Origin of the sequence: Enterococcus sp. DIV0236 (genome assembly GCF_050558525.1) — a bacterium.
Lineage (GTDB): Bacteria > Bacillota > Bacilli > Lactobacillales > Enterococcaceae > Enterococcus > Enterococcus faecalis.
Genome location: NZ_CP187891.1, coordinates 1 through 57,671 on the forward strand (window position 1 = coordinate 1; position 57,671 = coordinate 57,671).

Consider the following 57,671-nt stretch of genomic DNA (forward strand, 5'->3'; position numbering starts at 1 on the left):
ATGCCCGACGTGGAAAGTTTTTGGCATAGCCTTGAAGAAGCCTATCAAGCGATTTTGTCGGCGCCAAGTTTTGATGCTTGGATTAAAACCACACGCCCTTTGAAATTAGACAACAATCAATTGTGGCTAGAAGTCCCTTCTGCAGTTCATCGTGATTACTGGGAAAAAAATCTTTCGGCAAAAATTGTCGAAACTGGATTTAAATTGACCGGTGCAGAAGTGATGCCCCATTTTGTTGTTGCCGATGAAAAAGACGCAGCACTGGCACAAGAACTCGAAGAACCTGCCGAAGAAGAAGTTGTTTTTAGTGAACAAAGTAAAAAAGCGATGCTTAATCCTAAGTACACTTTCGACACCTTCGTTATTGGTAAAGGAAACCAAATGGCTCATGCTGCAGCGCTTGTTGTTGCCGAGGATCCAGGTTCGATTTACAATCCCCTTTTCTTCTATGGTGGTGTAGGGTTAGGGAAAACCCATTTGATGCATGCTATTGGTCATCAAATGTTAGTGAATCAACCAGATGCCAAAGTCAAATATGTTAGTAGCGAAACGTTTACGAATGAATTTATCAACTCAATTCAAACAAAGACATCCGAACAATTTCGGAAAGAATATCGCAATGTTGACTTATTATTAGTCGATGATATTCAATTTTTGGCGGAAAAAGAAGCAACATTGGAAGAATTTTTCCATACCTTCAACGATCTTTACAATGAAAATAAACAAATTGTTTTAACAAGTGATCGCCCGCCGAATGATATTCCAAAATTACCTGAACGATTAGTTTCTCGCTTTGCTTGGGGTTTGTCTGTCGATATCACCCCGCCTGATTTAGAAACACGGATTGCAATTTTGCGCAAAAAAGCAGATGCCGAGCGTTTAGAAATTCCGGATGATACACTAAGTTATATCGCTGGTCAAATTGATTCCAACATCCGTGAATTAGAGGGTGCTTTGGTCCGTGTTCAAGCCTTTGCAACTATTAATGGAGAAGATATTACCACTAGTTTAGCGGCGGACGCCTTGAAATCTCTAAAATCAGTTGGTAGTAAAAATCAATTGTCCATTTTACAAATTCAAGAAGAAGTATCCAAATATTATCATGTGCCTCTTAAAGATTTAAAAGGGAAAAAACGGGTGAAAACAATTGTGGTTCCTCGTCAAATCTCAATGTATCTTGCTAGAGAAATGACCGACAATTCCTTGCCAAAAATTGGTGCCGAATTTGGCGGCAAAGATCATACAACGGTGATTCATGCGCACGAAAAGATTCAGCAATTATTGGAAAAAGATCCAGCGATTCAAAAAGAAGTCAGTGAAATTAAAAATTTATTGAACTCTTAGGATGTGGAAAACTAAACAAAAAAGAACAAAGTTATCCACAACTTATACACAAGTGGATAACTTAGTAAAATCAATGCTTTTTTGACTTTTCCACAGAATCAACATGCCCTATTACTTTTATTATTTATTTATATATAATATACAAAACAGTGGCGTACAAAATTAGAACGTATTGAAAATACTTAAAAAGGAGTTTACATTATGAAATTAACGGTCAAACGAAGTGTCTTTTTACAAGAATTACAAACTGTTCAACGAGCAATTTCTTCTAAAACAACGATTCCAATCTTAACAGGTGTTAAAATTGTGTTATCAGAAGATGGCTTATCACTTACTGGGAGTAACGCGGATATTTCAATTGAAAGTTTTTTAAGTAAAGACGATGAAAAAGCTCAAATGACCATTGAACGCACAGGTAGCATCGTTTTACAATCTCGTTTCTTTGGCGAAATTATTCGTAAATTACCAGAAGATATGTTCACAATGGAAGTTCTAGATAACAATCAAGTTGCAATTACTTCAGGAAAAGCTGATTTTACGGTTAATGGATTAGATGCTGATAATTATCCGCACTTACCAGTAATTGATACTCAAAACCAAATGAAATTACCTGTTCATTTATTGACAAAAATTATTAGTGAAACAGGTTTTGCTGTATCGATGCACGAAAGTCGTCCAATTTTAACTGGGGTTCACTTTATTTTAGAAAATCAAAAATTACTTGCCGTTGCGACAGATTCACATCGTTTAAGTCAACGTGTGATCCCGACAGAACAAGCAGTAGAAGACTTTAACATTGTAATTCCAGGAAAAAGTTTAACTGAACTTTCTCGTTCATTAACCAATGAAGAAGAAATGGTTGAAATCAGCATTATGGAAAACCAAGTGCTATTTAAAACAGAAACAATGTACTTCTATTCTCGTTTGTTAGAAGGAAATTATCCTGATACCAACCGTTTAATTCCAACTAGCCATAACACGCAAATTGAATTTTATGTACCAGAATTGCTTTCAGCAATCGAACGTGCCTCTTTACTTTCTCATGAAGGACGTAACAATATTGTTCGCCTTTCAATTTCACCAGACTCTGTTGTTTTATATGGAAATTCACCTGAAATTGGAAAAGTCGAAGAAGCTTTAAACTATGAAAATGTTTCTGGTGAAGCGTTGGATATTTCTTTCAACCCAGATTATATGAAAGATGCGTTGCGAGCGTTTGGCGATATGAATATTACCGTGAAATTCCTTTCTCCAATTCGTCCGTTTACATTGGAGCCAACCGAAACAGAACTAGATTTCATTCAACTAATTACACCGGTTCGTACAAATTAATCATGTTTAAAAAAGACCTTCGGAAAATCACTATGATCGCCGAAGGTTCTTTTTTGTCGTCTGTTTAAAGACGATAAACGCTGCTAGATAAGCTTTTTATAACTAGAATAGCTTTTACGCTAATATAATTGTGAATGTTTGAACTATCGTTTGACGAATAAATTCTGCCTTTTTTTTCATGGATAAAGAAAAAAGCCCTTTAATTTTTCGTTTAAGGGCTGTTCATTTTTTATGAATATTTCCTAGTGAAAGAAGTTTACGTTGCTTAAAACGACGCTCAGACCTCTACAAGCTACTTTTCTTCATTGCGCGCCCTCTTCGTTTGTCTTTGAGTTACCCCTAATTGTTTTTTAGTTAAACGCTACTCGTCATTTCTGCCAAATCAGGCCCCTTTTTTCTCAAGAAAATATCAATTTCCGTTTTAAAATGCTTTTTAAGAGTTTTTTTATCCTAATAATATTTTCGGTCATTTAGAATTAAAATTGCTTAGAATGAAAATTAGACAGATAAATTTGTTTTCTCTTATGAAAAAGGGTATAATATATATGAGAACGTATTAGAAAAAAGAGGGATGCACATTGAAAAAAACGTTTGTTTTAGCAACTGAGTATATAACGCTTGGTCAGTTTCTTAAAGAAATCAACGTCATTGGTAGTGGCGGCCAAGCCAAATGGTATTTGGCAGACAATAGCGTGTTTGTTGATGGCGAGTTGGAAAATCGTCGCGGACGGAAACTTTATGCGGGCATGATGATTGAGATACCTGAAGAAGGTACTTTTTTTATGGTGAAAAACGGAAACGAGTCCGACGATGCGGCTGAATGAGCTGACACTTCAGCATTATCGTAATTATGAAACAGTCAGCTTAGATTTTCCAAAAACGTTAAATCTTTTTTTAGGCGAAAACGCCCAAGGAAAAACCAACTTGTTAGAAAGCATTTATGTTCTAGCAATGACACGAAGTCATCGAACCAGCAATGAAAAAGAATTAATTGGCTGGGAACAAGCAGCAGCTAAAATTAGCGGTGTGGTTGAAAAAAAGACAGGCACCGTGCCGTTGGAAATTTTAATTTCCAACAAAGGACGTAAAACCAAGGTTAACCACATTGAGCAAAAAAGGCTCAGTGCGTACATTGGGCAATTGAATGTTATTTTATTTGCCCCAGAAGATTTATCTTTGGTGAAAGGCTCACCTCAAGTCCGCCGGAAATTTATTGACATGGAACTCGGACAAGTGAGTCCTATTTATCTTTATGATCTTGTCCAATATCAGTCTGTTTTAAAGCAACGGAACCAATACCTAAAACAACTAGCTGAAAAGAAACAAACAGATACTGTTTATCTGGATATTTTGACAGAGCAGCTAGCTGAATTTGGCGGGAAAGTTCTATACGCTCGGTTAGGTTTTCTTAAAAAATTAGAACACTGGGCAAACTTACTCCATCAAAAAATTAGTCATGGACGCGAAACGCTCACCATTGACTACGCATCAAGCATCCCAATTGACAACACGGATCTTTCCTTAGAAGCACTTCAAAATCAATTGCTCCAACAATTAATGAACAATCGTAAGCGTGAATTGTTTAAAGCGAATACTTTTTTAGGCCCTCATCGTGACGATTTGCTATTTATTGTCAATGGTCAAAATGTTCAAACGTATGGCTCACAAGGCCAACAGCGGACGACAGCTTTAAGTATTAAATTGGCAGAGATTGATTTGATGCATTCAGAAACAGGAGAATATCCTGTGTTATTACTAGATGATGTCATGAGTGAATTAGATAATGAACGTCAAATTCACTTGTTAGAAACGATTGAAGGCAAAGTTCAAACGTTCTTAACGACAACTAGTTTAGATCACATAAAAGACAAGCTAACAGTTGAACCAGATATTTTTTATGTTCAACAAGGCAAGATAGAAAGGAATTCAGCGACATGACAGAAGAAGAAAAAAACATGAGAGAACGTGCGCAAGAATATGACGCTAGTCAGATTCAAGTTTTGGAGGGCTTAGAAGCTGTCCGGAAACGTCCTGGTATGTACATAGGTTCTACTAGTGGCGAAGGGTTACACCACTTAGTATGGGAAATCGTTGACAACTCTATCGACGAAGCCTTAGCAGGATTTGCTAAATCAATTCAAGTAATTATCGAACCAGACGATAGTATTACTGTTATCGATGATGGTCGTGGAATTCCAGTCGGGATTCAAGCCAAAACAGGTCGCCCAGCTGTGGAAACAGTGTTTACAGTGCTACATGCCGGCGGGAAATTTGGCGGTGGCGGCTATAAAGTATCAGGTGGCTTGCACGGTGTTGGTTCCTCTGTTGTTAATGCTTTATCGACCAGTTTAGATGTTCGTGTTTATAAAGATGGCAAAGTGTATTACCAAGAATATCGTCGTGGTGCGGTTGTTGATGACCTAAAAGTTATCGAAGAAACGGATCGTCACGGAACTACTGTTCACTTTATTCCAGATCCTGAAATTTTTACAGAAACAACCGTTTATGATTTTGATAAATTAGCAACACGGGTTCGTGAATTAGCCTTTTTAAATCGAGGCTTACACATTTCAATTGAAGACCGTCGTGAAGGACAAGAAGATAAAAAAGAGTATCACTATGAAGGCGGGATTAAGAGTTATGTTGAGCATTTAAATGCCAATAAAGACGTTATTTTCCCAGAGCCAATCTTCATTGAAGGAGAGCAACAAGATATTACAGTGGAAGTGTCAATGCAGTATACAGATGGCTACCACTCAAATATTTTAAGTTTTGCCAACAATATTCATACTTATGAAGGCGGAACGCATGAATCTGGTTTTAAAACTTCTTTAACACGTGTGATTAATGACTATGCACGTAAACAAAAATTGATGAAAGAAAACGATGAAAAATTAACTGGGGAAGATGTTCGTGAAGGTTTAACCGCAGTGGTTTCCATCAAACATCCAGATCCTCAATTTGAAGGACAAACGAAAACGAAATTAGGGAACTCAGAAGTACGGACCGTTACGGATCGTTTATTCTCAGAATACTTTACAAAATTCTTAATGGAAAATCCAACAGTCGGCAAACAAATTGTCGAAAAAGGTATGTTGGCCTCAAAAGCTCGTTTAGCCGCTAAAAGAGCCCGTGAAGTCACCCGTCGTAAAGGCGCGTTAGAAATTAGCAACTTGCCAGGGAAGTTGGCTGATTGCTCAAGTAAAGATCCGGAAAAATGCGAATTATTTATCGTCGAAGGAGACTCGGCCGGCGGTTCAGCAAAACAAGGCCGTAGCCGTGAATTCCAAGCCATTTTACCAATTCGTGGGAAAATCTTGAATGTTGAGAAAGCCAGCATGGATAAAATTTTAGCCAATGAAGAAATTCGGTCATTATTTACAGCTATGGGAACAGGCTTCGGCGAAGATTTCGATGTTTCTAAAGCACGTTATCACAAACTAGTGATTATGACCGATGCCGATGTCGATGGTGCGCATATTCGAACGTTGTTATTAACCTTGTTCTATCGCTTCATGCGGCCAATTGTTGAAGCTGGTTATGTGTATATTGCCCAACCACCACTATATGGTGTGAAACAAGGGAAAAACATCACCTACGTTCAACCAGGCAAACATGCTGAAGAGGAACTAGCAAAAGTGTTAGAAGAATTACCTGCTTCACCAAAACCAAGTGTTCAACGTTACAAAGGGTTGGGTGAAATGGATGATCACCAACTTTGGGAAACAACAATGGACCCAGAAAAACGATTAATGGCGCGAGTGAGTGTCGATGATGCCATTGAAGCTGACCAAATTTTTGAAATGCTAATGGGCGATCGTGTGGAACCACGTCGTGCGTTTATCGAAGAAAATGCCCATTACGTGAAAAACTTGGATATTTAATGTGTCGCAACGTTGTAAGAGACGCTAGAACATATATTTAGAGGGGAAAAAATTCATGAGTGAAGAAATTAAAGAAAACATTCAAGACGTCAATCTGACCAGCGAAATGAAAGAATCTTTCATTGACTACGCAATGAGTGTTATCGTAGCCCGCGCGTTACCTGACGTTCGTGACGGTTTAAAACCTGTTCATCGCCGAATCTTATATGGAATGAACGAATTAGGGGTAACCCCTGATAAACCACACAAAAAATCAGCCCGGATTGTTGGGGATGTTATGGGTAAATATCATCCCCATGGGGACAGTGCGATTTACGAATCAATGGTGCGGATGGCACAACCTTTTAGTTATCGGGCTATGTTAGTTGACGGCCACGGAAACTTCGGTTCTGTCGATGGTGACGGCGCTGCCGCTATGCGTTATACCGAAGCACGTATGAGTAAAATTGCTTTAGAAATGCTACGAGATATTAACAAAAATACAGTCGATTTCCAAGGAAACTATGATGATTCAGAACAAGAACCAGTAGTTTTACCTGCTCGTTTTCCAAACTTACTAGTTAACGGAACAACGGGGATTGCGGTGGGGATGGCAACAAATATTCCACCACATAATTTAAGTGAAGTGATTGATGCAACAAGTTTATTGATGGACAATCCTGATGTAACGACGAATGAATTGATGGAAGTGTTACCTGGACCAGATTTTCCAACAGGCGGTTTAGTGATGGGGAAATCAGGGATTCGCCGAGCATATGAAACAGGGAAAGGTTCGATTACTGTTCGTGCAAAAGTTGAATTGACTGAAATGCCGAATGGAAAAGAACGGATTTTAGTAACTGAATTGCCTTATATGGTGAATAAAGCCAAATTAATCGAACGAATTTCTGAATTACACAGAGATAAACGAATTGAAGGAATTACTGATTTGCGGGATGAATCTTCTCGTGAAGGCATGCGGATCGTCATCGATGTTCGTCGAGATGTGAGTGCCTCTGTTGTGTTAAACAACTTGTACAAAATGACTGCCTTACAAACATCTTTTGGTTTTAACATGTTAGCCATTGAAAAAGGCGTACCGAAAATTTTAAGCTTGAAACGTATTTTAGAAAACTACGTCGAGCACCAAAAAGAAGTCATTACTCGCCGGACGATTTTTGACAAAAACAAAGCAGAAGCACGGGCGCATATTTTAGAAGGTCTACGAATTGCCTTAGATCATATCGATGAAATCATTGCCATTATCCGTGGATCACAATCAGATGACGAAGCAAAAGCAACGTTAATTGAACGCTTTGAATTTTCAGATCGTCAAGCGCAAGCGATTTTAGATATGCGTTTACGCCGTTTAACAGGCTTAGAACGCGACAAAATTGAAAATGAATATCAAGAGCTATTGAAATTCATTGCGGACTTAGAGGACATTTTAGCCCGCCCAGAACGCGTCATTGAAATCATTAAAACAGAGTTAAATGACGTTCGCACAAAATTTGGTGATGCACGACGCACAGAATTATTAGTAGGTGAAGTCTTAAGTCTTGAAGATGAAGATTTAATCGAAGAAGAAGAAGTCGTGATTACATTAACCAATAACGGCTACATTAAGCGGATGGCAAACTCCGAATTCCGGGCGCAACGCCGCGGCGGACGTGGTGTCCAAGGCATGGGCGTTCATGATGATGATTTCGTGAAAAACCTAGTTTCTTGTTCAACACATGACACGTTATTATTCTTTACGAACACTGGGAAAGTTTACCGAGCAAAAGGTTACGAAATCCCTGAATACGGTAGAACAGCAAAAGGAATTCCAGTGATTAACTTACTGGGAATTGATTCTGCAGAAAAAATTCAAGCGATTATTTCTGTTGAGGGCAAAGCGGAAGCAGGTAAATACTTGTTCTTCACAACCTTAAAAGGAACCGTCAAACGGACAGCCGTAACAGCCTTTTCTAATATCCGTAGTAATGGATTAATCGCCATTAGCTTAAAAGAAGATGATGAGTTAGTTAACGTGGTAACGACTAATGGCAATCAGAAGATGATTATCGGAACACATGCAGGATACTCTGTCACATTTGATGAAAATACTGTACGTGATATGGGCCGGACAGCATCAGGCGTTCGGGGAATCCGTCTCCGCGAAAATGATTATGTGGTCGGCGCAGCGATTCTGGATGAAAATAAAGAAGTCCTAGTCATTACTGAAAATGGTTATGGTAAGCGTACAAAAGCTTCTGAATATCCAGTTAAAGGACGTGGCGGTAAAGGGATTAAGACAGCAAATATCACTGAGAAAAATGGTCCATTAGCTGGTTTAACCACGGTCAATGGGGATGAAGATATCTTATTGATTACGAACAAAGGCGTCATTATCCGCTTTAACGTTGATTCTGTTTCTCAAACAGGACGCGCAACATTAGGGGTTCGTTTAATGAGAATGGAAGATGGTGCCAAAGTGGTAACAATGGCTGTTGTAGAACCAGAAGAAGTGGAAGAAGAAATCGTTGAAGTTGTAGAAACAACAGAAAACGAAACAACATCAGAAACAGAAGAATAACATAAAAAAGTTTCGCCAGTTGGCGAAACTTTTTTATTGGGGCTTTTCAAAACTATTTCTTGCTTTTGTCCATCAATTAGCATATAATTAGAGATTGTGAACTACCTTTTTAGGTATGTTCTCCTTGCTCTTAGCCAACTAAGAGCCTTGAAGTCCATAGGGAGGTGAAAATCAATGAGTCAAGATACGAAGTACGAAATCATGTACATTATTCGTCCGAACATTGATGAAGAAGCAAAAACTGCTTTAGTAGAACGTTTCGACACAATCTTAAAAGATAACGGAGCAGAAGTTATCGAATCTAAAGATTGGGAAAAACGCCGCTTAGCATATGAAATGAACGGATTCCGTGAAGGCATCTATCATATCGTTAATGTTACTTCTCCATCAACAGCTGGCGCAATCAACGAGTTTGATCGTTTAGCAAAAATCAATGACGATATTATCCGTCATATGATCGTGAAGGTAGAAGCATAATTTGTTTCACATGAAACATTTATTGACGAAAGGAGATGTTTTGAATGATTAATAACGTTGTATTAGTCGGAAGATTGACAAAAGATCCTGACTTACGTTACACCGCTAGTGGTTCAGCTGTTGCGACCTTTACACTTGCTGTAAACCGTAACTTTACGAATCAAAATGGTGACCGTGAAGCAGACTTTATCAACTGTGTGATTTGGCGTAAACCCGCAGAAACAATGGCTAATTATGCCCGTAAAGGTACATTATTAGGTGTTGTCGGAAGAATTCAAACTCGTAACTACGAGAACCAACAAGGTCAACGTGTCTACGTAACTGAAGTGGTTTGTGAAAACTTCCAATTGTTAGAATCTCGTTCTGCTTCAGAACAAAGAGGAACTGGCGGCGGTAGCTTTAATAACAACGAAAATGGTTATCAATCACAAAATCGTAGCTTTGGTAATAACAATGCCGGTTCTGGATTTAATAACAACAACAATAGTTTCAATCCATCATCTTCTCAGTCGCAAAACAATAACGGTATGCCTGATTTCGATAAAGATTCTGATCCATTTGGTGGCTCAGGTTCATCTATCGACATTTCAGATGATGATTTACCATTCTAAACGAATTTGATAGGAGGGAACAAGAATGGCACAACAAAGAAGAGGCGGACGTAAACGTCGGAAAGTCGACTACATCGCAGCAAACCACATCGAATACATCGACTATAAAGATACTGAATTGTTAAAACGATTCATTTCAGAACGTGGCAAAATTTTACCACGTCGTGTTACAGGTACTGGCGCTAAAAACCAACGTAAATTAACGATTGCTATTAAACGCGCACGTATCATGGGATTATTACCATTCGTTAGTGACGAACAATAATTTTATGACAATTTCCAGAACCAAAGAGCTTGCTCTTTGGTTCTTTTTTATCTTGACTAGTGTTTCACGTGAAACATAACAAGGTTCGCAGAATGAAGTGTTTTGTGATAAAATAAGGGATGAAATAACTAGTGAATCACCAGAGCAATATGCTCGTTGGAACAAGTCGCCTCAAAGGTCTGCAGAAAGATTGGAGGCAAAAAAATGCAAAAGAAGAGAATTCAAAAAAACGGTTTCTTAATTGTTGTGGGTCTTCTCTTAGTAGAATTTCTCCTCTATTTCTTACTAACAAATAAATGGCTGCTATTGGCGGTAATTATCGCATTAGATATCTTTCTCTTAGTGGTTATTCGGCTGTTGATTAGAGATGTAGAAATTACGAACGTAGAAAAGATTCAAGAAGCAAGTTCCATTGCTGAACAATCGTTGGATTATGTTGTAAATGAAGTACCTGTGGGAATTATTACGTATAACGGGGAAACACGCGCGGTAGAATGGCTTAATCCTTATGCTGCTTCTATTTTTAATAAAGACAATCAGCTAACGTTAACCGCTAGCCAAGTGACGTCTTATTTAGAATTAGCAGAACGAAACCAAGATATTTTTACGATTGACGAAAATACCTATCGCTTTAGCGTCAATAAAGAACAACATACAATTACTTTTGAAGATATCACTAAAGAAAGTAATTTGTATCAAGAAAAAGTCGAAATGCAAACGGCTATTGGCATTGTGTCTGTCGATAATTATGATGATGTCACCGATACAATGGATGAGAAAGAAATTTCTTATTTGAATAGTTTCATTACGACGATGGTTTCTGATTGGATGGACCAATACAAAGTTTTTTATAAGCGAATCAACGCAGAACGTTATTTTTTCATTGCCCAATGGGAAGATATTCAAAAAATGATGGACGAAAAATTTTCTATTTTGGATACGATCCGTAAGGAATCAGCTAACCATGAAGTAGCCATTACGTTAAGCATGGGGATTGCTTATGGGGGGCCAACCTTAGATCAAACCGGGACCACGGCTCAAACGAACCTAGATACAGCTTTAGTACGTGGCGGCGATCAAGTGGTTGTAAAAGAAGCCAAAGATGAAGCGAAGCCGTTATTTTTTGGTGGAAAAACGGCAGTAACGACGAAACGTTCCCAAGTACGTTCTCGCGCAATGAGCATGGCAATTAAGGGAATTATTGCGGAATCAGCTGACATCTATATTATGGGCCATCGTTATCCAGATATGGATGCGTTAGGTTCAGCATTTGGTGTTGCTCGTTTAGCCTCGTTTAATAATCGAAAAGCGTGGATTGTTTTAGATGAAAATGAAATCATTCCCGATGTCAAAAGAGTGTTAGAGGCGATTAAAGAGTACCCAGAATTAGAAGAGCGCATTATTAGTCCTAAAGAGGCCATGAAGCGCAAGAAAGAAAGTAGCTTATTAGTTATGGTAGATTACCATAAACCGTCTCTATCGATCTCACAAGAGCTCTATGAGCGTTTTGATAAAGTAGTAATCATTGATCACCATCGACGAGGAGACGAATTTCCAGCAAAACCCTTGCTTTCTTATATTGAATCTTCTGCCTCTTCTGCTTCAGAATTAGTCACAGAATTGATCGAATACCAAAGTAATAGCGCAAATAAACTGCAGGCCTTTGAAGCAACCATGATGTTGGCGGGAATTGTGGTTGATACGAAAAGTTTCAATACACGAACGACGGCGCGAACATTTGATGTGGCTAGTTATTTACGAACTTGTGGAGCAGACTCATCTTTAGTACAATATCTATTAAGTTCTGATCTTACAAGCTATCTGGAAATGAACAACTTAATCTCTAAAAGCGAATATGTCACAAAAGATACCGTCGTTGTTGCCGGGAGTGAAGACAAAGAATATGATAGTGTCACAGCTGCCAAAACAGCGGACACATTACTTTCTATGGCAGGGATTAATGCAGCATTTGTCATTACCAAGCGGACGGATCAACAGATTGGCATTAGTGCTCGGAGTAATGGTTCAATTAATGTCCAAATTATTATGGAAAATTTAGGTGGTGGCGGTCACTTTACTAATGCGGCAGTACAATTATCAAACGTAACAGTAGCAGAAGTAAAAGAGCAACTACTTGATGTAATTCGTCAAAATATTAATGAAATGTATGAACAGGAGTGAAGGAAATGAAAGTCATTTTTTTACAAGACGTTAAAGGAAAAGGAAAAAAAGGGGACGTAAAAGAAGTGCCAACTGGTTACGCCCAAAACTTTTTAATTAAAAATGGTTATGCGAAAGAAGCCAATAAAGGGAGCATGAGTGCGTTAGCGGGTCAAAAGAAAGCCCAAGAAAAACATGAAGCAGAAGTTTTAGCACAAGCAAAAGAAATGCAAGCCTTTTTAGAAGATGAAAAGACTGTTGTAGAGATCAAGGCAAAAGCTGGAGAAGACAGCCGTTTATTTGGCTCAATTCCTTCAAAACAAATTGCAGAAGCCTTAAACAAACAATACAATGTAAAATTGGATAAACGCAAAATCGAATTAGCCAACCCAATTCGTTCTCTAGGTTACACTAACGTACCAGTCAAACTACATCATGAAGTTACAGCGAAAATTAAGGTTCATGTCGTAGCGGAATGATACAATCGATAAAAAAGAAGCCGATTTCTCCGGCTTCTTTTTTATGCCAAATAAATTACCAGGTTTATTTTTATTGTTTTTTTAAAATAAAATGAATAACACTTTAAATTAACGGAAGTATTATATTTTTATTAGTTGTGTATTTTTTAAAATTGGAAAGTGAACTAAAAATAGAGAAATCAGCAGAGAAAAAATGTACTTTTTTTAATGAAATTGTGTTAAAATGGATAGACTAAATGAACCAGAAAGTAAGACATCGTGGGAGAGAACAAAATGAATGAATTATTGCAAGATAGGGTACCGCCACAAAATATTGAAGCGGAACAAGCCGTTTTAGGTTCTATTTTCTTAGATGCAGATGTGCTAATAGAAGCGATGGAATATGTGGAACCTAAAGATTTCTATCGTCGTAGTCATCAGTTGATTTTCCAAACGATGATGACCTTAAGCGACCGAAATGAAGCGATTGATGTGGTAACAATCAAAGATCGCCTAGAACAAGAGAATTTGTTAGAAGATGTTGGCGGACTAAGTTATCTGTCAGATTTAGCTTTAGCTGTACCGACAGCTGCCAATGTCATTTATTATGCAAAAATTGTTGAACAAAAATCGTTGCTGCGCAACTTAATCCAAACCGCTACAGAGATTGTAACTAAAGGCTTTGAGCAAGGTGAAGATGTTGAATCTATTTTGGATGATGCAGAACGAAGCATTTTAGAAGTCTCCGAAAAGCGGAATCGTAGTGGCTTTTTATCAATTTCAGATGTTCTAAATACAACTATTGCGAATATTGACCAATTATACCAAAATGATGAAGAGATTACTGGTTTACCTACAGGCTATCAAGCATTGGATAAAATGACTGCCGGCTTGCAAGCGGAAGAGCTAATTATTTTAGCGGCCCGTCCAGCGGTAGGGAAAACCGCTTTTGCATTAAATATTGCCCAAAATGTCGGCACCAAAACAGATAAAGCTGTCGCTATTTTTAGTTTAGAAATGGGGGCAGAATCATTAGTGAACCGGATGCTTTGTGCAGAAGGATCCATTGAGGCCAGCCATTTAAGAACAGGACAATTATCTGAAGAAGAATGGCAAAACTTAATTATTGCGATGGGCAGTTTGTCCCGTGCGAATATCTATATTGATGACACACCAGGGATTAAAATTACCGAAATTCGTGCGAAATGTCGTAAATTAGCACAAGAAAAAGGCAACCTAGGTCTAATTTTGATCGACTACCTACAATTGATTGAAGGAACTGGAAAAGAGAACCGCCAACAGGAGGTTTCTGATATTTCACGTCAATTAAAAAAATTAGCGAAAGAATTAAAAGTCCCAGTTATTGCTTTGTCACAGCTTTCTCGTGGCGTGGAACAACGTCAAGATAAACGTCCTGTGTTAAGTGATATTCGTGAGTCAGGTTCCATTGAGCAAGATGCCGATATCGTTGCCTTTCTTTATCGTGATGATTACTATGATCGTGGTGAAGGAGAAGACGGCGATCATGAGCCACCAGAAGTTGATAATGTTGTAGAGGTCATCATTGAGAAAAACCGTAGTGGTGCGCGTGGAACGGTCGAATTACTTTTCATTAAAGAATATAATAAATTTTCTTCGCTTTCGCCGAGGACAGAATTTTAAAAAAACGAACTCATTTTTTGAGTTCGTTTTTTTGCTTATTAAGGGATTAAAATCAGAGAGTAAAACACGAACAATATTCGTATATTTTATTATTTTACAAAAACATAACTAAAAATGTTCGTATTTTTGACAGAAACGCTTTTGATTGTGAAAGAATATTCGATTTTTACCCTTGAAAGGGACTGGTTTTACTGGTACAATGATTCAGGACAAAAAAATTATGAACGAGGTGTTCGAATGTCATCAGTAGTAGTTGTTGGAACGCAATGGGGCGACGAAGGTAAAGGAAAAATTACAGACTTTCTAAGTGAAAACGCAGAAGTGATCGCTCGTTACCAAGGCGGAGATAACGCCGGACATACCATTAAATTCGACGGCGTAACGTATAAATTACATTTAATTCCTTCAGGGATTTTCTATAAAGAAAAAATTAGTGTAATTGGTAACGGCGTAGTTGTGAATCCAAAATCTTTAGTAAAAGAATTAGCTTATTTAAAAGAAAATAATGTTGCCACTGATAATTTACGTATTTCAGATCGTGCCCATGTCATTTTGCCGTATCATATTAAATTGGATCAATTGCAAGAAGATGCGAAAGGTGAAAACAAGATTGGGACAACGATTAAAGGAATTGGCCCAGCCTACATGGATAAAGCAGCACGGGTGGGAATCCGTATCGCTGATTTATTGGATAAAGAAATTTTTGCGGAACGTTTGCAAATCAACTTAGAAGAAAAAAATCGTCAATTCGTTAAAATGTTTGATAGCGAAGCCATTGAATTTGATGATATTTTTGAAGAATACTATGAATACGGACAACAAATTAAACAATATGTTACAGATACTTCGGTTATTTTAAACGATGCATTAGATGCTGGAAAACGGGTTTTATTTGAAGGGGCACAAGGTGTCATGTTGGATATCGATCAAGGAACCTATCCATTTGTTACTTCCTCTAATCCAGTAGCTGGTGGCGTAACTATCGGTAGTGGCGTTGGTCCATCAAAAATTAATAAAGTGGTTGGTGTCTGCAAAGCGTACACTTCACGTGTCGGGGACGGCCCATTCCCAACAGAATTATTTGATGAAACAGGAGAAACCATTCGTCGTGTCGGTAAAGAATACGGAACAACAACAGGACGTCCGCGTCGTGTCGGCTGGTTTGATTCAGTAGTTATGCGTCATTCAAAACGTGTATCAGGGATTACGAACTTGTCATTAAACTCGATTGACGTGTTAAGTGGTTTAGAAACGGTGAAAATTTGTACAGCTTATGAACTTGATGGTGAATTAATTTATCATTATCCAGCAAGCTTGAAAGAATTAAGCCGCTGTAAACCAGTTTATGAAGAATTACCAGGTTGGTCTGAAGATATCACTGGTTGCAAAACTTTAGCTGATTTACCAGCTAATGCTCGTAACTATGTGCATCGGATTTCAGAATTAGTTGGTGTGCGCATTTCAACATTCTCTGTAGGTCCAGACCGTAACCAAACGAACGTTTTAGAAAGCGTTTGGGCACAAATTTAAGCAGATTTTTAAGGGAACGTAAAGGATGGCTTATGCCAGTTCAGCCTTTACGTTCTTTTTTAATTTTATATAAAAATGAAAAACTATGGTAAAATAAAAGAAAACATGAAGGGGGCAATTGTCCGTGAATTATCAATTAGTGACAGATTCTTGTTGTGACTTGCCGTATACATACTTAAAAGAAAACCAAGTACCTTTTATTAGCATGAATATTCAAATTGACGGGAAAGAATATCGCGATGATTTAGGCGAAACGTTTGATTATCAGAACTTCTTAACGGCCATTAAAAATGGAAGTATGCCCACTACCTCTCAAGTTAATGTAGGACGCTACAATGAATTTTTCCGTCCTTTTGTGGAGCAAGGGTTACCGGTGATTTATTTAGCTTTTTCATCTGGGTTAAGTGGCTCTTATCAAAGTGCGTTGCAATCAGTAGAGATGTTAAAAGAAGAGTACGATAATGTAGAAATTCATATTATTGACACAAAAGCAGCTAGCTTAGGTCAAGGGATGTTAGTCCGAGAAGCCATTCGATTACAAACAGATGGTCATTCATTAGGAGAAGTTGTTGCCTATCTTGAAGAGCAAAAAATGAAACTTCACTCGTGGGTAACGGTAGATGATTTAAAACATTTAGAACGTGGCGGACGGATTTCTAAAACAGCGGCAGCACTTGGTGGCTTAATGAACATTAAACCAATTATTCGCGTGGATGCGGCAGGCAAACTAGCATCCGTTGGTAAAACTCGTGGACGAAACAAGTCCTTGCAAAAGATTGCGCAAGAAACGATTCAAGGCATTGTAGAGCCAATGAAACAAACACTGTTGATTGCATATGCGGGAACGAAAGATGACGCGGAAAAAGTCAAAGAATTAATTGAAAAAGAAATAGAAGTTAATGAGATACTGATTTATCCTCTAGGACCCACCATTACTAGTCATACCGGAATAGGTTGTATTGCTGTGTTTTCTTTTGGTGAAAAAAGAAAATAAAAAATAGAGAAGTCATTTTTTAATGACTTCTCTATTTTTTTAATAATCTGAACTGAATAAAACGTCCATTTGTTTTTGAATTTCTGGGTTTTCCAAGAATTCGTCATAGGTTGTTTCTGCTCGATCAATGACCCCTTTATCAGAAACAGCAATAATTCGGTTCGCTAATGTTTGGATAAATTGGTGGTCATGTGAAGCAAAAAGAATTGAACCAGTGAAAGCCATCAACCCATCATTTAACGCAGTGATTGATTCTAAGTCTAAGTGGTTCGTTGGATCATCTAAAACTAAGACATTGGCTTTGGAAAGCATTAATTTTGAAAGCATGACACGCACTTTTTCGCCTCCGGAAAGAACATTGACTGGTTTTAGTACCTCTTCACCAGAGAATAACATCCGACCTAAGAAACTACGTAAGAACGTATTGTCATCTTCTTCTTTACCAGCAAATTGACGTAACCAATCTAAAATGGTTAATGGCTCTTCAAAGTCTTTGCTGTTGTCTTTTGGTAAATAAGCTTGGCTAGTTGTAACGCCCCAACGAACAGAACCTGTATCGGGAGTAATTTCGCCCATAATCACTTTGAATAACGTAGTCGTTGTAATATCTGAGTCAGCGATGAATGCCACTTTATCATCTTTTGTTAAGTTGAACGAGATATTATCTAAGATTTTTTTGCCATCAATCGTTACAGAGACATTTTCAACTTGTAATAAGTCATTGCCGATTTCACGTTCTGGTGTAAAGCCAACGAATGGATAACGACGAGAGGAAGGTTGAATGTCATCTAAGGTAATTTTATCTAACATTTTTTTACGAGACGTTGCTTGTTTTGATTTTGAGGCATTGGCGCTAAAACGAGCGATAAAGTCTTGTAATTCTTTGATTTGTTCTTCTTTTTTGGCATTAGATTGTGCTTGCAATTTTGTCGCTAGTTGGCTTGATTCCAACCAGAAATCATAGTTACCAACGTAAAGTTTGATTTTACTAAAGTCTAAATCTGCCATGTGAGTGCAGACTTTGTTTAGGAAATGACGGTCATGGGAAACCACGATAACGGTATTTTCAAAGTTGATTAAAAATTCTTCTAACCAATTGATTGAGCGGGTGTCTAAACCATTTGTCGGCTCGTCTAATAGTAAGACATCTGGTTTACCAAAAAGAGATTGAGCTAATAATACTTTGACTTTTTGACCAGCTGTTAATTCGCTCATTTTTTGATCATGTAATTCTTCTGGAATGTTTAGCCCTTGGAGTAAAACAGCTGCTTCAGGTTCTGCTTCCCAACCGTCAAGTTCAGCAAATTCGCCTTCTAGTTCTGCGGCACGAATCCCATCTTCATCTGAAAAATCTTCTTTCATATAGATAGCATCTTTTTCTTTCATTACTTCGTAAAGACGTTTATGTCCCATAATTACAGTTTCTAAAACAGTGTAGTCTTCGTAGTCAAAGTGATTTTGTTTCAGCGTTGCTAGTCGCTCATTAGGACCCATTGAAACTACGCCAGTTGTCGGTTGAATCTCACCTGATAAAATTTTAAGAAACGTTGATTTTCCTGCACCGTTTGCGCCGATTAAGCCGTAACAGTTGCCAGGAGTAAATTTAATATTCACTTCTTCAAAAAGTTTACGATCTGGAAATTGTAAACTTACATCATTAACAGTAATCAATTGTTTTCCTCGCTTTTAATATATTCTTGAACCTCTCTGCATTATATCGGCTACAGAACCTTTTTTCAAGGAGTTTCAATCTTTTTACAGAAACGAATAAAAAGGTGGGTTTTTTATAGAAAAAAGGCGCTTTTTTAAAATGTTTCATGTGAAACAGAAATTTTTTTCATGAAAGGGTTTTTAGTGTATTTTTTTAATGATACACTGTATCATGTAAATTAATTAGTGTATCGATTAAAGGAGCCATCAAAAATGAAGCGGATTGAAAAAATCTATCAATATGTTAAAGAGCAAACGAAGAATTTAACGCCAATGACCTTAACAAGTGATGCGGGAGTCACGACACAAGAAATTTCAGAACGTTTAAACATTCAGCGGACCAATGCTAGTAAAGATTTGAATCAACTGGTTCGTGAAGGGCGCTTGAAAAAATTATCTGGTCGACCAGTAAAATATGTCGCGCAGGTGGCGTTTCAGCATCGACCATTAACCAAGCCAGTTAAAAGTTATCGGGAAAAATCAATGGATCACTCCACAAAAACTTTTATCGAACCATTGGTTGAACCAGTAGTCACGACAAGTAAAACCCCAGAAGTTGAAGATATTTTCAAAAAAATTATCGGTTCAGCTGGAAGCATGAAAACGCCGGTGGAACAAGCCAAAGCAGCGATTTTATATCCGCCAAAAGGCTTGAATTGTTTAATTACTGGACCAACAGGTTCTGGGAAAACTTATTTTGCTCATGCCATGTTTCAATTTGCGAAGCTGAACCAAATTGTGGCCAAAGAAAAAGAGTTTGTGGTGTTTAACTGTGCAGACTATGCGCATAATCCAGAACTTTTGATGTCGCATTTATTTGGGTATGTAGAAGGGGCCTTCACAGGCGCTACGAAAGCGAAAGAAGGGATTATTGATGAAGCAGATGGCAGCATTCTGTTTTTAGATGAAGTACATCGGTTACCACCCGAAGGACAAGAAATGATTTTTTATTTTATGGATCACGGCGTGTACGCGCGTTTAGGTGAAACAGTGAAATCACATCATGCGGATGTTCGGATTATTTGTGCTACGACGGAGAATCCTACTTCTTCTTTATTGAATACTTTTGTGCGACGCATTCCGATTATCATTCAATTACCGAACTTTAGTGACCGTCCTGCGAAAGAAAAAATTGACCTCCTAAAAGTGATGGTTTCAATGGAAGCAGCGCGGATTCAACGGCGAATCTCTTTGTCAGAAGATGTGGTCAAAGCGTTAATTGGAAGTGTTTCTTATGGAAATGTCGGTCAGCTAAAATCGAATGTGCAACTTGTGACTGCGCGAGGGTTCCTTAATCAGATGGAACAAGAGGAATTAATGATTACGATGGACGAATTAACGGACAATATCAAAGAAGGCATTATGCAACTTGCCAGTAATCGAGAAGTGTTGTCGGAGTTATCGAAATATCTGGAACCGCAATTAGTGGTATCACCAAATGAATCTTTAGTAGCTATTCAGTCAGATGCCTATGAATTGCCTTACAATCTATATGAGATTATTGGAGATAAAGCGGCTCTCTTAAAAGCAGACGGCTTGGACCAAGAACTAATTAATAATTTTATTACAACGGATATCAATGTTCATTTAAAATCTTTCTACAAAGATTATGGATTCACCTTTGATACAGAAAATAAATTGGCTGAAATTGTTGACCAACGAATTATTGATGTCACTAAGAAAATTTATAATTTTGCAGCGAAGCGGTTATCGTATTCGTTTCAACCCAATTTTATTTATGCAATGAGTTTACACATTAGTTCTTTCTTGAAACGCATCCAATTAGGTAAAGATCCTAAGCATCCTTTAAATGAAAGTATTCGAAATATGGTTTTAGATTATCCAACAGAGTTTGAAACAGCAAAAGAAATTAAAAATATTATTGAAAGTAGTTATCAGATGGAGATTCCTGAATCTGAAAGTTACTATTTAGCTGTTTTGCTCATTTCTTTAAGAGAAAATCCTGAGGCTGGCCGGATTGGCATTGTCGTGGCTGCGCACGGAAATAGTACCGCTAGCAGTATGGTACAAGTGGTTTCTCAATTGTTAAATGTTGATAATTTGAAGGCTGTGGATATGCCTTTAGATATGCCACCGAAAGAAGCTTTGCGTAAAATCGTTGAAGCAGTTGGTGAAGTGAATGAAGAGAATGGCGTACTATTATTGGTGGATATGGGTTCATTAAGTACGTTTTCAGAAGAAATTGTACGCCAGACAGGCATTGATGTGCGGACAGTAGACATGGTGACCACGCCAATTGTTCTTGAAGCGGCCCGCAAAACCGCATTAATTGATACGCAATTGGAAACACTTCACGAGTCTTTAAAAAACTTTCATGGCTATGCCGATATTCGCCAAAGTGAAACGAAACAAATCATTGAAAATTGGAAAACAAGAGCAATTATTGCTATCTGCGCTTCTGGAGAAGGAACTGCGCGCCGAATGAAAGAGCTTATTGAGGAAGCTGTCTTGCCACAAATAGACTGGCATTTAGAAGTGATTCCTTTGTCCATTGTAAATATGAAAGAAGTCTTGCCTAAAATTCAAGAAGACTATGAAATTATTGCGACAACTGGGATTACCAATCCCAAAATTGGAGTTCCTTATATTTCCATGGAAAATTTCTTTTCCGGTGAAGCAGAAAAAATTATTCAGCAATTACTAGCAGAGCGGAAAGAAGAAGTAATGAATAAGCCGTTGGACGAAGCGGCAGCAAAAGAAATTTGTCTAAAATATATGGAGCAAAGTTTCACTTTCATTAATGGAAAAAAAATCATTGATCTGTTGTGGTCATTCGCTAAAAATATCCAAACCCAATTAGCGATGCCAGAAGAGTACACATTTTACATCAATTTGATTATGCACACATCGGGCATGTTGGAGCGTATTTTACGGAATGATACACTGACGGTTTCAGAAAAGGAACTTGGTCGATTGGTTCAAGAACCAATTTATCCAGTGATTGTGGCCTCAATTGAGACTATGGAAGAAGCTCTTAATATGGATGTTCCAGCAGAAGAAGTTTATTTTATCGCACAGTTAGTCAAAAATGCTCAGTGTATCGAAGATAAAATCACCGAAATTGATACACTAGATTAATACAGAAAAAACGATACACTATTTATTAGTGTATCGTTTTTTTTATTTTCTTAAAAAAACCTATAATTTTCTAGGTTTCGAACCGATACACTAAAGTTGGCACGAAACTTGCTTATAATAAGGTGTCCCTTTTTACCTAAAATTTTTAAGTAAAAAGACAAAGGTCCTAACCTTTAAAAATGAATTTAAAGGAGCATTCCCGATGGTAATGGATATTCGTTTAGCTCGAATTGATGATCGATTAATTCATGGCCAAGTAGCAACTGTTTGGGCAAAATTGACGAACATTAATCGCATTTTAGTGGTTAGTGATTCCGTTGCTCATGACAATTTGAGAAAAGCCTTGTTGGTTCAAGCTGCTCCACCTGGTGTCAAAGTAAATGTCATCACTGTTCAAAAAATGATTGATGTTTACCCTGATCCTCGTTTTGATTCGTTTCGAGCCATGTTGTTATTCACTAATCCTTTGGACGTGAAACGAGTGGTCGAAGGCGGTGTACAACTAACTTCTGTGAATATTGGCGGAATGAGTTTCAGCACAGGCAAGCGAATGATTACGAATGCAGTCGCAGTGGATGCCAACGATTTAAAAGCATTTCTGTTTTTAAATGAACAAGGTATTGAATTGGAAATTCGAAAAGTCGCAGCAGACAGCCAAGTGAATTTGATGGATTTACTGAAAAAAGAGCGTAGCAAAGAAAATAACGCCAGCTGACGTTAATTTTTACAGACGAAAGACATTGAAAGGATGTGGTGGCCTAGGACCAACATCATTGCTTCATGAACTGTATTGATAAAGGCAAGTGCTGATGTTGAAAAAAATCAAGAACTATTGAAATTTTTTCATTTATTTTTGTCAGAATCTGATTTATCTGATTTTTTTCAAAAAGTGAAAGCGTTTAGCAGTACAACCATGAAAAAAAACATCAATTATACAGGAGGTATAAAAATGGTAGGAATTATCCTAGCAAGTCACGGTGAATTTGCTGAAGGGATCTTGCAATCTGGTGCAATGATCTTTGGCGAACAAGAAAATGTAAAAGCAGTTACGTTAATGCCTAGCGAAGGTCCCGATGATGTAAAAGCAAAAATGCAAGAAGCCATTGCATCGTTTGACAATCAAGACGAAGTACTATTTTTAGTTGACCTATGGGGAGGAACACCATTTAACCAAGCGAACTCATTGTTAGAAGATCATAAAGACAAATGGGCAATCGTTGCAGGTATGAATTTACCAATGGTTATTGAAGCATATGCTTCTCGTTTCTCTATGGAATCAGCACAAGAAATTGCGACACATATTCTTGAAACAGCAAAAGATGGTGTCAAAGTTAAACCAGAAGAGTTACAACCAGCAGAAGCACCAAAAGCTGCTGCGACAGAAGATGCACAGCCAAAAGGTTCGTTACCACCAGGTACAGTTGTTGGCGATGGCAAAATTAAATTTGTGCTAGCACGTATTGATTCACGTTTATTACATGGTCAAGTAGCAACAGCTTGGACAAAAGCAACACAACCAAACAGAATTATTGTTGTTTCTGATGCCGTTGCAAAAGATGACTTACGTAAGAAATTAATCGAACAAGCAGCTCCTCCAGGAGTAAAAGCCAATGTTATTCCAATCAGTAAAATGATTGAAGTAGCGAAAGATCCACGTTTTGGCAATACAAAAGCATTATTATTATTTGAAAATCCTGAAGACGTCTTAAAAGTGGTTGAAGGCGGCGTAGAAATCCCAGAAGTAAACGTTGGTTCAATGGCTCACTCTGTTGGAAAAGTCGTTGTAAGCAAAGTATTATCAATGGGTCAAGAAGACGTTGATACGTTTGATGAATTAAAAGCCAAAGGCATCAAATTTGATGTGCGTAAAGTGCCAAATGATTCAAAAGCGAATATGGACGAAATTTTGAAAAAAGCAAAAAATGAGTTAGCAAACGCGTAACTCGCCAAATACAAATCAAAATAGGAGGCTTATCATGTCTGTTATATCAATTATTTTAGTTTTACTCGTTGCCTTTCTAGCTGGTATGGAAGGGATTTTGGATGAGTTCCAATTCCACCAACCGTTAGTAGCATGTACATTAATCGGATTAGTTACTGGTAATTTAGAAGCCGGAATTGTTTTAGGTGGTACTTTACAAATGATCGCGTTAGGTTGGGCGAACATCGGGGCTGCCGTTGCACCGGATGCCGCTTTAGCATCTGTTGCCTCAGCAATTATTTTAGTTTTAGGTGGCCAAGGTGTTAAAGGTGTTCCTTCAGCGATTGCCATCGCAGTTCCTTTAGCGGTTGCAGGTTTGTTCTTAACAATGATCGTTCGGACAGTTGCGGTTCCAATCGTTCACATGATGGATGCGGCTGCTGAAAAAGGCAACATTAAACAAGTTGAAATGTTACACATTTTCGCTGTATGTTTACAAGGTATTCGTATTGCGATTCCAGCAGGTGCGTTACTATTCATTCCTGCTGACACTGTTCGTAATTTCTTAGAATCAATGCCAGCTTGGTTAACTGATGGTATGGCTATCGGTGGTGGTATGGTCGTTGCCGTAGGTTATGCATTAGTAATCAACATGATGGCAACAAAAGAAGTATGGCCATTCTTCATTATCGGTTTCGTAGTCGCAGCGATTTCTCAATTAACATTAATCGCATTAGGTGCTTTAGGTGTCGCTTTAGCTCTTATTTACTTGAACTTATCTAAAATGGGCGGTTCTTCTAACTCAAATGGCGGAGGCAACTCTGGCGACCCATTAGGCGATATTTTAAACGACTACTAATTCTGAAGGAGGAGCAAAGAAAATGGCAGAAAAAATTCAATTAACTAAAAAAGATCGTTTAGCTGTAGCTTGGCGTTCAACATTTATCCAAGGTTCTTGGAACTATGAACGTATGCAAAACGGCGGCTGGGCATTCTCAATGATTCCAGCAATCAAAAAATTATATAAAACGAAAGAAGAACGTTCAGCGGCGTTAAAACGTCACTTAGAATTCTTTAATACACACCCATACATTGCCTCACCAATCCTTGGTGTAACATTAGCTTTGGAAGAAGAACGTGCCAATGGCGCACCAGTTGATGACGTAGCGATTCAAGGGGTTAAAGTTGGGATGATGGGTCCTTTAGCCGGTGTCGGTGACCCAGTTTTCTGGTTTACTGTTCGTCCAATGTTAGGCGCTTTAGGTGCTTCCTTAGCAATGGGTGGTAACATCTTAGGCCCAATCTTATTCTTCGTTGCTTGGAACTTAATTCGTTGGTCATTCATGTGGTATACACAAGAGTTTGGTTACAAAGCAGGTTCTAAAATTACTGATGACCTTTCAGGTGGTTTACTACAAGATATTACAAAAGGTGCTTCTATTTTAGGGATGTTCGTACTGGCCGCATTAGTTCAACGTTGGGTATCGATTAAGTTCTTACCAATTGTCTCACAAGTTAAGTTAGACAAAGGTGCTTATATCGAGTGGGATAAACTTCCTGCTGGCGGTGAAGGAATGCATAAAGCCTTTGAACAAGTGAACCAAGGCTTGGCGCTTTCACCAACGAAAGTTACTACTTTACAAGATAACCTAGATCAATTGATTCCAGGTCTAGCACCACTACTACTTACATTCTTATGTATGTGGTTATTGAAGAAAAAAGTTAGCCCAATCGTTATCATTCTTGGTTTATTCGTAGTCGGCGTTGTCGGCCACTTAATCGGCTTATTATAAGAATGACGAGGTAAGTTTATTACTTCTAATCAAAAAAAGCGGAAGAGAAGTCGAGAAACTTTTCTTCCGCTTTTTTAAACAAAGATGTAATTTTGTTTGTTTCGATCAGGAAAGAAACGTATAATAAAGAGGAATTAGTCGAATGAAATGGAGCAGATAACATGGTACAATCATTAAACACAAAAGTTGATTTAGTTATAGATGCGACGGCATTTACAGGATTAACAGATTATGGACAAATTATGATAGGTGACCGCGGGTTTGAATTTTACCATGCCAAAGATCCACGTAAGTTTATCCAAATTCCGTGGGAAGAAGTCGATTACGTGTTGGCTTCAGTAATGTTCAAAGGAAAATGGATTCCTCGTTATGCGATTCAAACCAAGAAAAATGGGACGTATACGTTTGCTTCAAAAGAGCCGAAGCGAGTGTTACGAGCTATTCGTGAATATGTTGACCCAGATCATATGGTCCAATCTTTGAGTTTCTTTGATGTCATAAAAAGAGGGATTCTCTCGATTGGGAAAAAGAAAAAATAATTTATAACTGTTACTTTTTTATAAACTAGATGAAAAAGTAGCGGTTTTTTTGTGGGAAAACGAGGGACTTATTTATACAAAAAAGGCACAATTGTGCACCAAAAAAGAGACAATCAAGTGATACGTTGTTTTTAATGGAGTTATCATTGAAATGGTTTTCAGAAAGCACGATGAAAATATTTGACACCTTGTAAAATAGTAGTAACATAATAAGTGTAATAAATTATTTTATAGAGGAGTGAGTGTCATGGAACAACGACAACATCATGGAATGGACTGGGGTTCATTAGTATTAGGAATTCTATTTGTTCTGACTGCATTAATTTCTTTCCAAAATCCTGCCGGTAATTTAATTGCCATTGTGATGGTTTTTGCGATTTTTGCTATTATTAAAGGGATTTTCGAAATTTTTGTACGTAATCGTATGAAAGAATTGCTAGGCTACAAAGCTTATGCACCAATCATCTTAGGGATTATTGATATCCTAATTGGTGTTTACTTATTGTTTAACTTAAATATTGGTGTCGCTGTGTTACCATTTGTTTTTGCAATTTGGTTTTTATTCGACTCAATTTTCGGCTTATTTACTTTAGATTTTGCTAAACGAGTAAGCACAGGTTACTTCTGGTTCACATTAATTGTTGACGTTTTAGGGATTATCTTAGGTGTAATGTTATTATTTAATCCATTGTCTTCAGCATTAACTCTAAGCTTCTTAGTTGGCTTCTACTTTATGATGTTTGGTATTAGCAATATTGTATATGCTTTTAGATAAAAGAAGTAAAAAAACAGGTTTTCCGAAAAGGAAAACCTGTTTTTTTTAATAACGACGGCGGCAGTTGCCATTATTTCCCGAAATTGTTCGAACAAGCCACACGATAATCGCTACGGGAACTAAAATTTTTACTGCTAGCCACAATAAGCTTCCCACGATACCGACAACGGCACTAAAGAGTGAACCGACAACTAAAAATAAAAGGACCACTAAAAGAATATTTATAAACATTGGTCGTTGATTATTCATACGTACTACCTCCAAATTTTTCCTGTTTTCTATATACAGAGTATAGCAAGAAAGCGCAACAAGCACCTCCATCGGAAGGCTGATTTTTTTCTCTGGCGAATGATGGAGCCGCTGTTGGTTATTTTGGACTTTCTTATTGAAATAATCAGAATATTCTGGTGTATAATTATAAAAAAGGATTTAAAGTGAGGGATTGGATGTCGACTGAGGGATTAATCGCTTTGTTAGAAAAGAAACGAAATCATTTAAGTAAAATTGAAAATCAAGTACTGGATTATATTTTGACGCATATGACGGAAATTAGTTCACAAACCATTTATGAGGTGGCGCAGGCGTTGTTTGTCTCAACAGCCACTATTTCTCGAACAGCAAAACACTTAGGTTATCGAGGCTTCCAAGAATTAAAATACGCGATCGTCCAATCGGTGCAGAGCGAGAGCACAGAAAGCGATAGTCGTAGTTTTCAAGCCATTACACAACAGTTGATCGCCAATGTGCAAGACAGTTTTCAACAAATGGATGAAGCCAAAGTCGCGGAAATGCTTAAAATGATTGAGCGTGCGAATACGATTGAAGTGTTCGGTGTTGGTGGCAGTTTTCCTATTTGTACTGATTTTGCACGAAAGCTAACATTTTTAGGAAAAAAAGCCTATGCACGATCTGATTGGGATGAACAAGCGGCAGCAGTTAAGAATCTGGATGGACAGGATTTAGCCATTTTTGTCAGTTATACAGGAGAAACTAAGGGGATTTTAGCGTATGCACGTGTAGCGCAGGAACAGCAAGTGCCGATGATTAGTTTGATTTCGACTAAAGGAAGCACCTTGGAAAAATTGTCGACGACGACGTTATTTGCCAAAGGGACGACACGTTATCATCAGCGCGTGGATTTAAGTTCAAGAATTGCTGTCATTTGTTTGTTCGATACGGTTTTATTAATGTATGCAGAGGCAAAGCAGCCGCGGTAATTTTATGCAACACCATACTAAATGATGTAAGGGGATACAGAAAGAGTGTAGCCTCTTTTTTCTTTGTTTTGGGCTAGTTATAATGAGGGCAATGAATGTAAACGCAATCATTTTTAGTTTTGTAAAGAATGAATGGAGGAGTTAAGAAATGGCAGTAAAGAAAAAGAAAGCGACTTTCTGGGAGTTTTTCCAAGGATTAGGTAAAACGTTTATGTTGCCAGTGGCTTTATTAGCTTTTATGGGGATTTTGTTGGGATTAGGAAGTTCTTTTTCCAGTGAATCCATGATTGAAACGATCCCGTTTTTAGGAAAGCCCGCAGTAAAAATTATTTTCCAATTTATGTCGACAATTGGTGGTTTTGCGTTTGCCTATTTACCTGTCATGTTTGCAATGGCCATTCCGTTGGGGTTAGTTCGGAAAGAAAAAGGAATTGCTGCGTTTTCAGGTTTCGTAGGCTATACGGTGATGAATTTAGCGATTAATTTCTATTTAGTGCAGACGAATCGCCTCGTGGATCCTGAGCAGTTGCGGGAAGCCGGCCAAGGAATGGTTTTTGGGATTCAAACGATTGAAATGGGTGTTCTTGGTGGAATTATCGCTGGGCTTATTGTCTATAAGTTGCATAATCGATTTTATACGGTGCAACTACCAGATAGTTTTGCCTTTTTTTCTGGCGCACGGTTTGTACCAATTATTACTTCATTAGTGATGGCATTCGTGGGCTTAGTAATTCCGTTAGTTTGGCCACTTTTCGCGCTAATGATTATGGCGATTGGCCAACTTATCCAACGTTCTGGTATTTTTGGGCCTTTTCTGTTTGGTTCAGGGGAACGTCTCCTGTTACCGTTTGGGTTGCATCATATTTTGGTTTCCATGATTCGTTTTACTGAAGCAGGGGGTTCAGCGGTGGTGGCTGGCAAAGAAGTGTTTGGTGCGTTAAATATTTTCTATGCAGAATTGCAAAATAATTTACCGATTTCACCAAGCGCAACAGCTTTCTTGTCACAAGGGAAAATGCCGACCTTTATTTTTGGCTTACCAGCGGCGGCGCTTGCGATGTATCATACTGCAGCTCCGGCGAATCGACATAAGATTAAAGGCTTACTCCTTTCGGGTGTAATTGCTACGGCTATCACTGGCATTACAGAACCAATTGAATTTTTATTCTTATTTATTAGTCCATTATTATGGCTGTTTCATGTCATTATGACTGGTCTAGGTTTCATGGTAATGGCTTTATTAGGTGTTGTGATTGGGAACACTGATGGCGGGCTACTGGACTTTGTTATTTTTGGCTTGTTACAAGGAACTTATACAAAATGGTGGTGGGTTCTCATTGTCGGCGCTATCTGGTTTGTTGTTTATTATTTCGTCTTTAAAACAGTCATTGTAACCTTTGATTTAAAAACACCTGGACGAGACAAGGTCTTAGATGAGACTGAATATACCGATCAAGAAGTTCAATATAAGAAAACGGGTGGCTATGATGCGCCTGGGATTTTAGCGGCTTTGGGTGGGCAAGAGAATATTCAAGCTATTGATAATTGCATTACGCGTTTACGTTTAGTGTTAGCAGATGCTAATAAAGTAGATGATGACAAATTAAAGCAATTAGGGGCTTTAGGCGTTGTACATTTAGATGCGCAGAATGTACAAGTGATTATCGGAACCAAAGTGACAACGGTCCGTAATCAATTAGAGATGATTTTAGGTTAGAAAAAAGACAGAAGGTGAAGAGTGTGTCGTTTGATAAAGCAATTGATCGACGAGGAACGTATTGTACACAGTGGGATTTTGTAGAAGACCGATTTGGGGAAGCGGACTTGCTTCCCTTCACTATTTCCGATACGGATTTTGCTGTGCCAGAGGCAGTTCTGGCAACATTACAGGAGCGTTTGAACCATCCAGTATTTGGCTATACGAGGTGGAACCATCCGCAATTAAAAGAAGCAATTCAAACGTGGTACCAGACAAGATTCCAGACGAAGATTGAAGAACACTGGATTATGTATACCCCGACCGTTATCTATGGTATTTCTGCTTTGATTCAATTATTGACTAACGAAGGGGAGGGCATTATTTTACAAACACCTGCCTATGATGCATTTTTTAAAGTTATTCAGGAAAATAAGCGGCAAGTAGTGGCGAATGAACTGCTTTATCAAGAGAAGCGCTACAGCATTGATTTTATTGATTTAGAAAAAAAACTAGCGCAACCAGAAAATCGCTGTTTGCTTTTATGTTCCCCGCATAATCCAACAGGACGTGTTTGGGAGCAATGGGAATTAGAGCGAATAGTTTCATTGTGCCAACAGTATGATGTGTTTTTACTTTCTGATGAAATTCATATGGATATCGTTAATAAAGGCCATGTTCATCGACCAATTACGCAATTTAATTATAAAAAATCTGCCATTATTACCAGTGGCACGAAAACCTTTAATTTTCCAGGGCTGATTTTTGCTTACGCCTTAATTCCAGATAACGAATTACGTGACGCTTTTCAGCTCAAATTAAAAAACGCCGATGGTTTATCATCAACAAGTATTTTGGGAATGCTAGCAACCATGACGGCCTATCAAAAATGTGGTACTTGGGTTGACGAGTTGAATGATTATTTAGCGGAGAACCAACGTTACGTGAAAGATTTTTTACAGACATATTTGCCAAAAATTAAAGTGACGGAGCTGGAGGCAACTTACTTAATGTGGTTGGATGTATCAGCGGCAGTTCCAGATGTGGCCCGCTTACAAGAGGCTTTAGTTTCTGTGGGGAAAGTCGCCATTATGGACGGCTCGATTTATGGCGGTAATGGACAACGATTTTTACGGTTAAATATTGGCTGTTCGCAAGCAAAACTACACGAGGGACTTGAAAGGATGCGCCAAGGTTTTGAAGCTGTTTTACAAAAGGATGGCACAGCATCAGCGCTTGGGAATAATTGAGAAAAGATAGCATTCCGAAAATGGTTGCAGTACAATGGAAAAATAGAAACAAATAAAATAACAAAAAGTAACAACTTGTCATTTACTGGGGGAAAAGAAATGAAAACAATTAAAACAAAGCAAGCACCACAAGCAATTGGGCCATATTCACAAGCAAAAATTGTGAATGGTTTATTGATTACTTCTGGTCAGATTCCACTGGATCCTGAAACAGGCAAGGTGGTTGGGACAACGATTAAAGAACAAACCAATCAAGTACTGAAAAATATTCAAGGGATTTTAACAGAAGCTGGTAGTGATTTTGCTCATGTAGTCAAAACGACATGCTATTTACAAAATATGGCGGATTTCACGGCATTCAATGAAGTCTATGCTGAGTATTTTAGTGCGGAATATCCTGCACGCACAACGATTGAAATCTCTAAATTACCGATGGATGTGTTGGTGGAGATTGAGATTATCGCAGAAGTAGTGGCGTAAAAATACAGTTAAAAGAGTGAGAAAAAAATCGTCTTAGATTTTTTTCTCACTCTTTTTTTCAATAAAACAATACGATTCAGCCAAAATGTCTAGCCGTGCTGGAAAATTTTCAGCAAATAGGCTACCATGGAAGAAAATCGATAAAACGAAAGTTAAATGAATAGAAAAGAGATATGAAAGAGGCTATAAGATGAAAAAAAATATTAGCCAACTAACGCAGTGGTTGAAAGAACACAGTTTATTATTGAAACTAATTTTTCTTGGTTCTGTATTAGTTTTCGTGGCTAACCAAGTGACACATATCGCTCAAGGCATGACCTGGGCGGATATTTTTTCCACGATGGAACAACAAAGTACGGGGCGTTTAATTGGTATGGTCTTGGCAGGACTATTTGGGGTTATTCCGATGCTCCTTTATGACTATGTAGTCGTTAAATTATTGGAAAAAGAAGGTAAGCCACCAATGAAACGAATGGATTGGTTAACTTCGGCTTGGGTCACTAATACCATTAATAACTTAGCGGGTTTTGGCGGCGTGGTTGGGGCAACGCTACGGATTAATTTTTACGGAAAAGATGTACCACGGGGCAAGGTTGTAGCAACGGTCTCAAAAGTTGCTCTGTTCTTGATTTCAGGGTTATCTATTTTATCTTTTGTGGCGTTTGTTGATTTATTTTTTATTCGAACCCAAAATGTTTTTCGTGAATATTGGGTTTGGTTATTACTGGGCAGCCTGATTGCGCCAGCGCTCTGGTTTTTCACGTATTTAAAACGGCGAACATTGTTTAAAACATTTTTTCCAAAAGCGGTGCTCCTTTTATTCGGCGCTTCATTAGGCCAATGGCTAGGTGGGATGTTTGCTTTCTTAATGATAGGTCGCTTGATGCAGGTGCCAGTTTTGATGGTTTCTGTTTACCCAATGTTTGTTATCGCTACGTTAATCGGGATGTTAACCATGGTTCCTGGTGGTATGGGAACGTTTGATGTCTTAATGATTTTGGGCTTGTCACAATTAGGGATTGATCGATCACAAGCGGTCGTCTGGTTGTTGTATTATCGTTTGTTTTATTATGTGACGCCTTTTATGACAGGAGTTATTTTGTTCTTGCAACAAGCAGGCATGAAAGTCAATCAATTTTTTGATAATTTACCTCGGTTATTTTCACAAAAAGTGGCGCATTTTATTTTGGTGGCGGCGTTATATTTTGCAGGGATTATGATGGTTCTATTGTCGACTGTGACGAATTTGTCGAATGTCAGTCGTTTATTCCAAGTGTTACTTCCCTTTTCTTTTAATTTTTTAGATCAAACATTGAATTTATTTGTAGGATTCTTGTTATTAGGTTTAGCTCGAGGCATTTCTATGAAAGTGAAAAAAGCTTATTGGCCTACAATTATTTTACTAGGATTTTGTATTGTAAATACGGTGGCACGAACGACTTCGTGGCAGTTGATTGCTGTTTATGCTGTTATTTTATTGGCGGTTATTTTGGCTCGTAAAGAATTTTATCGTGAAAAGTTTGTTTATTCATGGGGCGCTTTAACGGTAGATAGTATTTTGTTTGGCTGCTTGTTTATCGGTTATGCGGTTGCTGGCTATTACGCCGCACGACCAGCTGGTGGCAATCAAGTTATCAATCACTTTTTGTTGTTTCCGTCAGATGATGTTTGGTTTAACGGATTGATTGGTTTAAGTATTTCCTTGATTGGTTTATTCTTTTTGTATCAATATTTAGCCGAAACAACTGTTACTTTAGGTGAGGGGTTTGAGGAAGCGCGGTTGACACGCTTTTTGGAAAAATTTGGTGGCAACGAAGGCAGTCAATTTTTGTATTTAAAGGATTATGGTCATTTTTATTACCAAGAAGAAGGCGAAGATCAAGTACTTTTTGGGTTTCAAATGAAGTTTAATAAATGCTTTGTCTTGGCGGATCCGATTGGGCAACGAGAGAAATGGACAGCGGCGACACTGGCGTTTATGGATCAAGCTGATTTGTTAGGCTATCAATTAGTTTTTTATCGTATTTCGGAAGAATATGTTATGAATCTTCACGATTGCGGCTTTGAATTTATGAAAGTTGGGGAAGAAGGCTTGATTCAATTTGATGAGCCGTCAACAGTGAATCAAACAGCCTGGACGGAAACAGTGACTGAAAAAATAGCAGCAGAAGCAGCGGATTTTCAGTTTGAATTTTATCCCGAAACGATTAGTGATGCCTTATATCAAGAGTTAGAACGAGTTTCTGCGGACTGGTCACGGAATCAAAAAGAGCGCTACTTTATTGGTGGACGGTTGGATCCCGAGTACTTGAAATGCAGTAGCGTGGGCTTGGTGAGACAGAAACAAACGGTCATCGGTTTCATTACTGGAAAAGAAATGGAAAAAGGCAAAAGTATTTCGTATGATTTGTTACGTATTCGTTCAGAAGCACCCGCTTTTACTAGAGAATATTTGTTCACTCATTTTATTGAAACCTATCAACAGCAGGGCTATCAATTAATTGATATTGGGATGGCGCCGTTGGCTAACGTAGGGGAGAGCAAGTACTCTTTCTTAAAAGAACGCTTTGTTAATATTTTTTACAAGTATAGTTATCAAATTTATGCGTTTCAAGATACACGCAAGCGCAAAGAACAATATGTCACTAGTTGGCAACCACGTTATTTTGCTTATCCTAAGCGGACCAGTGTACTCTTTGCTTTTGTGCAACTTTCCTTGTTGATTACGAAAGGAAGACATCAAAGTGTTTCGCTTGTGGAAGAAGCAATGACTGAAATTTAACTCTAATATAAATAAAAAAGTTAGACTTTGGTCTAACTTTTTTATTTATCACAAATTATTAATCAAAGAATATATTTTTTTATTAAAGAATGGTTGACATTAAGTTTGCGTATTATTAGAATTTAATTAGAATGACAGTTGTTTATCTTTTAATATGGAATCTCGTTATGTCGATATTTAACGTAAAATTTTGAGATTAGTAAGGCCGATAAACAGAAAGAACATAATTTTATAAGACCAGAAGTTAAGTATTCAAGTGAATAATTTGGCTAAGTATGTAATTGAATATTGTTTAGAACACTATCAGAATGGCCTGTAATGTAAAAATGTCGAGCTGTTTTATTCAAATTCATGGACTAGGGTTAACTAAATCAAAATTAGAATTAATCAAGATGTTTTACAATGATGATAAATAATTAGCCATTTTGGTAGAAAATGCCTCACTAGGAATGCGATTGGAAGCAGTAGGTGCATTTAATTATTTTAGTTTTACATAACGAATCAGAATATAACTATTTTGCTATAAACTTAGATGAGGTAGGTGAGCCAATTGAATACGAAGAAGTGGAACTGGTCGATACTTGCATTTTTTATACCGTACCTTGTTTCAAATATTTTTTTATTTTTTACTCTTACAGAAAAAGATAATAAGCTATTAAAAATGATTGAAGAGTCGTCAAAACTATTAAATATTTCAAACGGAGAATTTAATTTTTTTATGATAGTTATTGTTATAATCGCTAATTTGTGTATCTTTTTTGTTACGTTCATAATTTTGAAAATTGTTTTACTTATTTTTGGGTTTAAAAAAAATTATAATCAAGATATATTTATAAGTCTGCTATTGTCAGTAAGCGTAGTTAATCTTCTTGTTCTTTTTATATCTGAAATAGTAACAATTGATAGATTACCGTTATCAATTAGTACTTCTTCTATTGAAGTGATAATCTTTTTATTGCTATTTTACAGTAATACCAAAGATGTAAAAGCAACTAAATTGTTGTTTTTTGGCAAATTATGGTTGCTTTTATTTAATATAGTGTCATTAGTAGTTTAAATGGAAATCATAGGAATTACATAAAAAAATCAAATTAATGTTTGTCTTGTTGGATAAAATTAGCAATTTGAAATTAAAAGGTTGAGGAAGCATAGATATTTCATAGAATAAACGAATATCTATTTTAACTGCCTAAATCATTTATAACAAAAAAATCTGAGACAGAATGAATCCCATTCTGTCTCAGATTTTGTTTTTCACAACTCATCAGACCTTATTGATAAAGAGTCATTTTAATAATAACCCTTAGTTTTTTGTGAAAGATTTTTTATTTGTCTTCTTTTTTACGGTTTCGTCTAGCAGGAATCAAGGTTACGTAGGCAACGAAACCACCAGTACATAGAACGAATAACACGATGCCAGGAATCAATCCTTCTGGTAAATAAGAGAACTGAATAGTATGGGTTCCAGCGCTGACAGGAACGCTTAGAAAGGCATCTTTAAAGGCTTTTGGGGTAACTTTTTTGCCATCAATTTTGACACGCCAACCTTTGTCATAAGGAATTGTAGTGACGAGTACTTGATCTTTGTCGGCGGTAAAGGTACCTGAAGCAGAGCGTTTGCCAGTGGTTAAATCAACGCCTTTTTCTTGCACGGCGGAAATGGCTTTTTCAAATGCATTGGTATTTAAGCCAACTACTTGCGGCTGAACAAAACTTACTGCTTTGGTTCCATAAAAACTTACTTTGAAGTTAACAGTTGTATCTTTTGGATAGTAGCCTAAATTATAATATTGGCCAGTAATGCCAATTTGTGATTGCTGACTCGAGCCGTTCACGGTGACCGTCGCAGTGGAACTTTCCAATTGAGCAAAATCCGTTGGGAATAAACTCAAATAAGCTTGCGTATTGGCGGGCACATTGACTGTATAAGAAATCTCTTTGGCTACGTTATGTTGTTTCTCCGTAAAAGTTACGCCAGCTGTATTTTGCGTAATTGTCACGTTATTTTGAAGCGTCATCGTTGGTTGATAAAAGGTAAAATACCGTTCATTGGTATTGGCTAAAGCATTTAGTAAATTTGTTTGACTACCTAAATTATCATTGAGAGGTTGCCGGACATTGTAAATCTCTTTGTCTGCTAAAAATCCTAATGGCAAAGCATTTTCGTTACGATAAAGCTGATATTTACCAGCAGCTGCTTGTCGCTCAAAGCCGAATTTCATTGGATTGTTTTCAGCAATATTGTATTTAATGCCCATCAAAGCATCCATTAACAAGGTATTATTTTGGTAACGAATATTTAAATTCGTGCCTCGCGAGCGGAAACCTAAGGCGTTTAGGTACGTTGAAGAATGTCGGTTCCGTACGGAAGAAAACATGCTAATGCCACTGTAGCCATAGTTAATGCCGTCATTGGCCGAAACACCATTTAAATTTTCCAAGCGGTAAAAGGTATCATTTTCTTTTTTTGTTTGATCGACTAGATTTTTTAAGTCAGGATAAGGCTCAGAATACAAGCTGCGTGATGCGTAGTTCCAATCATCTAAAATACCAGTGACCATCGCTCGTGTATTAATGATTGCTTCACCAGAAACGAGCAGCAACAACAAAATCACTAAGTATTGCATAGGCGCTTTTTTCAATTGATAAAAAGCAATCCCGAAAAAGTATAATAGTAAAAAAGTTGCCGTTAATACGAAAGAGGTTAAAGTCACAAACGTATAACTAGTAGCACCTTTTGTGCCCATTGCAAGAGCAAAAATTGCTAAAAGAATCAAAATCAAGCCGCTTAAGACGCCGAGATCATCCTTTTCAAATTTCTCCCAACCATAACCAGCAAGCAAAATAACTAGGAATGAAAAGAGGAAACTATAGCGAAAAAGAAACATGTTCGGCGCATGCATGCCGTGCCAGAATAAATTTAAGGGCGTGATGTAAAAGCTAGCAATCAATAGGACAAACAAACTGCCAAAAAGTAGTTTGTTTTTCAATGGAACTTCTTTCGTAACGAAATAGAAGAGACAAAAAATCAAAGGCAACAACCCAATGTAAATAAAAGGAATGGACCCATATTTGGTTGTATCGTAAACGCCAATCATATTTTTCATAATAATATCTAAAAAGGCAGTCGCTTCTGTTTTAAAGGTTGTAATTTCAGAAAGAGTTTCACCATTGGTTCGTAAATCTAAGACAGCAGGTAAGACCATAATCATGGATGCTCCACCAGCTAAAAGAGAAGTAGTAAAATACGCAACGATTCGAGATTTATATCGTTGCCAGTCTGTAAACGTTCGTGCAAAATAGTACAGGAAGGAAAACAACCCAATCATAAAGCCAAAATAATAATTTGTAATGAAAAGCAAGAAATAACTGACAAACAATAATGTCGGTTTTCGTTGGTCCATTAAACGATGAATTCCTAAAATTACGAGTGGCAGATAAATAAAGGCATCCAGCCACATAATTAATTCTGAATGGGCCACAATGAAGGACATTAGCGCATAAGACACACTTAAAGTCACATGGGACCATTTAGGAATCTTAAAGGTTTGTTTTGCCAAGAACCAAAAACTCAAGCCAGCACTCCCAATTTTCAACAACGTTAGGAAATAGAGCGCATCAGGCATGTTTTGATTGTTAAAGAAAAAGACGAGCGGCGTAAATAAGCCACCAAGATAATAGGAAATTAAGGACAAGTAGTTTAGTCCCAAAGAAGCATTCCACGTATAGAAAAGACTTTGTTTTCCATGAAGAACATTGTTAAAGCTTGCGTGAAAATTTGAAAATTGAGAAAAGGCATCGCTGGCTAAAACACTGCGACTACTTCCTGGATAAATCCCAATACTCAAATAGATAATTGCCATAATTAAAAATGGAATGAAGAAACTGGCTAACATATAAGGCCAGTTGTTTTTTAAAAACTGCCTACTTTTATTTTTCATAAATAACCTCACCTGATTTTTCGAAAGTACCTATAGTTTATCATACTCTTTATTTGATGTACCAATAGAAGAAAAACTTTAAAATTTTATTAGGATCCTAAGGGTGGAGTGAAGAAGAATTAGGAGTAAGGGATTGACATTCAAATGCTAAATCACCAGATTAAACAACGAATATTCTCCGAAAAATTGCTGAAAACGCCCTGTGGATAACTTTGTGCATAACTCTGTTGGAAACCACAAAAAAGCTTTTTATCTCGGTTTATCCACAAGGATAAGTTTTCGAGTTGCTAAAAAAAATAGACGCAAGTTCAGAAGGCCTGCTTGCTAAAAATAAAGGAATCCCTAAAGTTGAAAGAAGATGAAAACGTTATTAAAACAACGTTTTCATCTTCTTTTTTCTAGAATTTACAAAGATTTAATGTCGAACAAATAAGCATTGTGGAAAAGTTTTTTGGAAAAAATAAGAAATTTCATCCACAAAGTTTTCTGTGGAGAATTTAAAAATGCTTGTCAAGCTTTTTTTGAAAAAATGTGGATAACTTTTTAAAGACACGCTTTTTTCCATTTGCGAATTTGCGTTCGGAAACTAGTAAAAGGGGCAACGCTATTAATGTGAATCCATTTCCAAAGAGGCCATTGTGCTTTGGTAGTCGCCCAAGCCCGTTGTTGAGGTAAAAATAATTCGTCTTCGGAAAGCGAGTCAATCCAATGAAGTAATTTTTCTAAGGTGTCTTGCAACGCAATCAGCTGACTTTCTAAACTCATTTGTCCATAGGTTTGATAAAATGATTGATAGAGAGCACCCAGTTGATTCCATTTATAACCTTCAGCTGGCGTTTGAACGGTCAGGCCACGTTGTTCTTGTTCTTCCCAAGAAAGCAGCAAGTTGAGCCAGCCTAATTGATAGGCTAAGTTCTCTGAAGGTGTTTTAGCTACTGTTTCAATTCGGTGATCTTTAAGTGTTTCAGGAATTTCTGCAAATTCAGCTAAATATTTTTGTGAAGCTATTTGAATGGCCTCAATCAAGGCTTCTTTTGATTCATAGGTTCGCATTCTTCGGCTAACGTCCTTTCTTGGTAGGATCTGCTTGTTTTTCATGAGTAATTTGAGTGACTAAACCAAAAGGATCTTTCACAATCGCATAAAATGTTGCAAATTCATTTTCAATTGGTTCTTGGATAATACAGGATTCGGGATGGCGCGTGAGTTTTTCAAAAATTGTTTTGGCAGAGTGACGGCTCTCGACGGTTAAGCTGAGGGTCAATTGTTCTGTGGGCGTGGTATTCATTCCTGCAAACAAAGGATTATCAGCTAGTTGTAATTGAAAAGTGTCCATTTGTAAAATCGAGTGAGAAAGCCAGTGTTCTTCGCCAGCGGGAATTGTCAAAGAAGGATTTAAACGCTCTTTAAATTCTTGATTAGTAATTTTAAAAAGAATATCACCAGCAAAGGCTTCTTGGTAAAACGTCAAGGCTTCCGTTGCTCGTCCGTTTAAGACCATAAAAAGGGCAAATTGTGTGTTTTTCATTGTTTGAACCTCCTAAGATTGATAAGATAAGCATAACAATAAAAGGTGTCAAAAAGTGACACCGATGGAGGGGAAAATGAAAAAATCAGAACGTTTAAATCAGGAACTTTTTTTCTTGAGAACCCATCCTCAGTTTAATTTAAATCAGTTAATGAAAACTTTTGGGATTTCTAAAAGCACAGCTTTGCGGGATATTGAAGCTTTGGAAAATTTAGGCGTGCCGCTATATGTGGAGAATGGTCGTTATGGTGGCTATCGAGTTTTAAACAAACCGTTGTTGCCGCCGATTTATTTTAACGAAAATGAAGTGTTAGCGATCTTTTTTTCGTTACAATTACTGAAATTAGTCGCAGAGTCACCGTTTGGTCATTCCTATCAGCAAATTCAGCAAAAATTATTGCATTCTTTAGATGAACCAACCCAATTTAAAATCAGTCAAATGAGTAAGGTCGTCTATTACGAAGGAATTGAACAAGTAGAAGCACCAGGCAATTTAGAGCAGCTGTTTCATTGTATTTTGGCGCAACAAGTAATTCAGTTTAACTATACCAGATATGAAGCAACAACGAAAAAAATCTTACCAACCCGGTTAACTATTTTAGAAGGGTATTGGTATTGTTCAGGCTATGATGTGACTAAAAAGGCTTGGCGTACTTACCGCTGTGATTTTATGGAGGCTATTCAGCAGTTAAACCAAACACTGGATTTTACGACTGAAGAACTGAAAGAATCGTATCGCCATCAACAAACGACAGCACGTACGATTCCATTTAAAGCAATCATTACAGAAAAAGGCAAAGAATTTTTTTATAAACATCGCTTTGACAATATTCAGTTGGAAGAAACGCCCACGCAGTGTTTTTTGGTTGGACAGATTCATCCAACAGAAACACAATTTTTAGCCAACTATTTTATGGGCTTTGGTGAAGAAGTGACAATTTTAGAGCCAGTCCAAGTGAAACAAGCATATGTAGAAAGTATAATGAGGATTCAAAAAAAATATCAAGAATAGATTGTGGAACTGTGAACAATCTCATGTGTAAAAATGCACATTGGAGAAGAGAAAGAAAAACCCTTGATTTTTAAATCAAGGGTTTTTCTTTCTGAGAACGTGCTTGCCCATTTCCATAAATAACATATTTTGTCGAAGTAAGCTCTGCTAAGCCCATAGGTCCACGGGCATGTAATTTTTGCGTACTAATGCCGATTTCGGCGCCAAATCCAAATTCAAAACCGTCCGTGAAACGAGTTGAAGCATTCGCATAAACAGCGGCTGCATCCACTTGTTGTAAAAATTGTTGTGTGGCAAAGTAATTATCACTAATAATACTTTCAGAATGTTTTGTATTGTAGCGATTAATATGCTGGATGGCTTCGTCTAAAGAATCAACGACTTTCACTGCTAAGATAAAGTCGAGAAATTCCGTTTCCCAATCTTGTTCAGTCGCTGGAATGGCTTCTTCAAAAATTGCTAACGCACGTTCATCTGCCCGAAGTTCCACGTGAAACTCCTTCAAGGCTTTTTCAATTGTTGGTAAAAAGGCTTCAGCCACCTCTTGATGAATTAATAACGTTTCGGCGGCGTTACAGACAGAAGGACGTTGACATTTAGCATTGACAATAATTTCAGTTGCCATTGTTAACTGGGCGTCTTTGTCCACGTAAATATGACAATTGCCTGTGCCCGTTTCAATAACAGGAACAGTGGCTGTTGTCAAAACAGTTTTGATTAAGTTGGCGCCGCCACGCGGAATGAGGACATCCAAGTAGTCATTTAAGCGCATAAGTTGTTGGGCTGTTTCTCTAGAAGTATCATCAACAAATTGAATGAGATGGGGAGAAACGGCTTGTTGTATTAGCGCTTCTTGTAAAATTGTCACCAATATCTGATTGGAGTGAAACGCTTCTTTTCCGCCTCGAAGAATAACAGCATTTCCTGATTTGAAACAAAGGCTAGCGGCATCTGTTGTCACGTTTGGCCGCGATTCATAAATGATTCCAATAACACCTAAAGGCACGCGTTGTTGCCCAATTAACAGCCCCGCTTCATTGCGCCACATTTTATCTACTTCCCCAATTGGATCGGGTAAAGTAGCGACTTGGCGTATGCCCTCGGCCATCGCTGTGATCCGTTCTTCTGTTAAACGTAAGCGGTCTTGCATTGTTTCAGAAATTCCGTGGGTAGCGGCTTGCTCTAAATCTAATGCATTTGCTTGTAAAATGCGGGGTGCATTGGCTTCAATGGCTGCGGCCATTTTGTTTAACAAAGTATTTTTTTGACGAGTATCCATCAAGCCTAGCGTATAAGAGGCTTCTTTAGCTTGTTGCCCTAGTTGCTTTAAATCAGTCACTTTCATGCCCTCCTTTAATAAATAACGTACCGATATCTTTTCCTTCTAAAATTTCAAAGATGATTTTTGGCTGCTTTCCGTTTGCTAAAATCATCGCCTGTTGATTAGCTAACACACGTTCAGCAGCTTTTAATTTACTAGACATCCCACCAGTGCCAAAGCGGCTCCCCTTACCACCGGCTAATTGGAACAAGTCTTCATTAATTTCATTGATTTCAGAAAATAACGTGGCTTCTTTGTTGACAGTAGGGTTATCTGAAAAGAAACCATCAATATCTGATAACATAACTAACAAGTCAGCTTGAACAATTTGGCAGACAATGGCTGACAATTGATCGTTATCCCCGAACTTGGTTAAGTGATCCAATTCTTCAATTGCGACAGTATCATTTTCATTGACGATAGGAATAATATTCATTTTTAACAGTTGTTCAAAAGTATTGGTAACATTATTGCGACTTTCAGGATATTCAATAACATCACGAGTTAATAAAACTTGTGCCATTTGTTGGCTATAGGTTGAAAACCGCTGATTATAAATGTTCATTAATTCTGCTTGGCCGACTGCAGCGACTGCCTGTTGTTCGGGAATTGTCGTTGGGCGTACAGATAGATTTAATTTATTCAGTCCGACACCAATTGCGCCAGAAGAAACTAAAATAATTTCTTTGCCTTGGTTGCTTAAATCACTCAAAGTAAAGGCTAATTGATCAATTGCTTTTAAGTTAATATTGCCATTGGGATAAATCAGAGAACTGGTTCCGACTTTGATCACAATTCGTTTGGCCTGTTGGAGTTTGTTTCTCATAAGTGCCTCGTTTCTTTTTACAGTAAAATTTGACACTCATTATAACAAAATCAGCGGCTACTAGAAAGTGCTAAATAATGAATAGTAAAGAAAGTTTAATGAAAGTGTGAACTTTTTGAGGGAATCTTGGGACTTTTTGGGATTTGGTCTGTTTATTTTAAGAGAAGATGATAGACTAAAAGAAGGAAAATAAACAAAAATTCTCCTCTTTTTTGCGTAGTCTAGATTAACTGGGCTTTTAGAAATGAGAAACTTACTAAAAACAACCAGAGTATCAGAGATTATGGTAAAATAGGAGTAGTTTAGACAGTAGGGGAGAATGAATATGAAACAACGTGGTTTTGAGATTATTTCTAAGTATCAAGAAGAGGGCTTGAGTGTCCCACAACGAGCAACAAAAGGTGCCGCGGGGTATGATTTTCAAGCAGCCGAAACGGTCGTTGTACCAAGTCTTTGGAAGTTACAACAAGCTGGAGAAAATCCCAAACCAATTTTAGTTAAAACAGGAATTAAGGCGTATATGCCTGATTCTGAATATTTAGAATTGGTAAGTCGTTCTTCGAACCCGCTAAAACGATTCCTACTTTTAGCGAATGGTGTCGGAGTCATTGACAGTGATTATTATAATAACGAGAATAACGAAGGACATATCATGTTCCAATTTTTAAACTTTGGATATGAAGATGTTGTCATTGAGAAAGGTGAACGAATTGGCCAAGGGATTTTTAAGCCGTTTTTATTAGCGGATGATGACCAAGTCGAGGCAGAAAGAACGGGCGGTTTTGGTTCGTCTGGACAAAAATAAAGCCCATTTTTTCAGTAGGCAACGTTATTCAAACCATTTAATAAATGTTAAAATAAACAACAGATAAGGAGATTCTACATGGCAAAAAAAGCAAAAGTTCAATTTGAATGTCAAAGCTGTGGGTATGTGTCTCCAAAATATCTCGGCCGCTGTCCTAATTGCGGACAATGGAATTCGATGGTGGAAGAGGTTATTCAAGATACTTCTGATCGTCGTGCTAGAGTAAGTTTGACTGGTAAAAAGACACAACCACAACGGCTATCTGAAGTCATACCTAAAAAAGAGCCTCGTGTAAAAACTGAATTAGTGGAGCTGAATCGGGTTTTAGGTGGTGGCGTTGTTCCAGGTTCGTTAGTTTTAATCGGTGGCGATCCCGGAATAGGTAAGTCAACATTGCTCTTACAAGTATCGCAACAATTAGCAGCCACAGGTGGCACGGTTTTATATGTTTCTGGTGAAGAAAGTGCTGAGCAAATTAAATTACGAGCGGAGCGTCTAGGCACCGTCAACGAGACATTTTACTTATACGCAGAAACAGATATGCACGAAATATCACGAGCCATTGAAAAATTAGAACCAGACTATGTCATTATTGACTCGATTCAAACAATGACGCAGCCAGATGTTACCAGCGTTGCTGGTAGTGTCAGTCAAGTCCGAGAAACAACTGCCGAATTATTGAAACTGGCAAAAACGAATGGGATTGCCATTTTTATTGTCGGACACGTAACGAAGGAAGGGTCTATCGCAGGGCCACGGATGTTGGAACATATGGTAGATACGGTTCTTTATTTTGAAGGAGATAAGCATCACACCTTTAGAATTTTACGGGCTGTCAAAAATCGGTTTGGCTCAACGAATGAGATTGGTATTTTTGAAATGCAGACACATGGATTGGTTGAAGTTATGAATCCTTCTCAGGTCTTTTTAGAAGAACGTTTAGAAGGAGCCACCGGATCTTCAATTGTGGTAGCAATGGAAGGTTCACGCCCTATTTTGGTGGAAATCCAAGCGTTAGTTACCCCAACGATGTTTGGCAATGCCAAGCGAACGACCACCGGGTTGGACTTTAATCGCGTTTCTTTAATCATGGCGGTTTTAGAAAAACGGGCAGGCCTTTTATTACAAAACCAGGATGCGTATCTAAAAGCGGCTGGTGGAGTCAAAATTAATGAACCAGCTATTGATTTAGCGTTAGCAATCAGTATTGCTTCTAGCTATAAAGAAAAAGGAACCTCATCTTCGGAATGTTTCATTGGTGAGATTGGTTTAACTGGTGAAATCCGCCGCGTGAATAGTATTGAACAACGAGTGCGTGAAGCGCAAAAACTAGGCTTTACAAAAGTCTATGTCCCTAAAAATAACCTTGGTGGCTGGGAAGCGCCTGAAGGTATTGAAATTATTGGCGTTTCAACAATTGGTGAAACGTTAAGAAAAGTTTTTAAATAATGAAAGTAGAAATAATCCGTTTAGGTTTTTGGTGCGTATGATTTTTGTACGCCCCACAACACTAGACGTCTTTATTAAATAAACGAGGAGGATGGCTATATGCAAAAACGAATCATCACGTTGCTGATGATCATTGCTGGTGCAAGTTTAGGAATTTCTCTTTTCCCAATGGCTTGGGAAATGGCTAAGCAAGGCAATAACAGTTGGTTAAACAATAACTTTACGAACGGATTAATCGGTGCAATTATTTTCTTTATTTTATCTTTAGGGTTAGCAAAGTATATTGTTTCCGCTGTCAAAAAAATCGAAGCAGCTTTAAATGAAATGAGTTTAACCTATTTATTATTTGGAAGTATTGGTGCCATCATTGGTTTAACAATTGGCGTCATTATCTCCATTCCAATGTACAACTTACAAATTCCTGTCGTGAATAGTTTACTGCCAATTCTAGTTATGATTATTCTGGGTTACTTAGGTTTCCGAATGGGAACAACACGGATTGAGGAGTGGAAAAAAGTTTTTACACCTCGCCAAAAGAAAGCAAATACGGAAGACACCGAAGGACAAATGTTGGAACGTAAAGTGGAAGACAACTTCCATAAATACAAAATTTTAGACACCAGTGTCATCATTGATGGCAGAATCTACGATATCGCTAAAACGGGCTTTTTAGAAGGTGTTTTGCTCATCCCTAACTTTGTTTTATATGAATTACAATACATTGCTGATTCTGGAGACAGTTTAAAACGGGTGAGAGGTCGTCGTGGCTTAGATATTTTAAATGCTTTACAAAAAGAAGAAGGTATCTCCGTTGAGATGTATGACGGAGATTTCGAGGATATCTCTGAAGTAGACAGTAAATTAATCAAATTAGCAAAATTATTAGATGGCGTGGTTGTGACCAATGACTACAACTTAAACAAAGTCTCTGAATTTCAAAATGTGCCTGTTTTAAACATTAATGCCTTAGCTAATGCTGTGAAACCAGTGGTGATTCCAGGTGAAACGATGAATGTGATGGTTGTAAAAGCCGGAACAGAGCGTCAACAAGGGGTCGCTTACTTAGATGATGGCACAATGGTTGTGGTAGAAGATGGCCAGCATTACATGAATGAGCAAATCGAAGTGGTCGTCACAAGTGCTTTACAAACCGCAGCTGGGCGTATGATTTTTGCCAAACCGGCGCACGCGGGTCGCGGGATTAATGATCGCAAGGATAACCATCCTAAAAACGATAAAAATTAAGCAAAGTGAGGACTTAGTATGATTCGAATCGGTCAAGGTTTTGATGTTCATCAATTAGTTCCGCAACGACCTTTAATTATTGGTGGGGTTACTCTTCCTTATGAAAAAGGTCTGTTAGGTCACTCAGATGCCGATGTTTTAACACATGCAATTATTGATGCAATCCTTGGTGCCGCTGGTCTGGGTGATATTGGACAACTGTTTCCCGAAACCGATCCACAGTTCAAAAATGCGAATTCTGTAAACTTATTAAAAAAAGTAAATGAAAAAGTTGGGCGGTCGGGCTTTACTATTGGCAATATTGATTGTACAATTTTAGCGGAAGAGCCAAAGATGAGCCCATACTTGGCAGAGATGAAAAAGAATCTAGCCGCGAGTTGCCACTTAGCGGTCACACAAGTGAACATTAAGGCAACGACCATGGAAACGATGGGCTTTGTTGGTAAAAAAGAAGGAATCGGCGCAATTGCCGTTGCTTTATTGGAAAAATAACTGAAAACGACGTTAAACCGTCTGTTTTTAAAAAATGGAAAGAGGAATGAACATGACGAAAGTTCGTGTGCGTTACGCACCAAGTCCAACTGGACACTTGCACATTGGGAATGCAAGAACAGCATTATTTAACTACTTATTTGCCCGCCACAATGACGGAGAATTTATCATTCGTATCGAGGATACCGATCAAAAACGGAACATCGAAGACGGCGAGAAAAGTCAGTTGGAAAACTTAGCATGGTTAGGGATGGAATGGGATGAATCACCTGCTCATCCGGGAGAATATGGTCCATATCGTCAATCAGAACGTAAAGAAATTTACCAACCATTGATTGATCAATTATTAAGTAGCAATCGTGCGTATAAGTGTTATTGTACGCCAGAAGAATTAGAAGCAGAACGTGAAGCACAACAAGCTCGTGGGGAAATGCCTCACTACGCAGGCACTTGTGCGAATTTAACACCTTCTGAACAAGCAGCCAAAGAAGCGGCTGGTCTAGAACCAGTGATTCGTTTCCGTGTGCCACGTAATACAGAATACAAATTTGATGACATCGTGAAAGGTGAAATTACTTTTGAGTCAGATAACATTGGTGGCGATTTTGTCATCCAAAAACGCGATGGGATGCCAACGTATAACTTTGCCGTTGCAGTAGATGATCACTTAATGAAAATTTCTCATGTTTTACGTGGCGATGATCACATTGCGAACACACCAAAACAATTAATGATTTACGAAGCGTTTGAATGGACACCACCTGTCTTTGGCCATATGACCTTAATCATTAATTCAGAAACTGGCAAAAAATTGAGCAAACGTGATGAAACAATTTTACAATTTATTGAACAATACCGTGAATTAGGTTACTTACCAGAAGCCATGTTCAACTTTATTGCTTTACTAGGATGGTCTCCTGTTGGCGAAGAAGAAATCTTCTCACAAGAAGACTTGATTAAATTGTTTGATGAACAACGCTTAAGCAAGTCACCAGCGGCCTTTGATGCGAAAAAATTAGAATGGATTAACAATCAATACATGAAACAAATGGACTTAAGTGAACTAACAGATATGTGTCTTCCTTATTTAGTCGCTGACGGTCGTGTTGAAGAAAATCCATCTCCTGAAAAAATCGAATGGTTAAAACAATTAGTTAGCTTGTATCAACCACAAATGAGTTATGCAGCTGAAATTGTGGAACTATCAAACTTGTTCTTTAATGAACATCCAGTTTTAGATGATGCTGCGAAAGAATTCTTGCAAGGAGAAACAGTGCCAACTGTGTTACATGCGTTTAAAGAACAATTAGAAGCCTTGGACGTTTTCGATGTGCCAAGTATTAAAGCAGCGATTAAAGCCGTCCAAAAAGAAACCGGCGTTAAAGGCAAAAACTTGTTTATGCCAATTCGAATTGCTGTTTCTGGACAAATGCATGGCCCTGAATTAGGTGAAACCATCGAGTTATTAGGCAAAGAAAAAGCATTAGATCATTTAAATAAAGTGTTATAAAAACACAAAGAATAGAAGAAGTAGACAATCAGATGGATTTCAGAGACGCTGTGGGTGGTGAGAACAGCGAGCATCTTTTGTCGAAATGCATCTATGAGTGGCTTTGGTGAAAAAAGTAACCGAAGACGTCGGCAGGCGTTAACTGTATCGAGGCAAGAGCTAGTTCTTGTGAAGAAAAGTGGAACCACGCATGGGCGTCTTTTAAGCAACGTTTTTTTGTTGCTTAAAAGACGTTTTTTATTTTTGTATAGTAGAAAGGAGTTCACCCTATGAGTTGGTTGAAACGTAGCGTCGCAGCTGTTAAAAGAAACGATCCTGCAGCGCGGACCACACTAGAAGTTCTTTTAACGTATCCTGGCTTGCACGCCCTGTTTTGGCATCGCTTGTCTCATTTCTTATATAGGCATCAGTTGTTTTTGTTGGCGAAGATTCATGCACAATTTTGGCGTTTCATAACGGGCGTAGAAATTCATCCCGGAGCCACAATTGGAGCGGGAGTTTTTATCGATCACGGCATGGGCATTGTGATTGGGGAAACCGCGGAAATAGAAGAAGATGTTGTTTTGTTTCACGGAGTGACGTTAGGTGGGACCGGTCGTGATACGGGTAAACGCCATCCAACAGTGAAAAAAGGAGCGATGATTTCGGCACGAGCTCAAATTTTAGGGCCAGTTGTGATTGGTGAACGTTCAAAAATTGGTGCGGGTGCTGTTGTTATTTCAGACATCCCAGCAGATGCCACAGCTGTGGGTGTTCCTGCGAAAGTCGTTCGTCTAAATGGAAGAAAGGTGGAAAAAGGGCATGATTAAAATTTATAATACATTGACCAGAGAAAAAGAAGTATTTACGCCAATTGAGGCGCATAAAGTTCGGATGTATGTCTGCGGACCAACCGTGTATAACTATATCCATATCGGTAATGCGCGCAGTGCGATCGCCTTTGATACGATTCGTCGTTATTTTGAATATCGTGGGTATGAAGTGAATTATGTCTCGAACTTTACAGATGTCGATGATAAAATTATCAAGGCAGCTAAAGAATTGAAAATTACTGCGCCGGAAGTGGCGGAGCGTTTTATCAAAGCCTTTGAAGAAGACACGCAAGCATTGAATGTCCAACCAGCAACGTTACATCCTCGGGTGATGGACCACATGCCTGATATCTTAGCTTTCATCGAAGTTTTAATTGAAAAAGGTTTTGCTTATGAGGTCGCAGGTGATGTGTATTATCGCACCCGTAAATTCCCTAATTATGGTAAATTAAGCCATCAATCGATTGATGAATTAGAAGTGGGGGCAAGTCAACGAACTGGCGTTGAACAACAATTAAAAGAAGACCCATTGGATTTTGCTCTTTGGAAAAGTGCCAAAGAAGATGAAATTTCTTGGGATTCTCCTTGGGGTAAAGGACGTCCCGGCTGGCATATTGAATGCTCTGTCATGGCGACAAAACACTTGGGAGAGACGATTGATATTCATGGCGGTGGACAAGATTTAGAATTTCCACATCATGAGAATGAAATTGCACAGAGCGAAGCCAAAACAGGCCATACCTTTGCCAATTACTGGATGCATAACGGCTATGTCACAATTGGTGAAGACGATGAAAAAATGAGCAAATCCCTAGGTAACTTCATTACTGTTCATGAAATGATTCAAAAAGTGGATCCGCAAATTTTACGTTTCTTTATGTCCACCACCCAGTACCGTCGCCCGATTCGTTATAGCGAAAGCACTCTAAAAGAGGCAGCAGCCAATTATCAAAAATTGAAAAATGCGTTTGAAAATTTACGTTTTAGACAAGCAGATGCGGTCGCAAGTTTGCCAGAGGATGAACACTATTTGGCTCAATTAAACGAATTAGAACAACGTTTTATTACGGAAATGGACGATGATTTCAATGCAGCTAACGGGATTACGGTCGTTTATGAATTAGCGAAGATGATGAATCAGTACAGTGAACAAGCGACAGTTTCGGAACCAGTTCTAGTGGCAATGGATAAGCTTTTCAGTGGCTGGTTAGCTATTTTTGGTTTATTCTTTAAAAACGAAGAATTAGTGGACGCACAAGTCGATGCGTTAATTGAAGAACGGAACCAAGCACGGAAAGACCGTGATTTTGCCCGAAGTGATGAAATCCGCGATTTATTAAAAGAACAAGGCATTGTTTTAGAAGATACTCCGCAAGGAACGAGATGGAGAAGAAGTGAATGAGAGATTACAAACAATTAAACGGTTTAGCTTTGGCCTATGTTGGCGATGCGATTTATGAAATTTACATTCGTGATTATTTAGTTTCCTTGGGACAAACGAAACCGAATGTTTTGCATCGCATGGCGACACATTACGTGTCAGCAAAAGCCCAAGCAAGCTTAATGCAAGCGATGTTAGCGGGAGAAATGCTAACGGAGGAAGAAGAAGTGATGTACAAACGCGGTCGGAATGCTAAAAGTCACACCTTTGCCAAAAATGCTGATGTGACGACCTATCGGGTAGCGACCGGTTTCGAATCCTTGATGGGTTATTTACATTTAACACAACAAAAAGAACGTTTAGAAGAATTAATTAACTGGTGTATCAAGAAAGTAGGTGAAACCAATGAAAAATGAAAAATCTCGTCCTTTTAAAAAAGGTAAGAAACGTCCAGAACGTTCAGATAAGCGTTCAAAAGAACGGAACCCACGACCAGCGACAGCAGGTGCTGATGGAACCTCAGAAGAGCTAGCAGATAACTTTGTCTTTGGTTTCCATGCCACTGTTGAGGCGTTGCAGCAAGGACGCGGGAATAAATTGTTTTTACAAGAAGATGCTCGTGGCGAGAAAATTGAGCAATTAAAACAAGCAGCGAAAGAACAGGCTGTTCCAGTTAAATGGGTGCCTAAAGCAAAGTTAGATACGATGAGTGATCACGGCGTGCATCAAGGCATGGTTTTAGCAATCACGGCGTATCAATATTTAACTTTAGAAGAATTATTGGAACAAACAAAAGAAAAGACAGCAACACCATTTTTCCTAATTTTAGACAGTCTAGAGGACCCACATAACTTTGGCTCAATTTTGCGAACAGCTGATGCGACAGGCGTGGACGGTATTATCATTCCGAAACATCGTGCAGTGGGAATTACACCAACCGTAACCAAAGCGTCAACAGGGGCCGTGGAACATATTCCAGTGGCTCGTGTAACGAATCTAGCGCAAAGTATTGCAACGCTAAAAGAGAATCAATTTTGGATTTTTGGTACAGATATGTCTGGGACGGATTATCGTCGCTGGAATACACAAGGCGCAATTGCCTTAATCATCGGAAATGAAGGTCGTGGCATGAGTCAAGGTCTTCATAAAGAAGTGGATGAATTATTAACGATTCCAATGACTGGACACGTTCAAAGCTTAAACGCTGGTGTGGCTGCAGGCTTGCTAATGTATGAAGTCTATCGTGGCCGCAACCCATTATAGAAGAAGGCGATTGTATGAAAAAACAATTGTTAATCGTTGATGGCTATAATATGATTGGTGCTTGGCCAGAATTGGTCCAGTTGAAAAAGCAAGAGCGTTTAGAGGATGCGCGTGAACTGCTTCTTAGTCGTCTGTCCAATTATGCCAAATATGAAGGGTTGGAAATCATTGTGGTCTTTGATGCCCAATTAGTCCCAGGTATTCAGCAAACGTACAAAAAGTACCTTTTGACCGTGGTTTTCACCAAAGAAGATGAAACAGCAGATAGTTATATTGAACGTCTAGCTGGTGAAAAAAATGATCGTTTAACGCAAGTAACAGTCGCAACGAGTGATTTGGCTGAACAATGGGTGGTCTTTTCACAAGGTGCATTGCGGACTTCGGCCAATGAACTTTACAAAGCTGTCCAGAAAACAGAAAAGACGATTGCCATTCATGCAACGGATATCCATTTCCAGCAATTTCGTCGAAATTCTCCATGGAACGTGGAGCAGTTATCAAAACTTTCTGAGAAGCTAGAAGAATTGTCTCAAAAAAAAGATTAAACAAATGTTCGCTTAAGTCATAAATTTCTAACATGCTATGCTCTCCTAAATCATTCGATACGTTTATCGAAAAGGAGGGCTTTTTATGTTAGAACAGATTCAACAAGCATTAGCAGGAGACCAAGAACAATTTCAAGCCTTATATGGGCAATATCAGCCAGTGATTTATAAGTGCATGAAAAAATACTATTTAAAAGATTATGATACTGAGGACTGGCTTCAAGAAGGACGAATTGTCTTCTTTCGGACGTTAGAACGATTTGATTCAGAAAAACAAGCATCATTAGGAAAGTTTTTTAAACGAAATTTTGAAAATCACGTACATAGCTTAATTCGCCATCAATGCGCCTATAAGCGGCGAACAGATACCTTGTCTATTTCTCTGGAACAACGATTAGAAAGCGCTGGTGAAGAGTTAGTGGACTATTTAGGGACAGCGGCTACCGACCCATTAGGTCAATTAATGATTCAAGAAAAATTGGCAGCTTTTCCGACACGTCTTTCCTCGTTGGAACAACAAATTTTAAACGCATACTTAAAAGGCTACACGTTAGAAGAAATCGCTAAAGTACGTGGGGGAACTTTTTCAGCTGTCCGAAGTGCCTATGATCGTGCCAAAGCAAAAATGAAATATACATTAGAAAATGAATAAAAATTCGACAAAACAGCCGGTTTGTCGAGCAAAAGTAGTTGCAAACAGACTTCTAGTATGATAAACTTGAAATTTTTTAAAAAAAGTGATATAATGTTTCTCGAGGTGAATGCAATGCCAACAACGTTATCGTCAATTAAGAAAGATTTGGAAGGCCGTATCGGCAGTGAAATTATGTTAGTTGCTCAGACTGGAAGAAAGCGCCAAACAGAACGTAAAGGAATCTTAACGGAGACTTATCCATCTGTTTTTGTTGTTGACTTGGATCCAGACGAGAACTCATTTGAACGTGTATCTTATAGCTATTCAGATGTTTTAACACGCACCGTTGAAATCGAATTCATCGGTCAAGCCGTATAATTTAGAAAGTCCGCTTAGGAGTGAAGGAAGAGCCCTTCGTTCCTAAGCTCTTTTTAATTTCACCCATCTGTTGTCAGAGAAAGAGCAATCTTCGGTGTACTTCTTCATGGACATATGATAGAATCTAAAAGATTAAAATGTTGGTAGACAAAAGATTAAGGAAGGTGAATCAGGGAACCGATGGAAATAATCGAACGAGCTCCTGCGAAAATTAATCTTGGGTTAGATGTTCTGCATAAACGTGTGGATGGCTATCATGAAGTTGAATCTATTTTTGCAAGTGTAGATTTAGCCGATCATTTAACTTTTGAAAATCTAGAAGAAGACATCATTCGTATTGAAACGGACAGCTCTTTTTTACCCGTGGATCGACGGAATCATGTCTATCAAGCAGTTGACTTATTAAAGCGTACCTATAATATTCATAAAGGAATTAAAATATATATTGAAAAACGTATCCCCGTGGCAGCTGGTTTAGCAGGGGGTAGCAGTGACTGTGCCGCAGCATTACGAGGCTTGAACAAACTGTGGAATCTGGGGTTGACGATGGACGAACTCTGTGAAATTGGCAGCCAAATTGGTATGGATGTTCCTTATTGTTTAAGGGGCGGAACAGCCTTTGCAAACGGACGTGGGGAGAAAATTGAAACATTACCGACCATGCCTCAATGTTGGATTGTGTTAGTAAAACCAAGAATTAGTGTATCCACTAGTACCGTTTTTAATGATTTAGCGGTAGATGAATTGCACCATCCAGATATTGCTGGACTAAGAATAGCCATCGAAAATGGTGATTATACTGGGATGACCCAAACGGTCGGCAATGCGTTGGAAAGTGTCACGATTGCCAGACATCCGATCGTGCAACAAATCAAGGATCGCATGCTGAAGTACGGCGCTGATGCAGCGTTGATGAGCGGCAGTGGACCGACAGTCTTTGCTTTATGTGAAAAGAAAACACGAGCACAACGGATTTATAATGGACTTAAAGGCTTTTGCGAAGAAGTTTATTTGGTTCGGACATTGAAATAAATAAAAACAACAGAGCGTGGAGCAAAAACCCAAAGTGATTTTTGTCCCACGCTCTGTTGTTTTTTTAAATTTATTCCTTGACGTCCCGTGATCCATTTGGTACATTATTCCTGGCAAATCGTAAATATTACGGTTTATAATAGGTAAATCGAAAAGAGGACAGAACATGACGAAAATCTACCGCCGTTTGATAATCGGCGTTACTTTAGCAATCAGTGCTTTTCTTTTAGCTAGCTGTGGGCAAACCACACAATCGCCAAAAGAGAAGAAAGAGCTCACGGTAATGACTACTTTTTATCCGATGTACGACTTCACAAAACAAGTCGTTGGTGATGAGGGAGAGGTTGAGCTGTTGATTCCAGCTGGAACGGAACCACACGATTATGAACCAAGCGCAAAAGACTTAGCGAAAATTACTGATGCGGATGTCTTTGTTTATAATAGTAAAGAGCTAGAAACTTGGGTTCCGAATGTTATTGAAAACTTGGACACGAAAAAAGTTTCAATCGTGGAAGCCAGTCAATCCATTCAATTGATGCAAGGAACAGAAGAGGAAGAATCTGGCGAAGAAGGTCATGAAGGCCATAACCATTCCCACGAACTGGATCCGCATGTCTGGTTAGATCCCGTGTTAGCGCAAAAAGAAGTAACAGCGATTCGGGATGCGCTTATCAAAAAATATCCTGAGAAAAAAGCCGTATTTGAAAAAAATACCGCTGCTTATTTGGAAAAATTGACTGCGCTAGATAAGGAATACCAAGCTGCATTTGCAGGCGCTAAAAATCGGACCTTTGTGACGCAACATGCTGCATTTGGCTATTTGGCAAAACAATATGGTTTGACCCAAGAACCGATTGCGGGGATTTCTCCAGACCAAGAACCTTCGCCAAGTCGTTTAGCCGAATTAAAAAAATATATTAAAACAAACAATGTTTCTGTGATCTATTTTGAAGCATCGGCTTCTACAAAAGTAGCCAAAACATTGGCAGACGAGACAGGCGTCGAATTAGCCGTATTGAATCCTTTAGAGAGTTTAACTCAAAAAGAACAAGAAGCAGGCGAGAACTACGTGTCTGTCATGAAAGAAAACCTCGCTGCTTTACAAAAAAGCATTCATTAATCTGGCAACAGAAAGGAGCCAACTTATGCATTATATTGAAGTCGAAAATTTAACCTTCTATTATGATGATGAACCTGTTTTAGAAGATGTTTCTTATTATGTTGATCCAGGGGAATTCGTTATTTTAACAGGAGAAAATGGCGCTGCCAAGTCAACGCTGATCAAAAGTACCTTAGGGTTATTAAAACCAACAAGTGGCAAAATTACGGTCGCTAAAAAAAATAGTGCTGGTGAAAAAATCAGCATTGGCTACATTCCACAACAAGTCGCTTCTTTCAATGCGGGCTTTCCTAGCACCGTCATTGAATTAGTGCGTTCAGGTCGCTTTCCCAGAAATCGTTGGTTCAAACCGTTGACGAAAAAAGATCATCTTCATGTGGAAAAAGCTTTGAAATCAGTGGACATGTGGGAAATGCGCCACAAACGAATTGGCGAGCTTTCTGGAGGGCAAAAGCAACGAATTAGTTTAGCACGAGTGTTTGCGACCGATCCAGATTTATTTATTTTAGATGAGCCAACAACAGGTATGGATGAACAATCGCGAAACGAATTTTATCAATTGTTGCAACACAGTGCGCATGAACATGGAAAAGCTATTTTGATGATTACGCATGATCATGAAGATATCAAAACCTATGTGGATCGTCAAATTCGTCTTGTCCGCAAAGAAGATTCGAAATGGCGTTGTTTCCATATGAGTGAAGAATCGTATACGTAAATTTTCCAATAAAACGTTATCTGGCTCGATAATAACGAAAGCCTAGGAACGGCTTAAAGAAATGTGGGAAAAATTTAAAAAATAAGCAGGAATTAAAAAAATAATTCGCTTAAACGTCGCTACAATGGTAGTGTTCATTTTAGCGGTAAGGAGTGAATCGTATGGCAGAAATGCTTTCTTATGCATTTATGCAAAAGGCCTTTTTAGCAGCACTGTTTATCTCAGTGATTGCTCCAATGCTCGGCGTCTTTCTAGTTATTCGCCGACAATCTTTAATGGCAGATACCCTTTCACATGTGTCATTAGCCGGTGTGGCTCTAGGCTTCTTTTTTAATTGGAATCCTAATTTAATGACCTTAATTGTCGTGATTGTGGCTGCAATCATTCTAGAATATTTACGAATGATTTATAGCACCTATTCAGAAATTTCGATTGCTATTTTAATGTCAGGCGGTTTGGCTTTGGCGTTAGTTTTGATGAATTTAACAGGAGGCAATTCAGCTGCTAGTATTCAATCGTATTTATTTGGTTCCATCGTCACGATTACGTGGGATCAAGTGGTTATGTTGGCAATTTTATTCGTAGTTTTAGTTCTATTGTTTATGTTATTTAAACGTCCAATGTATGTTTTAACATTTGATGAAGATACTGCTCATGTTGATGGGCTACCTATTCATTGGATGTCGATGCTTTTTAATGTAATTACTGGTGTGGCGATTGCTGTGATGATTCCGATCGCGGGAGCCTTGTTAATTTCAGCAATTATGGTCTTACCAGCTGCAATAGGTATGCGAATTGGTAAAGGCTTTAACACGGTGATTATTATCAGTGTGTTTATGGGCTTGATTGGCATGCTAACAGGGTTGACTAGCTCGTATTATTTGGAAACACCACCGAGTGCAAGTATTACCCTAATTTTTATTGGTTTATTCTTATTAGTCAATATTTATCGCCGAGTGGTTGTCATGGTCCAACGAAAACAAAAAATGCAAAGAAACTAAGGAGAAAAACGAAAGTTTTTCTCCTTTATTTCTTTTTTTTAAAAGAAATGGCGAACTATTTTCAGTTATTTGAAAAAAATCCTCGAATTTTTCGGTTAAACCCCTTATAATAAGGAACGATA

The 57,671-nt window shown here is 38.2% G+C and carries 50 protein-coding genes and 1 other annotated feature; of the genes, 43 read left to right on the forward strand and 7 right to left on the reverse strand.

Annotated elements, in window-relative coordinates:
- The 14 genes from dnaA (at position 1) to IGK27_RS00070 (ending at position 17,274) form a co-directional block, all read left to right on the forward strand.
- Positions 1 to 1,344, forward strand: a complete 1,344-nt coding sequence (gene dnaA, locus IGK27_RS00005; RefSeq protein WP_002356013.1) for a chromosomal replication initiator protein DnaA — start codon at positions 1 to 3, stop codon at positions 1,342 to 1,344.
- Between the two features lie 201 nt (positions 1,345 to 1,545).
- Complete coding sequence (dnaN, locus tag IGK27_RS00010) at positions 1,546 to 2,676, forward strand: DNA polymerase III subunit beta (RefSeq protein ID WP_002356014.1); 1,131 nt, start codon at positions 1,546 to 1,548, stop codon at positions 2,674 to 2,676.
- A 578-nt stretch (positions 2,677 to 3,254) separates the two neighbouring features.
- Positions 3,255 to 3,500, forward strand: a complete 246-nt coding sequence (gene yaaA, locus IGK27_RS00015) for a S4 domain-containing protein YaaA (protein ID WP_002356015.1) — start codon at positions 3,255 to 3,257, stop codon at positions 3,498 to 3,500.
- Complete coding sequence (gene recF, locus IGK27_RS00020; protein ID WP_002356016.1) at positions 3,487 to 4,614, forward strand: DNA replication/repair protein RecF; 1,128 nt, start codon at positions 3,487 to 3,489, stop codon at positions 4,612 to 4,614. The genes yaaA and recF overlap by 14 nt, the downstream gene beginning before the upstream one ends.
- Entirely contained in the window at positions 4,611 to 6,560 is a 1,950-nt protein-coding gene (gyrB, locus tag IGK27_RS00025; RefSeq protein WP_002359210.1) for a DNA topoisomerase (ATP-hydrolyzing) subunit B, read from the forward strand. Before recF ends, gyrB begins: the two co-directional genes overlap by 4 nt.
- Positions 6,561 to 6,615: 55 nt before the next feature.
- The gene (gene gyrA, locus IGK27_RS00030) at positions 6,616 to 9,117 is read left to right on the forward strand and encodes a DNA gyrase subunit A (RefSeq protein WP_002361457.1); all 2,502 of its coding nucleotides are present in this window, start codon (positions 6,616 to 6,618) and stop codon (positions 9,115 to 9,117) included.
- A 174-nt stretch (positions 9,118 to 9,291) separates the two neighbouring features.
- Complete coding sequence (gene rpsF / locus IGK27_RS00035) at positions 9,292 to 9,594, forward strand: 30S ribosomal protein S6 (protein WP_002356019.1); 303 nt, start codon at positions 9,292 to 9,294, stop codon at positions 9,592 to 9,594.
- A 44-nt stretch (positions 9,595 to 9,638) separates the two neighbouring features.
- Positions 9,639 to 10,205 (forward strand): single-stranded DNA-binding protein, encoded by a 567-nt coding sequence (ssb, locus tag IGK27_RS00040; RefSeq protein ID WP_002364599.1) that lies wholly within the window; start codon positions 9,639 to 9,641, stop codon positions 10,203 to 10,205.
- 25 nt (positions 10,206 to 10,230) lie between these two features.
- Positions 10,231 to 10,470, forward strand: coding sequence for a 30S ribosomal protein S18 (gene rpsR / locus IGK27_RS00045; protein WP_002356021.1), 240 nt, complete (start codon positions 10,231 to 10,233; stop codon positions 10,468 to 10,470).
- Positions 10,471 to 10,626: 156 nt separating this feature from the next.
- Positions 10,627 to 12,651, forward strand: a complete 2,025-nt coding sequence (locus IGK27_RS00050; protein WP_002363542.1) for a DHH family phosphoesterase — start codon at positions 10,627 to 10,629, stop codon at positions 12,649 to 12,651.
- Between the two features lie 5 nt (positions 12,652 to 12,656).
- Entirely contained in the window at positions 12,657 to 13,109 is a 453-nt protein-coding gene (gene rplI, locus IGK27_RS00055; RefSeq protein ID WP_002356023.1) for a 50S ribosomal protein L9, read from the forward strand.
- Between the two features lie 273 nt (positions 13,110 to 13,382).
- Positions 13,383 to 14,750, forward strand: a complete 1,368-nt coding sequence (dnaB, locus tag IGK27_RS00060) for a replicative DNA helicase (RefSeq protein WP_002381331.1) — start codon at positions 13,383 to 13,385, stop codon at positions 14,748 to 14,750.
- A gap of 237 nt (positions 14,751 to 14,987) precedes the next feature.
- Entirely contained in the window at positions 14,988 to 16,280 is a 1,293-nt protein-coding gene (locus tag IGK27_RS00065) for an adenylosuccinate synthase (protein ID WP_002359213.1), read from the forward strand.
- Between the two features lie 124 nt (positions 16,281 to 16,404).
- Positions 16,405 to 17,274: a DegV family protein gene (locus IGK27_RS00070; RefSeq protein ID WP_002359214.1), complete on the forward strand. Its 870-nt coding sequence runs from the start codon at positions 16,405 to 16,407 to the stop codon at positions 17,272 to 17,274.
- 39 nt (positions 17,275 to 17,313) lie between these two features.
- Here IGK27_RS00070 and IGK27_RS00075 read toward each other — a convergent pair whose 3' ends face one another.
- Entirely contained in the window at positions 17,314 to 18,945 is a 1,632-nt protein-coding gene (locus IGK27_RS00075; protein WP_002359215.1) for an ABC-F family ATP-binding cassette domain-containing protein, read from the reverse strand.
- 252 nt (positions 18,946 to 19,197) lie between these two features.
- Here IGK27_RS00075 and IGK27_RS00080 point away from each other — a divergent pair, with 252 nt between their 5' ends.
- The 7 genes from IGK27_RS00080 (at position 19,198) to IGK27_RS00110 (ending at position 27,111) form a co-directional block, all read left to right on the forward strand.
- A complete protein-coding gene (locus tag IGK27_RS00080) occupies positions 19,198 to 22,083 on the forward strand; it encodes a sigma 54-interacting transcriptional regulator (protein ID WP_002356028.1) in 2,886 nt (961 codons plus the stop codon).
- Positions 22,084 to 22,285: 202 nt separating this feature from the next.
- Complete coding sequence (locus IGK27_RS00085) at positions 22,286 to 22,798, forward strand: mannose/fructose/sorbose PTS transporter subunit IIB (RefSeq protein ID WP_002385473.1); 513 nt, start codon at positions 22,286 to 22,288, stop codon at positions 22,796 to 22,798.
- A gap of 234 nt (positions 22,799 to 23,032) precedes the next feature.
- On the forward strand, positions 23,033 to 24,025 hold the full coding sequence (locus tag IGK27_RS00090) for a mannose/fructose/sorbose PTS transporter subunit IIA (RefSeq protein WP_002356030.1): 993 nt from the start codon (positions 23,033 to 23,035) through the stop codon (positions 24,023 to 24,025).
- A gap of 34 nt (positions 24,026 to 24,059) precedes the next feature.
- Entirely contained in the window at positions 24,060 to 24,863 is an 804-nt protein-coding gene (locus IGK27_RS00095; protein ID WP_002356031.1) for a PTS mannose/fructose/sorbose transporter subunit IIC, read from the forward strand.
- A 22-nt stretch (positions 24,864 to 24,885) separates the two neighbouring features.
- On the forward strand, positions 24,886 to 25,797 hold the full coding sequence (locus tag IGK27_RS00100) for a PTS system mannose/fructose/sorbose family transporter subunit IID (RefSeq protein WP_002356032.1): 912 nt from the start codon (positions 24,886 to 24,888) through the stop codon (positions 25,795 to 25,797).
- 161 nt (positions 25,798 to 25,958) lie between these two features.
- Entirely contained in the window at positions 25,959 to 26,336 is a 378-nt protein-coding gene (locus tag IGK27_RS00105) for a DUF956 family protein (RefSeq protein ID WP_002356033.1), read from the forward strand.
- A 247-nt stretch (positions 26,337 to 26,583) separates the two neighbouring features.
- Complete coding sequence (locus IGK27_RS00110) at positions 26,584 to 27,111, forward strand: HdeD family acid-resistance protein (RefSeq protein ID WP_002356034.1); 528 nt, start codon at positions 26,584 to 26,586, stop codon at positions 27,109 to 27,111.
- Positions 27,112 to 27,156: 45 nt separating this feature from the next.
- On the opposite strand, the gene IGK27_RS00115 is transcribed toward IGK27_RS00110, so the two are convergent.
- Positions 27,157 to 27,360 carry a hypothetical protein gene (locus IGK27_RS00115; RefSeq protein WP_002381332.1) on the reverse strand — a complete coding sequence of 68 codons (204 nt, stop codon included), beginning with the start codon at positions 27,358 to 27,360 and terminating at the stop codon, positions 27,157 to 27,159.
- Positions 27,361 to 27,557: 197 nt separating this feature from the next.
- On the opposite strand from IGK27_RS00115, the gene IGK27_RS00120 reads away from it, so the two are divergent.
- From IGK27_RS00120 to mprF, 5 genes are all read left to right on the forward strand, one after another.
- Positions 27,558 to 28,328: a MurR/RpiR family transcriptional regulator gene (locus IGK27_RS00120; protein ID WP_002387434.1), complete on the forward strand. Its 771-nt coding sequence runs from the start codon at positions 27,558 to 27,560 to the stop codon at positions 28,326 to 28,328.
- Between the two features lie 148 nt (positions 28,329 to 28,476).
- Positions 28,477 to 30,045, forward strand: a complete 1,569-nt coding sequence (malX, locus tag IGK27_RS00125; protein ID WP_002378674.1) for a maltose/glucose-specific PTS transporter subunit IIBC — start codon at positions 28,477 to 28,479, stop codon at positions 30,043 to 30,045.
- A 14-nt stretch (positions 30,046 to 30,059) separates the two neighbouring features.
- The gene (locus IGK27_RS00130; RefSeq protein WP_025191598.1) at positions 30,060 to 31,274 is read left to right on the forward strand and encodes a MalY/PatB family protein; all 1,215 of its coding nucleotides are present in this window, start codon (positions 30,060 to 30,062) and stop codon (positions 31,272 to 31,274) included.
- A 99-nt stretch (positions 31,275 to 31,373) separates the two neighbouring features.
- On the forward strand, positions 31,374 to 31,754 hold the full coding sequence (locus IGK27_RS00135; RefSeq protein WP_002356039.1) for a RidA family protein: 381 nt from the start codon (positions 31,374 to 31,376) through the stop codon (positions 31,752 to 31,754).
- Between the two features lie 190 nt (positions 31,755 to 31,944).
- On the forward strand, positions 31,945 to 34,536 hold the full coding sequence (mprF, locus tag IGK27_RS00140) for a bifunctional lysylphosphatidylglycerol flippase/synthetase MprF (RefSeq protein WP_010830570.1): 2,592 nt from the start codon (positions 31,945 to 31,947) through the stop codon (positions 34,534 to 34,536).
- A 1,325-nt stretch (positions 34,537 to 35,861) separates the two neighbouring features.
- On the opposite strand, the gene IGK27_RS00145 is transcribed toward mprF, so the two are convergent.
- From IGK27_RS00145 to IGK27_RS00155, 3 genes are all read right to left on the reverse strand, one after another.
- The gene (locus IGK27_RS00145) at positions 35,862 to 38,477 is read right to left on the reverse strand and encodes a YfhO family protein (RefSeq protein ID WP_010830571.1); all 2,616 of its coding nucleotides are present in this window, start codon (positions 38,475 to 38,477) and stop codon (positions 35,862 to 35,864) included.
- A 543-nt stretch (positions 38,478 to 39,020) separates the two neighbouring features.
- The gene (locus IGK27_RS00150; protein WP_002356044.1) at positions 39,021 to 39,530 is read right to left on the reverse strand and encodes a ClbS/DfsB family four-helix bundle protein; all 510 of its coding nucleotides are present in this window, start codon (positions 39,528 to 39,530) and stop codon (positions 39,021 to 39,023) included.
- A 7-nt stretch (positions 39,531 to 39,537) separates the two neighbouring features.
- Entirely contained in the window at positions 39,538 to 40,005 is a 468-nt protein-coding gene (locus IGK27_RS00155) for a VOC family protein (RefSeq protein ID WP_002367567.1), read from the reverse strand.
- Between the two features lie 64 nt (positions 40,006 to 40,069).
- Here IGK27_RS00155 and IGK27_RS00160 point away from each other — a divergent pair, with 64 nt between their 5' ends.
- A complete protein-coding gene (locus IGK27_RS00160) occupies positions 40,070 to 41,017 on the forward strand; it encodes a helix-turn-helix transcriptional regulator (RefSeq protein ID WP_002385468.1) in 948 nt (315 codons plus the stop codon).
- A 70-nt stretch (positions 41,018 to 41,087) separates the two neighbouring features.
- Here the strand turns inward: IGK27_RS00160 and IGK27_RS00165 are convergent, their stop codons facing one another.
- Both IGK27_RS00165 and proB read right to left on the reverse strand, forming a co-directional pair.
- Positions 41,088 to 42,362 (reverse strand): glutamate-5-semialdehyde dehydrogenase, encoded by a 1,275-nt coding sequence (locus IGK27_RS00165; RefSeq protein WP_075320394.1) that lies wholly within the window; start codon positions 42,360 to 42,362, stop codon positions 41,088 to 41,090.
- Positions 42,349 to 43,164, reverse strand: a complete 816-nt coding sequence (gene proB / locus IGK27_RS00170) for a glutamate 5-kinase (protein WP_002389550.1) — start codon at positions 43,162 to 43,164, stop codon at positions 42,349 to 42,351. Before proB ends, IGK27_RS00165 begins: the two co-directional genes overlap by 14 nt.
- Before the next feature lie 319 nt (positions 43,165 to 43,483).
- Between proB and IGK27_RS00175 the strand changes: the two genes are divergently transcribed.
- From IGK27_RS00175 to IGK27_RS00250, 16 genes are all read left to right on the forward strand, one after another.
- A complete protein-coding gene (locus IGK27_RS00175) occupies positions 43,484 to 43,969 on the forward strand; it encodes a dUTP diphosphatase (protein ID WP_002361472.1) in 486 nt (161 codons plus the stop codon).
- A gap of 78 nt (positions 43,970 to 44,047) precedes the next feature.
- Positions 44,048 to 45,418, forward strand: coding sequence for a DNA repair protein RadA (gene radA, locus IGK27_RS00180; protein WP_002361473.1), 1,371 nt, complete (start codon positions 44,048 to 44,050; stop codon positions 45,416 to 45,418).
- A 99-nt stretch (positions 45,419 to 45,517) separates the two neighbouring features.
- Positions 45,518 to 46,663: a PIN/TRAM domain-containing protein gene (locus IGK27_RS00185; protein WP_002368622.1), complete on the forward strand. Its 1,146-nt coding sequence runs from the start codon at positions 45,518 to 45,520 to the stop codon at positions 46,661 to 46,663.
- A gap of 18 nt (positions 46,664 to 46,681) precedes the next feature.
- Complete coding sequence (ispF, locus tag IGK27_RS00190) at positions 46,682 to 47,155, forward strand: 2-C-methyl-D-erythritol 2,4-cyclodiphosphate synthase (RefSeq protein WP_002367570.1); 474 nt, start codon at positions 46,682 to 46,684, stop codon at positions 47,153 to 47,155.
- A 52-nt stretch (positions 47,156 to 47,207) separates the two neighbouring features.
- Positions 47,208 to 48,665, forward strand: a complete 1,458-nt coding sequence (gene gltX, locus IGK27_RS00195; RefSeq protein ID WP_002389540.1) for a glutamate--tRNA ligase — start codon at positions 47,208 to 47,210, stop codon at positions 48,663 to 48,665.
- Positions 48,664 to 48,870: a binding site (T-box leader), on the forward strand. Its footprint overlaps the gene before it by 2 nt.
- A 64-nt stretch (positions 48,871 to 48,934) precedes the next feature.
- Positions 48,935 to 49,474, forward strand: coding sequence for a serine O-acetyltransferase EpsC (gene epsC, locus IGK27_RS00200; RefSeq protein ID WP_002356054.1), 540 nt, complete (start codon positions 48,935 to 48,937; stop codon positions 49,472 to 49,474).
- Positions 49,467 to 50,879, forward strand: a complete 1,413-nt coding sequence (cysS, locus tag IGK27_RS00205) for a cysteine--tRNA ligase (protein WP_002359235.1) — start codon at positions 49,467 to 49,469, stop codon at positions 50,877 to 50,879. Before epsC ends, cysS begins: the two co-directional genes overlap by 8 nt.
- Positions 50,876 to 51,274 (forward strand): Mini-ribonuclease 3, encoded by a 399-nt coding sequence (locus tag IGK27_RS00210; RefSeq protein WP_002356056.1) that lies wholly within the window; start codon positions 50,876 to 50,878, stop codon positions 51,272 to 51,274. Before cysS ends, IGK27_RS00210 begins: the two co-directional genes overlap by 4 nt.
- On the forward strand, positions 51,264 to 52,121 hold the full coding sequence (gene rlmB / locus IGK27_RS00215; RefSeq protein ID WP_002378685.1) for a 23S rRNA (guanosine(2251)-2'-O)-methyltransferase RlmB: 858 nt from the start codon (positions 51,264 to 51,266) through the stop codon (positions 52,119 to 52,121). Before IGK27_RS00210 ends, rlmB begins: the two co-directional genes overlap by 11 nt.
- Positions 52,122 to 52,135: 14 nt before the next feature.
- A complete protein-coding gene (locus IGK27_RS00220; RefSeq protein WP_002356058.1) occupies positions 52,136 to 52,666 on the forward strand; it encodes an NYN domain-containing protein in 531 nt (176 codons plus the stop codon).
- An 85-nt stretch (positions 52,667 to 52,751) separates the two neighbouring features.
- Positions 52,752 to 53,318 carry a sigma-70 family RNA polymerase sigma factor gene (locus IGK27_RS00225; protein ID WP_002356059.1) on the forward strand — a complete coding sequence of 189 codons (567 nt, stop codon included), beginning with the start codon at positions 52,752 to 52,754 and terminating at the stop codon, positions 53,316 to 53,318.
- 57 nt (positions 53,319 to 53,375) lie between these two features.
- Positions 53,376 to 53,678, forward strand: a complete 303-nt coding sequence (locus tag IGK27_RS00230; protein WP_002383497.1) for a Veg family protein — start codon at positions 53,376 to 53,378, stop codon at positions 53,676 to 53,678.
- Between the two features lie 180 nt (positions 53,679 to 53,858).
- On the forward strand, positions 53,859 to 54,710 hold the full coding sequence (ispE, locus tag IGK27_RS00235; protein ID WP_002379846.1) for a 4-(cytidine 5'-diphospho)-2-C-methyl-D-erythritol kinase: 852 nt from the start codon (positions 53,859 to 53,861) through the stop codon (positions 54,708 to 54,710).
- A gap of 166 nt (positions 54,711 to 54,876) precedes the next feature.
- Positions 54,877 to 55,830, forward strand: coding sequence for a metal ABC transporter substrate-binding protein (locus IGK27_RS00240; RefSeq protein ID WP_010830573.1), 954 nt, complete (start codon positions 54,877 to 54,879; stop codon positions 55,828 to 55,830).
- Between the two features lie 25 nt (positions 55,831 to 55,855).
- The gene (locus IGK27_RS00245) at positions 55,856 to 56,548 is read left to right on the forward strand and encodes a metal ABC transporter ATP-binding protein (RefSeq protein ID WP_002356064.1); all 693 of its coding nucleotides are present in this window, start codon (positions 55,856 to 55,858) and stop codon (positions 56,546 to 56,548) included.
- 161 nt (positions 56,549 to 56,709) lie between these two features.
- Positions 56,710 to 57,549, forward strand: coding sequence for a metal ABC transporter permease (locus tag IGK27_RS00250; protein ID WP_002383493.1), 840 nt, complete (start codon positions 56,710 to 56,712; stop codon positions 57,547 to 57,549).
- Positions 57,550 to 57,671 lie beyond the last annotated feature (122 nt).

What these genes read in the sequence shown, in the direction of transcription:
- IGK27_RS00090 (WP_002356030.1), top strand. Translation starts at nt 23,033, where the DNA reads ATGGTAGGAATTATCCTAGCAAGTCACGGTGAATTTGCTGAAGGGATC.
- IGK27_RS00210 (WP_002356056.1), top strand. Translation starts at nt 50,876, where the DNA reads ATGAGAGATTACAAACAATTAAACGGTTTAGCTTTGGCCTATGTTGGC.
- IGK27_RS00185 (WP_002368622.1), top strand. Translation starts at nt 45,518, where the DNA reads ATGCAAAAACGAATCATCACGTTGCTGATGATCATTGCTGGTGCAAGT.
- dnaN (WP_002356014.1), top strand. Translation starts at nt 1,546, where the DNA reads ATGAAATTAACGGTCAAACGAAGTGTCTTTTTACAAGAATTACAAACT.
- IGK27_RS00220 (WP_002356058.1), top strand. Translation starts at nt 52,136, where the DNA reads ATGAAAAAACAATTGTTAATCGTTGATGGCTATAATATGATTGGTGCT.
- IGK27_RS00105 (WP_002356033.1), top strand. Translation starts at nt 25,959, where the DNA reads ATGGTACAATCATTAAACACAAAAGTTGATTTAGTTATAGATGCGACG.
- IGK27_RS00160 (WP_002385468.1), top strand. Translation starts at nt 40,070, where the DNA reads ATGGAGGGGAAAATGAAAAAATCAGAACGTTTAAATCAGGAACTTTTT.
- epsC (WP_002356054.1), top strand. Translation starts at nt 48,935, where the DNA reads ATGAGTTGGTTGAAACGTAGCGTCGCAGCTGTTAAAAGAAACGATCCT.
- ispE (WP_002379846.1), top strand. Translation starts at nt 53,859, where the DNA reads ATGGAAATAATCGAACGAGCTCCTGCGAAAATTAATCTTGGGTTAGAT.
- IGK27_RS00100 (WP_002356032.1), top strand. Translation starts at nt 24,886, where the DNA reads ATGGCAGAAAAAATTCAATTAACTAAAAAAGATCGTTTAGCTGTAGCT.
- IGK27_RS00065 (WP_002359213.1), top strand. Translation starts at nt 14,988, where the DNA reads ATGTCATCAGTAGTAGTTGTTGGAACGCAATGGGGCGACGAAGGTAAA.
- ispF (WP_002367570.1), top strand. Translation starts at nt 46,682, where the DNA reads ATGATTCGAATCGGTCAAGGTTTTGATGTTCATCAATTAGTTCCGCAA.
- IGK27_RS00165 (WP_075320394.1), bottom strand. Translation starts at nt 42,362, where the DNA reads ATGAAAGTGACTGATTTAAAGCAACTAGGGCAACAAGCTAAAGAAGCC.
- rpsF (WP_002356019.1), top strand. Translation starts at nt 9,292, where the DNA reads ATGAGTCAAGATACGAAGTACGAAATCATGTACATTATTCGTCCGAAC.
- IGK27_RS00115 (WP_002381332.1), bottom strand. Translation starts at nt 27,360, where the DNA reads ATGAATAATCAACGACCAATGTTTATAAATATTCTTTTAGTGGTCCTT.
- radA (WP_002361473.1), top strand. Translation starts at nt 44,048, where the DNA reads ATGGCAAAAAAAGCAAAAGTTCAATTTGAATGTCAAAGCTGTGGGTAT.
- IGK27_RS00245 (WP_002356064.1), top strand. Translation starts at nt 55,856, where the DNA reads ATGCATTATATTGAAGTCGAAAATTTAACCTTCTATTATGATGATGAA.
- rplI (WP_002356023.1), top strand. Translation starts at nt 12,657, where the DNA reads ATGAAAGTCATTTTTTTACAAGACGTTAAAGGAAAAGGAAAAAAAGGG.
- mprF (WP_010830570.1), top strand. Translation starts at nt 31,945, where the DNA reads ATGAAAAAAAATATTAGCCAACTAACGCAGTGGTTGAAAGAACACAGT.
- proB (WP_002389550.1), bottom strand. Translation starts at nt 43,164, where the DNA reads ATGAGAAACAAACTCCAACAGGCCAAACGAATTGTGATCAAAGTCGGA.
- IGK27_RS00145 (WP_010830571.1), bottom strand. Translation starts at nt 38,477, where the DNA reads ATGAAAAATAAAAGTAGGCAGTTTTTAAAAAACAACTGGCCTTATATG.
- IGK27_RS00135 (WP_002356039.1), top strand. Translation starts at nt 31,374, where the DNA reads ATGAAAACAATTAAAACAAAGCAAGCACCACAAGCAATTGGGCCATAT.
- gyrB (WP_002359210.1), top strand. Translation starts at nt 4,611, where the DNA reads ATGACAGAAGAAGAAAAAAACATGAGAGAACGTGCGCAAGAATATGAC.
- recF (WP_002356016.1), top strand. Translation starts at nt 3,487, where the DNA reads ATGCGGCTGAATGAGCTGACACTTCAGCATTATCGTAATTATGAAACA.
- IGK27_RS00230 (WP_002383497.1), top strand. Translation starts at nt 53,376, where the DNA reads ATGATAAACTTGAAATTTTTTAAAAAAAGTGATATAATGTTTCTCGAG.
- dnaB (WP_002381331.1), top strand. Translation starts at nt 13,383, where the DNA reads ATGAATGAATTATTGCAAGATAGGGTACCGCCACAAAATATTGAAGCG.
- rpsR (WP_002356021.1), top strand. Translation starts at nt 10,231, where the DNA reads ATGGCACAACAAAGAAGAGGCGGACGTAAACGTCGGAAAGTCGACTAC.
- IGK27_RS00225 (WP_002356059.1), top strand. Translation starts at nt 52,752, where the DNA reads ATGTTAGAACAGATTCAACAAGCATTAGCAGGAGACCAAGAACAATTT.
- IGK27_RS00110 (WP_002356034.1), top strand. Translation starts at nt 26,584, where the DNA reads ATGGAACAACGACAACATCATGGAATGGACTGGGGTTCATTAGTATTA.
- IGK27_RS00250 (WP_002383493.1), top strand. Translation starts at nt 56,710, where the DNA reads ATGGCAGAAATGCTTTCTTATGCATTTATGCAAAAGGCCTTTTTAGCA.
- IGK27_RS00155 (WP_002367567.1), bottom strand. Translation starts at nt 40,005, where the DNA reads ATGAAAAACACACAATTTGCCCTTTTTATGGTCTTAAACGGACGAGCA.
- gltX (WP_002389540.1), top strand. Translation starts at nt 47,208, where the DNA reads ATGACGAAAGTTCGTGTGCGTTACGCACCAAGTCCAACTGGACACTTG.
- malX (WP_002378674.1), top strand. Translation starts at nt 28,477, where the DNA reads ATGGCAGTAAAGAAAAAGAAAGCGACTTTCTGGGAGTTTTTCCAAGGA.
- dnaA (WP_002356013.1), top strand. Translation starts at nt 1, where the DNA reads ATGCCCGACGTGGAAAGTTTTTGGCATAGCCTTGAAGAAGCCTATCAA.
- rlmB (WP_002378685.1), top strand. Translation starts at nt 51,264, where the DNA reads ATGAAAAATGAAAAATCTCGTCCTTTTAAAAAAGGTAAGAAACGTCCA.
- ssb (WP_002364599.1), top strand. Translation starts at nt 9,639, where the DNA reads ATGATTAATAACGTTGTATTAGTCGGAAGATTGACAAAAGATCCTGAC.
- IGK27_RS00085 (WP_002385473.1), top strand. Translation starts at nt 22,286, where the DNA reads ATGGTAATGGATATTCGTTTAGCTCGAATTGATGATCGATTAATTCAT.
- cysS (WP_002359235.1), top strand. Translation starts at nt 49,467, where the DNA reads ATGATTAAAATTTATAATACATTGACCAGAGAAAAAGAAGTATTTACG.
- IGK27_RS00095 (WP_002356031.1), top strand. Translation starts at nt 24,060, where the DNA reads ATGTCTGTTATATCAATTATTTTAGTTTTACTCGTTGCCTTTCTAGCT.
- IGK27_RS00175 (WP_002361472.1), top strand. Translation starts at nt 43,484, where the DNA reads ATGAATATGAAACAACGTGGTTTTGAGATTATTTCTAAGTATCAAGAA.
- IGK27_RS00240 (WP_010830573.1), top strand. Translation starts at nt 54,877, where the DNA reads ATGACGAAAATCTACCGCCGTTTGATAATCGGCGTTACTTTAGCAATC.
- IGK27_RS00150 (WP_002356044.1), bottom strand. Translation starts at nt 39,530, where the DNA reads ATGCGAACCTATGAATCAAAAGAAGCCTTGATTGAGGCCATTCAAATA.
- gyrA (WP_002361457.1), top strand. Translation starts at nt 6,616, where the DNA reads ATGAGTGAAGAAATTAAAGAAAACATTCAAGACGTCAATCTGACCAGC.
- IGK27_RS00120 (WP_002387434.1), top strand. Translation starts at nt 27,558, where the DNA reads ATGTCGACTGAGGGATTAATCGCTTTGTTAGAAAAGAAACGAAATCAT.
- IGK27_RS00080 (WP_002356028.1), top strand. Translation starts at nt 19,198, where the DNA reads ATGAAGCGGATTGAAAAAATCTATCAATATGTTAAAGAGCAAACGAAG.